Genomic DNA, 57,671 nt, shown 5'->3' with positions numbered 1-57,671 from the left:
TGAAGTAGTAGTGCCCGGTCTCGTGCCGGAAGTGGCCGAGCAAGGTCCGGTACGGCTCGCCCATCGCGGTGCGGACTTTCTCGCGGTAGGCGTCGTCGGCTTCGGCGATGTTCAGCGTGATCAGGCCGTTATCATGGCCGGTCATGACGCGCGAACCGTCGCCGCCGTCCTCGAGGAATTCGAAGGCGAGGCCATGTTCCGGGTCGGCCTGGCGCGACTTCACGTCGAGACCGAGTTCGGCCAGTGTGTATAGCAGGCGACGTTTGGCCATTTCCAGCCGATACCAGTAGAGCCGATTGTCCGGCGCGCTCAGATTCGGAATCGTCAAGGTCAACTGGCAGGCGCGGCACAGTACGTCCGGCGAGTCGGCGGGGATCATCCAGTTGCAGACGTTTTCGACGGCGTAGTTGTGGCATTGGCGGAACAGCGCACCTTCGGCGCCCGGATGCAGGCTGCGCCAGCGTCCTTCGCCGGCATCTTCGAACGCGCTGATTTCCGCCAGTTCAGGTACATAGCCGAGCAATGACTCGCAACGCTCGCAACGCACGTTTTCATAGAACACGAGGTGCGAGCAGTGATTGCAGTGGAAGGTTTTCATCGGTCGAGCCTGGGAGGTGGAAGGGCGGGCATGGGCGAACAGCTGTCGCAATCTTCATGCCGCATTTGCCAGACGTCACTGGTTTAACGCACATTACGTGCATGATCGTGCATGAGCGTTGCGCCGCTTTGGTGCGCGAGCTTGGAAATGGCAGGAGAAGGCGCTTGGTTCGATCGACCGGACGGTCGGCCAGGCGCGGCAAAGTTCATCGCAGGCGGTGATCCGGGCAGTACAGGCAGTTCAGGCGGTTTTTCGCACTTGTTCAATAAACGGCATGAAGCTTGCTTTTTGGCGGGCTGCCATCCTTCGTCCAGGAGTCCGGTGTGTCCATACGCGTCGCGTTGCATCATGTCACACATTACCGCTACGACAGGCTGGTTTCACTGTCGCCCCAGGTCGTGCGTCTCAGGCCTGCGCCGCATTGCCGGACCCCGATCCTGTCATATTCGATGCGGGTCGAGCCGGCTGAACATTTCATCAACTGGCAGCAGGACGCGTTCGCCAACTATCAGGCGCGGCTGGTGTTCCCCGAGAAGACGCGCGAATTCAAGGTGACGGTCGATCTGATCGCCGAAATGGCGGTCTACAACCCGTTCGACTTCTTTCTGGAACCTTCGGCCGAGCGATTCCCGTTCGAATACTCACCCGGCCTCGCGCTGGAACTCGCGCCGTACCTCGTCAAGCGGCCGATGACGCCGCGCTTCGCCGAATTCGTCAAGAGTATCGACCGCACGCCGGCCGCCACCGCCGACTTTCTCGTCGGCCTGAATCAGCGGCTGCAACGCGAGATTCGCTACCTGATCCGGATGGAGCCGGGCGTGCAGACGCCCGAGGAAACGCTCGTGAGCGCGGCGGGATCGTGCCGCGATTCCGGCTGGCTGCTGGTCGAGACCTTGCGGCAACTGGGGCTGGCGGCGCGCTTCGTGTCCGGCTACCTGCTGCAACTCGCGCCCGACGTCAAATCCATCGACGGCCCCAGCGGCACCGAGGTCGATTTCACCGACCTGCACGCGTGGTGCGAGGTGTATCTGCCGGGTGCGGGCTGGATCGGCCTCGATCCGACCTCCGGGCTGCTGGCAGGTGAAGGGCATATCCCCGTCGCCTGCACGCCCGAGCCGGGCAGCGCGGCGCCGATCTCCGGCGCCGTGGACGAATCCGAGGTCGAGTTCGAACACACCATGTCGATCGAACGGGTGCTGGAGACGCCGCGCGTCACCAAACCGTTCAGCGAAACCGTGTGGGCCGACGTGCTGAAAATGGGCGCCCACGTGGACCAGCAACTCGCCGGCATGGACGTGCGTCTGACCATGGGCGGCGAGCCGACCTTCGTCTCGGTACGCGATCGCGACGCCGCCGAATGGAACACGGACGCGCTCGGCCCGACCAAGCGCGGCTACGCGGTCGCGCTGATGGAAAAGCTGCGCGCGCGCTACGGCGCGAACGGCTTCCTGCATATCGGCCAGGGCAAATGGTATCCGGGAGAGCAATTGCCGCGCTGGGCCATGTCGCTGTACTGGCGCGCCGACGGCGAACCCTGCTGGCACAACCCCGCGCTGTTCGCGGACGAGCGCGAGCCCGGCACCTACACGGCTGCCGACGCGCAACGCTTCCTCGCGCATCTGGCGACGAAGCTCGCGCTCGACGCGGACTGCATCCAGCCCGGCTTTGAGGACGTCTGGTACTACTTGTGGCGCGAGCGCCGTCTGCCGGTCAACGTCGATCCACTCGACGCGCGGCTGGACGACGAACTGGAGCGCGTGCGTCTGCGCCGCGTATTCGACGCGGGGCTGGGCGGCGCGACCGGTTACGTGCTGCCGCTCGCGCGCGAACGCGAGGTGCCGCACGAGGCGCCGAAGTGGGTCAGCGGCCGCTGGTTCTTCCGCGACGAGCGCATGTTCCTGATTCCGGGCGATTCGCCAATGGGCTATCGGCTGCCGCTCGATTCGCTGCCGTGGGTGTCGAAGACCGACTACCCGTATCAGCACGCGCACGACCCGTTCGCGCCGCCGGTGCCGTTGCGTTCGGCCGCGCAATTGCGCATGCAATACGACGGCGAGCAACGCGGCATGAGCCCCGCCGATGCGCGGCGCGCTGCGGCATTGTCGACGTCGGCGGCGGAGTTGCTGAGCGGCATGCCGGGCGGCGGTGTGCTGGCCTATGCACGTCAGCCAGGCGATGAGGCGGTGCCGGCGCGCGGGCAGTCGTCGAAGGAAACGATCCGGACGGCGATTTGCGTCGAAGCCCGCGACCCGAAGCGGGCAGCCGGTCCAAAAGCCGAAACGGAAGCGTTCGGCAGCGGGCGGACGCTGCTGCATGTGTTCATGCCGCCGCTCACCGAACTCGACGACTATCTCGACCTGCTCGCCGCCGTCGAAGCGACGGCCGCCGAGTTGCGCATGCAGGTGGTGCTCGAAGGTTATCCGCCGCCGCGTGACGCGCGCCTGAAAGTGCTGCAGGTCACGCCGGACCCCGGCGTGATCGAGGTGAACATTCATCCCGCGGCGAACTGGGATCAACTGGTCGACCACACGGAGTATCTGTATCAGTCCGCGGCGGAGAGCTATCTCAGCAGCGAGAAGTTCATGACCGACGGCCGCCACACGGGAACCGGCGGCGGCAATCACTTCGTGCTCGGCGGCGCGACGCCCGCGGATAGTCCGTTCCTGCGCCGCCCCGACCTGCTGGCGAGCCTGATCGCTTACTGGCACAACCATCCATCGCTGTCGTATCTGTTTTCCGGGCTGTTCATCGGACCGACCAGCCAGGCGCCGCGGGTCGACGAAGCGCGCAACGATCAGGTCTACGAGCTCGAAGTGGCGTTTCGCGAATTGCAGCGGCAGATCGACATGCTCGGCGGCCGCGAAAGCGCGAGCCTGCCGCCGTGGATGATCGACCGGTCGCTGCGCAACATCCTGATCGACGTGACGGGCAACACGCACCGCGCCGAGTTCTGCATCGACAAGCTCTATTCGCCGGACGGCCCGACCGGCCGTCTCGGCCTGCTCGAATTGCGCGGCTTCGAAATGCCGCCGCACGCGCGCATGAGTCTGGTGCAGCAACTGCTGCTGCGCGCGCTGGTGGCGCGCTTCTGGCACACGCCGTACACGCAGCGGCTCACCCGTTGGGGCACGGAGTTACACGACCGCTTCCTGCTCGGCACCTTCGTGAAGATGGATTTCGACGACGTGCTCGGCGAACTGAACCGCGCGGGCTACGCCTTCGACAGCAGCTGGTTCGCGCCGCACTTCGAATTCCGCTTCCCGCTGGTCGGCGAAACGACGGTGAACGGCGTCTCGCTGACGATTCGCAACGCGCTCGAACCGTGGCATGTGATGGGCGAGGAGGGCTCGGCGGGCGGCACGGTGCGTTACGTGGATTCTTCGGTGGAGCGTCTCGAAGTTCGTGCGCTCGGCCTGAACGACAACCGCCATGTGCTGACCGTCAACGGCGTGCCGGTGCCGTTGCAGCCGACTGGCCGCGTCAGCGAATATGTGGCCGGCGTGCGCTTTCGCGCGTGGTCGCAGCCGTCGGCGCTGCATCCGACCATCGGCGTGGACGCGCCGCTCACTTTCGATCTGGTCGATACATGGAGTGGCCGCTCGGTGGGCGGATGCCAGTATCATGTCGCTCATCCGGGCGGGCGCAATTACCAGACCTTCCCGATCAACGCCTATGAGGCGGAAAGCCGGCGGCGCGCGCGCTTCTTCGCGACGGGACACACGCCGGGGCCGCTCACGGTCGATGCACCTCAGCGCAGTCTGGAGTTTCCTTTCACACTGGATCTGCGCTACTGGTAAAACCAGCACACACTTAAAACGACACGACCTTGGCCTTTCAATCGACTTTTCCCTTCGAAACGTCCGCGGCGCGCGCGGACGCTTCGTCCCTGCTGCGCCTGCTGCCGGCCCACGAGGGACACTGGGACGAGTTGCGCGACGCCTCGGGCGCGTTGCGCGAACCGTGGCGGCAGTTCTTCGAGCGGCTCGGCGAAGTCGGCATCGCGCGGCTCGACGACGATCTCGCCTCGGTCGCGCAGCAGATCCGCGACAACGACATCAGCTACAACGTCTACGCGGATAACGGCGAGCCGCGGCCGTGGGCGCTCGACCTGCTGCCGTTCCTGATCAGCGAGGACGAGTGGGCGCATATCGAGCGCGGCGTGACGCAGCGCGCGCATCTGCTCAACGCGATCGTCGCCGATATTTATGGGCCGCAAACTCTGCTCGAGCGCGGGCAATTGCCGCCCGCGCTGGTGTTCGGCCATCCCGGCTATCTGCGCTCGGTGAAGGGTTTCACGCCGCCGGGCGGCCAGTATTTGCAGGTGGTCGCGGTGGATCTGGCGCGCACGCCCAACGGCGACTGGACCGTGATGGCGCATCGCACCGAGGCGCCGTCCGGGCTCGGTTACGCGCTGGAAAACCGCCTGATCGTGTCGACGCTGTTTGCCGATCCGTTTCGCGCCCTGCGCGTGAGCCGGCTCGCGCCGACCTACTCGCAACTGATCGCGACCCTCGTGCAGGCGGCCCAGGCCACCATGCCGGACGACGGCGAAGGCGTCGACCGTTCGCCGCATATCGCCTTCCTCACGCCGGGGCCGTTTAGCGAAACCTACTTCGAACACGTGTTTCTGGCGCGCTATCTCGGCGTGACGCTGGTCGAAGGCAAAGACCTGACGGTGCGCGACGACAAGCTCTATCTGAAGACCCTCGCCGGTCTCGAACGCGTGCACGTGGTGCTGCGGCGTCTGGACGACGCGTTCTGCGACCCGGTCGAGCTGCGCGCCGATTCGAGTATCGGCGTGCCCGGTTTGCTGCAGGTGATGCGCGCGGGCAACGTGATCGTCTCGAACGTGCCGGGCTCGGGCTTTGTCGAATCGCCGGCCTTGCACGGTTTTCTGCCCGGCATTGCCGAAGTGCTGCTCGGCGAAGACCTCGTGCTGCCGAGCGTGCCGACATGGTGGTGCGGCGAAAAGGCGGCGCGCAATCATGCCTTCGCTCGCCTCGACGAGGCGTTCATCGTGCCGACGTGGCCGGTCACCGGGCGCGATGCGCCGCCGGGCGTGGAGCAGGGCAGGCAGCGCCTGTCGGCGTGGCGCGAGCGTATCGAGGCCATGCCGGACACCTACACGATCCAGCAGGCGCAACGTTTTTCCTGCACGCCGCGTTACGAAGACGGCACCATTGGCCGCCGTCCGTCGGTGCTGCGCGTCTATGCGATTGCGGACGTCAACGGCGGCTGGCATGTAATGCCGGGCGGTTTCACCCGCCTCGCCGCCGAACGCCAGACCACGGTGTCCATGCAGTACGGCGGCAGCAGTGTCGATACGTGGGTGCTATCGAGCCAGCCGACTTCGACCTTCACGCTGCTGCCTTCGCCGATGCAGCCCGCCGACCTCGCGCGCAAACACCGCACCGTGTCGAGCCGCGCGGCGGAAAACCTGTTCTGGGCCGGACGGTACGGCGAGCGCGCCGAAAACAACGTGCGGCTGCTGCGCCTGATTCTCGGCTCGCTGGAAGGCAACGACGCCGACGCGATGTTTCCGACCCTGGTCGAACTCGCCATGCATTGCGGGCTCGTGCAGTCCGGCGACATGTTCTCGCCGCATTCGCCGCAAGCTTTCGAGCGCGCGCTGGTCGCCAATCTGAGCGAGAGCACCGGCGCCGCGAGCATCGGCCAGAACCTGAACTGCCAGGCGCGCTCCAACGGGGAAGTGCGCGGGCGTCTGTCGAACGATCACTGGCGCACGATTCTCGCGGCGCGCAACGACTTCCGCGACGCGTTGCAGACACTGATGCCCGCTCCGGGTTACAGCGGCGGGGGATCGCAAGGCAACGGCAATGGCAACGGAAATAGCAACGGCAACGGCCGTGGCGAGCGCTACGAACGTTACGATCGCGTCACGCTGATGAACGCGCTCGAACGCCTGTCGGTGCAATTGTCGGCGATCAGCGGCGCACAGGGCGACCGCATGACACGCGACGAAGCGTGGCGTCTCCTGTTCGTGGGCCGTCACATCGAGCGCGTGTCGGCGATGACCTCGTTCCTGCGCGTAGTCGCCGACAAAGGCCAACTCTCCACGCCCGCCGGCTTCGACCTGCTGCTGCAGTTGTTCGACAGCACGCTCACGTATCGCTCGCTCTATCCTGGCCGCTTCGAGGTGCCGGCGCTGCTCGACCTGCTGGTCATCGAGCCGACCAATCCGCGCGGCATCTACGGCGTCTACGAGCGTCTGCGCAAGAAACTTGACGAGATCGCGGTGGCGGCGGGCAGCACGCGGCATCGTCCGTTCGCGGAACTGATGGCGCCCGCCGCTTCGTTGCCTTCGCTCGAATCGCTGTGTACCGTCGACGAAGACGGCGCCTATGCCAATCTGATTGCGGTATGCGATCAGATCGGCGCTTATGCCGGCGCGGCCGCCCACGAAATCAGCGCGCGCTATTTCAGTCACGCCAGCACCGTCGCTTCGCAGGTGTGGTCATGAAGAACGCGCCGACCGTGCTGTCCGTTTCGCATCGCACGACTTATCGCTATTCCACGTATGTGGAGACCGCGCAGCATCTCGCGACAATCCGGCCGATCGCCTGCGCGTGGCAGCGCGTGGTGTCGCACAGCGAAACGATCGAACCCGAGCCGTCGTATCTGAATAGCCGCATCGACGCATTCGGCAACGACGTCCTGTATTTCGCGCTGGATGCGCCGCACGAGCGCTTGCAACTGGTCAGCGAAACCACGGTGGCGCTCACGCCGCGCTGGACCGACCTCGATCCCGAGGCGACGCCCGAATGGGACGACGTGTCCGACGCTTTGCGGTTTCGCGTCGGCGGGCAGTTCCGGCCCGAGGTGGAGTTCTGTTTCGCGTCGCCGAACATCGTGCCGCGGCCGTCGCTGCGCGCCTATGCATTGCCGAGCTTTCCGCCCGGCATGCCCATCGCCGCGGGCGCGATCGATCTGATGCACCGCATTCACGAAGACTTCGCCTACAAACCTTCCGCGACGATGTTCGATACCCCCGCTGAACGCGCCTTCGAACTGAAGAGCGGCGTGTGCCAGGACTTCGCGCAGGTGATGATCGGCTGCTTGCGCTCGCTGGGTTTGCCGGCGCGCTACGTGAGCGGCTATTTGCGCAACGATCCGCCGCCTGGGCAGCCGCGTTTGATCGGCGCGGACGCTTCCCATGCGTGGGTGTCGGTGCATTGCCCCGGCAGCGGCTGGATCGATCTCGATCCGACCAACGACGTGCTCGCCGATGTGGATCACGTGACGCTTGCGATCGGCCGCGATTACAGCGACGTGTCCTTGCTGCGCGGGATGATTCTCGGCGGCGGCGCGCACCGGGTGGAAGTGGGTGTGACGGTTCTCGCGCTTTAGGCGCGGGCCGCATGCGGCGGGTCATTTCCAGCGGCTATTCCAGATAGCTTTTTTCTAGCGATCGATAACGTTCCCCAACTTGCGTCGCGACGCATTCGTGTCGCGACTTCGCCGCTCACTTCTGAGCCGCGCTGATCCCACCTCGACAGACGCCTTCGCTCGGTGGATGTCCATTCCTTCCGTCGCCGGTATCGCCCGTAATTCCTACGACATCTTTGGGAAAGTTCCGACTTTCTCTCAGTGAAATCGTATAGCTGACGAGACCGTCAACGCGGATACTTTCACACGTTGCCGCGTGCCTACCGCCGCGCGCAGAACAAACGTTGATAGTTGAAATGGCGGCAAAAAGACATTCCGAATTCACCCGAGGACTGAGCAGACGGGCGCGGCGGCGCACGCATGCGCTGATGTTCGGTGCGCTCGGCGCCTGTGTGTCGGCGCCGGGGCATGCGCAGACCATCACCGGCGCCGGTGCGCAGTTCAACGATCAGCGTGACGATGGCGCGAATGCTTCCGCTATGGAGTCGGGACAGGCGGCGCCCGGGAGTGAATCGCTAGTCACCGCGCATGCGGAAAGTCCGTCGGCGGCGCTTGGTTACGCGTTCAATACGTTTCGCACCTCGGGGCAAGGGGCGGCGGATACACAGCGTTACTTTGGCTTTAACGCAGGCGTCAATATCGGCAGTTGGCAAGTGCGCGAGCGCGGTGCGGTCCAGTCCATGACGGGGCGAGGCACGTCATATCAGAACATCGCGACTTATCTGCAGCGAGACATTCCGTCGTTGAAAACCGGGCTCGCGCTTGGCGACCAGTTCACGGACGGCGCTGTGTTCGACAGCATCGGCGTGCGTGGCGTAAAGGTGGAGAGCGTCGATAGCGCGGTGCCCGAGGTCGTGTCCGGCTATGCGCCGATGGTGCGCGGCGTGGCAATGTCGAATGCGCTGGTCACTGTGACGCAGAACGGCAACCGCTTATACGAAACCACGGTTGCGCCGGGACCGTTTGAAATCGACGACGTCGCGGCAACCGGTTATGGCGGCAATCTGCTTGTCACCGTGACGGAAGCCGACGGCAGTCAGCACAGTTTCACCGTGCCATATCCTTCGGCCGTGCCGCTTTTGCGTCGGGACTCGACGCGATTCAGCGTCGCCGCTGGCGTGGCGCGTGACCCGCAGATCAAGCGCCACGACGCGATGCTGCAGGGCACGATCCAGCACGGCTTCAGCGGTTCGGTAACGGGCTACGGCGGGGCGGTTGCCGCGGACGGTTATCTGTCCGGCTTGATCGGTGCGGCGATCCGCACGCCGATCGGCGCGCTGTCGGCCGACATCTCGGCGGCTCAGGCCGACGCGCCGCAATCGCAAAGCACGCGTGGTGCAAGCCTGCGCATCGGCTATAGCAAGTTCATCGAGCCGACGAATACGAACGTTTCGATCGCCGCGTATGGCTACTCATCGGGCGGCTTCCTCTCGCTGCGCGACGCGCTGCTCACACGCGAGGTGGCGTCGGCGGGTTCCGGCGTAAACGGCGTCGGACATCGGCGCAGCCAGATGCAGATTGCGCTGAACCAGCGCCTCGGCGGCGCTGGCGGTACGCTTTATGTGGTCGGCTCGACGTCGGACTACTGGAACCATTCGGGATCCGAAACGGGGTTTCAGATTGGCTACTCCGGCGCGGTACGCGTGGCCAATGCGAATCTGAACTACACCGTATCGGCTTCGCGGCAGCGCACCGGCTTGACCGGACCCATGAGCAACCAGCTGTTCGCCACCGTCTCCGTGCCGCTTGGCAAGGCGGAGCATGCTCCGCTGCTGTCGGCGGGCTTGATGCATGACAGTCACGCCAACTGGTCCGAGCAGGCAATCCTTGCGGGTTCCGCGGGTGCTGCGGATGAACTGAAGTACGGCATGTACGGGACGCACTCGGAGCGCTCGAGCATCGGTGGCGGCAATGTCCAGTACCACAGTCCCTACGCGACTTTCGGAGCAAGCGCGAGTGGCGGTTCCGGCTATTCGCAGGTGGCGGCGAACATTCGGGGCTCGGTGTTTGCTCGCAGAGAAGGCATCACGATTACCGAAGCACCAGAAGACAAAGCCGACACCCTCCAACCGAAGGGCGGCCTGGACGCCGGCACGTCGGCGAACCCGGACCTGAGCGCAGGCAGTCCCGGCCATGCGGCCGTGCCGCACCTGCTGCCCGGCAGCGCGGATCCGATCGAAGTCGGCTCCCAGAGCGCCCGGCCCGACAGCAAGGTTGAGGCGACCAGCCTGGAGGTAGCGCCGCCGTTGAGTGCGGTAGTCGTGACGCGCCAGCCTGCGAGCGACAACATTGCTTCGAATGTCGCAACGGTTGACCAGACGGAAGGGGCGGAACGGCTGATGTTGTTCATGAATGCGGTGCCCATGAAGGTGTATGCACGCAATGCGGTTGTCTCATGGTCAGATGTCGAGCGTGGGAACGGGCATCACTAGTTTCACCCGGGGGCGCGCCTACAGGATTGATCGGGTGGCTGAAGAATTGAAGGATTGGCCGAGCTTCGCAAGAGGCAAAGCCATGTTTTGCAGGGCGTAGTTAGAAGTAGACGTAGAAGTTGTAGTTATCCTAATTTTAAATTTTTTATCTCAAGGCAAGAAAATGCAAAAGATCGATCGTAACGCACTGGCTCAATCGGAAATCGCCGGCGGCTGCTGCAAGTGCTGCTGTGCTCCGGCAAGCTCGGCGTCGAAGTCCGCAGCACCGACCGCGGCGCCGGCAGCAGCTCCGGCAGCCAAGCCGGTCGCGCGCAGCTAAGCAGCGTCGCAATAACGGTGTAAGGACGGGCTGATTGCCCGCTCACCGTCTCGCGAAGCCCGGTCGTTCAAGATCGGGCTTCGCGTCCGGACAACGAATCATGGCGTTCCCGTGGAACGGCTGTCTCACCGTGACGAAGGAACGAGCATGCGGTTATTCATAGCGTTGCGTGGGTTGCCTGCCGCTTTCAGGCGCGGCGCGAGACATAGCCGCGACCGCCTACAAGGCGCTTGCCTGTCGCGCATTCCTCTGCGCGCGATCGAGCCGCTTGCAATGACCGCATGGTATGTGCGGAGTTGCTTCAACGCGAGGCTCCGCTGGAGCGGTATCGAGCGGCGGGAAGTCGGGCGCGACGTATTGAAGCTCGACCATCTCGACAATCGCCGGGTGCTGCCGGGCAGGGTGCTCGAGAAACTGATCGATCAACGGCTTCATTTCGGCCGCCAGCGCAATCGCGCGGAAGCGTGGCCGGATTTGCAGCGTGCCGCGACCGTGCTGGCGCAGATCATCAGGAAGGTGAAGGCCGCGACGCCTGATCGGCCAGTCATCGTTTCGCCATTTCACTACGTCTCGCAGTACGCGAACATCTACTTGGTCGACGAACTGCGCAAACAGCTCGGACTTGCGTCGATCGGCGTCGTATCGGGTGTGCCGCAGAATATCTACGGAAGCGATGAGGAGATGATTCCGCACATCGACATCCTCCACACCTATAGCGAAACGAATCGCAGCGGATTGGGTTTGCGCGCGGCGCGCTCGCTCAAACGCAACGGTGTCGTCGTGCTGTTTTCGGATGCGCCGCCGTTCACGCTGAGCGGGTATCCCATGGAGACCGTCGGCGTTTCCATTTTCGGCCGTCCGGCGCGGATTCATAACGGCGTATTTCGCATGGGCGCGCCGTTCGACGCGTTGCTGCTGCCGTTCTATCTGCGCTTTGAGCATGGGCGTTTTGGCGCTTTCGTATTCGATCCGCTCGAACTGACGCATGGCGACGCGCCTCAACGTCTCGCCGATTGCATCGAGCAGGCGTTAAGAGGCAACTATGCACGTGCGTTGGCCGCCGGACATCCTTCAATGTACGCATTCGCGCCAGTCAGATAACTCACGCAGTCACCGCTAGAAAAAAACAGCTCGTCTCCAGCAGAGAGGCGGCAGGACAGTCATGGACCCAACCAGTATCCCGCAGTACAAAGACATTTCCTGGCGATGGATCGCCTATGCCGCGTCGGCGATCGTGGTGGTTACCGTCGGCTTCGGCTTCCTGCATGAAGTGGAACTCAAGCAGGACGTGCAGTGCGAAATCGTGTCGCCATCGGAAGTGAAGGTACGGGGTTTGAGCGGACTCGTGACCTCGGTATACGTGCGCCCGTCGGAGCGCGTGGCAGCCGGTGCGCCCCTGTTCACGCTGCAGCGTGACCTGTCGCTGTCGAGTGACGGCCGTCAGCGCACCGTGTTCGACTCGCAAATGCGCGACGAACAGATTCGTGTCGCAGACGAACAATACGCCCAACGCAAGGCGCAATTGACCGCACAACGGGATGCTTCGCTGCTGACGGGTTCGAGCCGTAAAGCGGAACTCATTGCGCTGGATGAACAGATTTCCCAGAACCGCCAGCTTTCCGACGAATCGCAGCAGAAACTTGAGCGGCTCAAGTCGGTGTCGGACTACGTCACCGCGGATCGTATCGAACAGGCGAGTGCCGATGAGCACCAGGTCAAGGTTTCCATCGCCCAAGGTTTGGCGCGCCGCGAACAGTTGCGCGGCGAGATGTCGACGCTCAACGGCGCGCTGATCGACCTCAACGCGCAGCTGAAAGAGAACGACGCGCGGCACGAACAAGGCATTCAGGAAATCCGGATGCGCTTCGAACAGTCGCGCCAGGACGCGACAATTTCGGCACCGCAAGCCGGGGTCGTCACGTTTTCGAAACTCGTGACGGGCCACACGCTGGAGGCGTCCGACGTTGCGCTCGTGATTGCGACCGACGACAAGGGCGCATTGCGGGCGGCGCTGCGCATTCCGTCGCGCCGTCGCGGGTTCGTCGAAAAAGGCCAGATCGTGCGGCTCAAATTCGACGCGTTTCCTTACGCGAAATTCGGCAGCTACGAAGCACGCATCGACGCCATATCGGACACGACGATGCAGTCGTCCCCCTCGCTTCCGGGCATGCCCGGCTCGCTCGCCGCTCAAGGCGGCGGAGACGGCGACTACCTGGCGTGGGCGACGCTACGGGGCAAGACCTTCGACTACGGCAAGCAGCATTTCGACATCTTGCCCGGTATGCGCGCTACGGCGAGCATCGTCGTCGAGCGTAGAACGATTGCCGAATGGGTGTTGGCGCCGCTTTTCCGCATGATCAGAGGCTAATCAGGGGGCCCAGTGCGAACGATTTATCAGAACGAAGTCGCGGAATGCGGCTATGCCTGCCTGGCAATGGTGCTCTCGCATCTTGGCCGCGCAACCGAGGTGCGCGAATTGTCCGCCTTCAGGCCGATCTCGGCGAACGGTCTATCCTTGATGGACCTGTACGACGTGGCGACCGAATTCGGCCTCGCCGTGCAGGCTTACCGGTTCGACGTGGCGGATTTGCCATCGGTCAAGCGAGGGTCGATTCTTCACTTTGGCGGCGCGCATTTCGTGGTGTTCGAGAAATGCGGCCATGGCTATGTTCAGGTTGTCGATCCAGCCAGCGGCCGGCGGCGCGTGTCCATGGATACGTTCGTGGCGAGTGTGTCGGGCTATCTGCTCGAATGTTCCGCTACGCCTTCCATGCCGCGCATTCGCGCGAAGTCGCAGGTGCCCGGCGCGCTTGCCCGCGTACGGGCGTTGAACCCCGCACTGCGCAAGCAACTGGCGAAAGTGCTTTTCGTCGCACTGGGCAGCCAGTTCGCGATCCTCGCCATGCCCTATCTCGGCAACCTCGTGCTCGATTATGTGGTATCGGCGGACAACATCAATCTGCTGAGCGTGCTTGTTCTGACGTTTGCCGGCATCTTCGCGGTCGGTGCGCTCAGCCAGTACGTGGAGACTCGTCTCGTCGAATTGCTGCATCAGCTTACGCAAATCAACATGACCGAAGGCTTGCTCGGTCATCTGTTGCGCAATCCGATGTCGTGGTTCGAGAAGCGCCACGTCGGCGACATTTTTGCGCGCATCAAGGCGCAGGACGAGATCAGCGTGCATGCGACCCGAACCGTGACGGCAATGTGCATCGATATCGCTGTGGGGACGCTCGCACTCGCGCTGATGCTCGTGCAAAGCCGGATGCTGACGGCCGTCGCTCTCGGCATGTTCATCGTCTATCTTGCGGTCGCATTGGGCATGTTCGCCCGCATGCGGGACAACCATGCGCTCGTGCTCGAGACGTCGGCACGCTGCGACGATGCGTTGATCGAGACGATCCGGGCAGCGAGCCTGATCAAGCTTGCTCAGGGTGAAACGCGCCGCACGGCGCTCTTCATGATCAAGTACAAGGAATATGTCGCGGCGCTGCTGACCAGTAACCGGCTGACCAGCGCTCGCGACGCCATCCTCAAGTTGGTCCAGTATGCGGACACGATTGCGATCACCTGGTTTGCCGCGCGGCTGATGCTGGCCGGCACGGTATCCGTGGGCGTGTTCTATTCGTTTCTGATCTACAAGTCGCTGATGTCCGAGCGTCTTGCCCACGCCGTCAATGGTGCGTTTGCGTATTTCATGCTGAGCGTGCCGACCGCACGGGTGGCGGACATCGTCGAATGTGAAGAAGAGCGCTACACGCCGCTTGCCGACTGCAATCGCGTGACCGAGATACGCATGTTCGAGCGTATTGAAGTGCGCCATGTCACGTTTCGCTACGGCGTGTCCGACCAGCCGGTGCTACGCGATGTGAGTATCGATATCCGGCACGGCGACAAGATTGCCATTACGGGGCCTTCGGGCGCGGGAAAATCGACATTGTTCAAACTGTTGTCGGCCGCCGAGCCGCTCCAGGAAGGCCAGATCGCGCTCAACGGCATTGCGTGGCCCAATCTGACGGTCGACGAGATCCGGCGGCATGCCGCGCACATGCGTCAGGGGGACCTGATTCTGCACGGCTCGATCGCCGAAAACATCACGTTGTTTGCTGCCAGTATTGACGAAGACCGCGTGCATGCGCTCCTCGAAGACGTCGGCTTGTTACAGGACGTCATGCGCCTGCCGATGCGCACACGCACGGTGATTAGCGACACGATTGCGAACATTTCGGCGGGCCAGCGGCAACGATTGCTGTTGGCGCGCGCGCTCTATCAGGGCCGCAGTCTCCTGCTGCTCGACGAGCCGACGTCCAATCTCGATCCGGCTTCGGTGCAGCACGTGGCCGCCTTGCTGCGCCGGCTGACCTGTACGGTCGTGGTGATTACACACGACCGGTCCCTCGCCGCCGCGTTCGATGTTCGATATCGACTGATGGACGGCGCGCTGGTGCCCGAGACACCTGATCACGCGCATCGTTTGCCGGAGCCGAACTATGTTTGAGTTCCGCCTCGCGTGCCTGGCCGTCAGCCTGTTGTGTGCCATTGCGAACCCCGCGTTCGCAACGGACCTTCTCACGGTCACGCAACAGACGCTAGGCCGCGACTCCACCCTCGCGCAGGCACGCGCCGGCTACGCGGCGGCACAGCAGGCCGTTCCCCAGGCGCGCGCCGGCCTGCTGCCGCAAATTTCGGCTGGTTGGGGGCGCACCTATAACAGCATAGCGACCGATGGTTTTCCGAAGACCACGTACTGGCAGTCGGGATGGACCATCAATATTGCGCAGCCATTATTCGACTGGACGAAGTGGAGCACCTACAAGCAGGCGGATTATGTCGAAGCGCGCGGCACGGTCGAATTGAACGCTGCGCAACAGGCCGCGATTCTGCGGGCCGTACGCGTGTATTTTGAAGCGCTGGTTGCCGAGGACGAACTACGGCGCGTTAGCGAATACGCGAGCGCGGTCGATCAGCAACTTCAATTGATCAACCGGAGTAAAGCCGGTGGGGAAGCGACGCTGATCGATCTGCGCGACGCCCAGACCGCGCGCGAGAAGGTGGCGCTCGAACAGATGGATGCTGAAAATACGCTGGCAGCCAGGCGCCGGGCGTTCGAGCAAGCCACGGGCGTGCCGTTCGAGACGCTCGCGCGATTGCCTGACTCGTTGCCGATGCCGCGCCTGCAGCCTGAGGACATCGACGCGTGGGCCGGCCAGGCGAAAGATCACGCGTTTGAGGTCCAATTGAAGCAACTGGATTGGCAGATTGCCAGAATGGAGGTGAGCAAGGCCACCTCGGCGCATCTGCCGTCTGTTTACCTGACCGGAAGCTATACCCCGGCGGGCGCGGCATCCGGCTACTCGCGTCCCACGACGACAACCACAGGCATGCTCGCCATCTCGATACCGGTCTTTTCCGGCGGTGAGACGCAGGCAAAGGTAAAGGCGTCATCTGCTCTGGAAGACAAGGCGCAAGAGGGGCTTGCAGGCGCCTCGCGTGACGCCGAGGCGGCGGCGCGCGACGATTACAGCCGCTATCAATATGGGCGTACGCGAATCGATCTGCTCACGCATCTCGTGGCGTCATCGCGAGAGGTGCTGGCGGCGACTCGGGTCGGCTTCCGGGTGGGTAGTCGAACGGCCAGCGACGTCCTTAGAGCGATCGATGCGCTGTATTCCTCGCAACGCGATCTGCTGGCCGCCCGCTATAGCGCCATCGTCGCGTTGATGCAACTCAAGGGCGACACGGCCGCGCTGAGTATCACCGACGTGGTCCAGATCAACGACATGCTGGTGCGCTGAACCCGAACGGCTTCGACACGAGACGAGCCTCACTGCACGAACGCATGCCATGAGGCTTGCATCGACAATTCAACCCACGCCGGGCAGGCACACGCCTAGGAAGCCGTGGTTGACCGGATTGTGCAACACAGTGTTCAATCCAGCTAAACTTGACTCTGTGCGTATGCACATATAGACTGCCCTTCATGAACCGTCCTCTCTCTTACGACGAATGCAACTGTTTCGCGCTGCGCCAGGCGGCGCGCCACGTCACGCAAATCTATGAGCGCCATCTCGGCGCCGTTGGCCTGACGGCTGCGCAGTTCACGATTCTCGCCAAACTCGCGCGTACGCCGAATCTGCCCATGGTGGATCTGGCGGATGCCATGGTGATGGAACGCACCACGTTGGTCCGCGCCATGAAGCCTTTGCAGCGCGAGGGGCTGGTAGTGGCCGAATCGGCGGAGCATGACGGCCGCACGTTGCTGTTCAGCCTGACGGAGAAGGGCGAAGCGACGTTCGACCAGGCCGCCATCGCGTGGCGTGCGGCGCAGGAAGAGTTTGAAACGAAGTTCGGCCATGCGCGTGCCAAAACGCTGCGCGCCGAGTTGTTCAGCATCACAGGATAGTTGAGGCGCACGCGCTCGTTGATACGAGCTTTAGCGCGCCTGATTATGTGCATACGCACTCACAAACGAGGAAGTGCCGCAATGGAAGGGCTAATCGAGGACGACTGCTTTGCCATCCGCCAGGCCGCGCGATATGTCTCGCAGATTTACGACCGGCACTTGGCGAATGTTGGACTGACCATTACGCAGTTTTCGCTGCTGGGACGGCTCAAACGCACCGGCCCCATGACGATGAGGCAAATGGCCGAGGCCATGCGCATGGAACGTACGACGCTGGTTCGCACGATTCAGCCGTTGCGCCGCAACGGTCTGGTGTCGAGCGAGGCACTTGGCGCCGACGCACGGGCGCTGACGATCACGCTGACAGCCGCAGGGGAAGAGCGGTTGAAGGCAGGCCGTGAACATTGGTATGCCGCGCAGGCGGAATTCGAGCATCGTTTTGGCGCGCGGCGCGCGGCCGCTCTGCGTAGCGAACTGTTTGCCATGACGCGAGATTGAATCCAAGGCCGCGAGTGCGGCACCGGCCCACCGGCGCAATCCACGCGCCGTTTTTTTCACCTTAACGAGTGCATACGCACATATCGACATCATGTCCACTACTCCAGCGACTATCGCCCCGCCGAGCGCGGCGCAGACCGCCAAACCGGCACGGCGTATTCCGTGGATGTTGCTAGCGATCATCACGGTCCTCGTGGTGCTGGCGCTTGCTGCGTCGTATTGGTTCTTCGCCGGCCGCTTCGTCGAAACGACGGACGATGCATACGTGGGCGGCGATGTCACGGTGATGGCGCCGAAGGTGAACGGCTTCGTCACGGACGTGCTCGTGCATGACAACCAGTTCGTCCACGCGAACGACGTGCTGATCCGGCTCGATTCACGCGATTACGACGCGCGGCTCGCGCAGGCCACGGCGGAAGTGCAGAGCGCGCAAGCCGCGGTGACCGAACTGCAGGCGAAGAAATCCTTGCAGCTCGCCACCATCAACGAACAGGCCGCGGAAGTCCGAGCGTCCGGCGCCGAATTGACCCGCAGCGCCGCGGACCAGACGCGTTACCGCGAACTGGTGAAGGACGAGGCGGTATCGAATCAGGTCGTCGAACGCGCGGATGCCGATCTGACCAAAGCACGCGCCGCGGTCGATCGCAGCGGCGCCGCGCTGATCGCGGCGCAACGCCAGATTGCCGTGCTCGACGCGCAGATCGGCGACGCCGAGGCGCGCATCGCCACGGCGCAGGCGGCCCAGCGTGTGGCGGCCCTGAACGTGGAGTACACGACGATTCGCTCGCCGATCGACGGTTATGTCGGCAATCGCACCGCGCGAGTCGGCCTGCTGGCGAATACCGGCGTGTCGCTGCTGACCGTGGTGCCTTCGAGCGGACTCTGGATCGACGCCAATTTCAAGGAGGACCAGTTGAAGAAAATGCGCGTCGGCGATAGCGTCGACGTCGATCTCGATGCGTCGAGCAAGCGCATTCACGGCATCGTGGAAAGTCTGGCGCCGGCCACCGGTGCGACCTTCAGCGTGCTGCCCGCCGAAAACGCCACGGGCAACTTCACGAAGATCGTGCAGCGTGTGCCGGTGCGCGTGCGGCTCGAAGTGCCGAAGGACATGCAAGGCGTGCTGCGCCCGGGCCTTTCGGCAACCGTGAAAGTGCATGTCGATGCCGCTCCGGTCGGCAATACGCCGGCGCGCGGATGAGCCGATCATGACTCAAGTTCTCGCCAACCCCGCCGACCTGCCGACACGCACCAAAGTGGCGGCGTTCACGTTGATGTGTCTAGGGTTCTTCATGGCGACGCTCGATATTCAGATCGTGGCGTCGTCGCTCAAGGATATCGGCGGCGGTTTGTCCGCGAGCCAGGACGAACTCTCGTGGGTGCAGACGTCGTATCTGATTGCTGAAATTCTCGTTATTCCGATGTCCGGCTGGCTGACCCGCGTGTTCTCGACGCGTTGGGTGTTCGCGTTTTCCGCGCTCGGCTTCACGATCACCAGCATGTTGTGCGGTCTCGCGTGGGACATCAATTCAATGATCCTGTTCCGCGGTTTGCAGGGCGCGCTCGGTGCAGCGATGATCCCGACCGTGTTCACCACGGCGTTCGTGCTGTTTCCCGGCAAGCAGCGACTGATTGCGTCCACCACCATCAGCGCGCTCGCCACGCTCGCGCCGACCATCGGCCCGGTGATCGGCGGCTGGATCACGTCGCAATGGTCGTGGCACTGGCTGTTCTATCTGAACCTCGTGCCCGGCGTCGTCGTCACGGTGATGGTGCCGAAATACGTGCACTTCGACGAGGTCGATCTGTCGCTGCTGAAAAAAGGCGACTACCTCGGCATTCTTCTGATGTCCGGGTTTCTCGGTTGCCTTGAATACGTGCTGGAGGAAGGGCCGCGTAAAAACTGGTTCGGCGACGACCTGATCGTCACGTGCACATGGGTAGCGGCGATCTGCGGATTCCTGTTCATCGTGCATGCGTTCACCGCGAAAGAGCCGATCGTCGACTTGCGCGCATTGGCGATCCGCAACTTCGGCATAGGCAGTCTGCTGTCGTTCATCACCGGGATCGGGATTTTCTGCGCGGTGTTCCTGACGCCGGTGTTTTTATCGCGTGTACGCGGGTTTGATTCGTTGCAGATCGGCGTGGCGTTGCTGTCGGTAGGCTGTTTCCAATTGGTCGCGATGGTGGCGTACTCGGTGGTCGCGCGCTTTGTCGATATGCGCGTGCTGCTGGTGTTCGGGCTGGTGCTGTTTGGCGTCGGCTGTTATCTGTATGTGCCGCTGACCAATCAATGGGGCTGGCAGGAGTTGCTGATCCCGCAGGCGTTGCGAGGCATCGGCCAGCAGTTCTGCATTCCGCCCATCGTGACGATGGCGCTGGGTTCGTTGCCGATGTCGCGGCTTCGTTCCGCCAGCGGCCTGTTCAATCTGATGCGCAACCTCGGCGGCGCGATCGGCATTGCGGTGAGCAGCACGATGCTCAACGACCGCCTGAACCTGCACTACGAGCGGCTCGACGAGCATCTGAACGTAGGCCGTCCGATGGTCGAGTCGATCCTGCAGCAGCAGAGCGCGCACTTCGCGGCAGTGGGCGGCAACGTGCTGAATGCGGCAAACGCCGGGCTCGGCGAACTGCACGCGCTGCTGTTGCGCGAAGCACTCGTGCTCACGTTCTCCGACACCTTTTTCGCCCTGTCGCTGTGCTTCCTGGTCGGCTTGCTGAGCGTGCTGTTTTCGCGCCCGTTCGGCAACTCCGCGCCGCCGCCCGACGCTCACTGAGGAATTCACCATGAAACCGATCCTTCTCAAAGTACTGGCGAGCGCCGCAATGCTGACGCTTGCGGCGTGCGCGGTGCAACCGGAAACGCACGCGGATTTGCCGCAGACCGTGAAGACCGTTGCACCCGCTGCGTGGAATGTCGAAGCGCCGCAAGACAGCGTGAGCGCAAACGCGTGGTGGGCGCAATTCGGCGATCCTGTCATGCATCAACTGGTCGAAACCGTGTTGACCGGCAACCTCGACGTGCAGGCGGCAGTGGAGCGCGTCAAGCAGGCGCAGGATCTGGCGACGCAAAACCGCGCGGCCTTGCTGCCCGAGTTGAATGCGAGCGCAACTGCTTCCGACTCGCGGCAGAACACGCCGCCGCCGCTCGGTTATGTGCGTCAGGCCGGTGTCGGCCTGACGGCCAGCTGGACGCCCGACGTATTCGGTGGCGAACGTCTCGCCGTGCTCGCGGCGCAGGCGCAGGTGTCAGGACGCCAGGCGGCACTGAACGAGCTGCGCCTCGCGCTCGCGGCGAATACCGCCGCAGCGTATATCGACCTGCGCTGGGCACAATCGCAATTGCAGATTCTGAGCGACAACGAGCAGATTCGCGCGCGCGGATTGAAGCTCACACAGCAGCGTCTGCATTACGGGCTGTCGACACAACTGGATGTCGCACGCGCGCAGAACCAGTTGCAAGATTTGCAGGCGCAGATTCCGCGCGTGCAATCGGCGGTGCAGCACGAGTTGAGTCTGATCGCGGTGTATTCGGGGCGCACGCCGGAAAGCGTGGACGGGTTGCTGCTCGCCAATGCACGCGATATTCCGGTGCCCGCGCAAAGCGTGCCGCAGATGCTGCCCTCGCAAGCGCTGTTGCAGCGTCCCGACATACGCACCGCGTACGCGACGGTCGAACAGCGCGCGGCCGAGGTCGGTGTATCGAAAGCGCAGCGCTATCCGCAGTTCAGGATCAATCTCGCCGACGGCCTGCTGGCCTCGTCCTATCTCGGCTTGCCCACGCTGACCGACAACCTTTTTAGCGCCGCCCTGAACGCGACGAGTCCGATCTTCAACGCAGGCCGCATTACCGCGAATATCGACGCGAGCGAAAGCCGCATGCGCGAATCGCAACTCGGCTTGCAGCAAACCATGCTGAAAGCCCTCAAGGAAATCGAGGACAACCGCAGCGATCTGGTGAGCGGCGCAGTGCAGGTTCAACGGCTTGGCGGCGCGCTGGACGCGTCGGACCATGCGCTGCGTCTATCCACCGAACTGTACAAGGGCGGCGCGTCGAGCTTTCTAGATGTGCTCGCGGCGCAGGAAGCCTTTCTGCGCGACGCCGAATCGTTGAACCAGGCCAAGCGCGAGCATGCGCTCTCGGCGGTCGCGTTGTACCGCTCGCTCGGCGGCGGCTGGGATGTGCCTGACGCGGTCACCGCGGTATCGGCGAATAACTGATGCACGCGTGTGACCAATGAGGTGTTGAACCAACAGGAGAGAAGCAATGGCGAATCAGCGCGAAGTAGTGATCTGCAATCCCGTGAGAACGCCGATCGGCGCATTTGGCGGATCGTTGAAAGAGGTGCCTGCAACCGAACTCGGCGCAATGGCCGTGCGAGAGACCTTGCGGCGCAGTGGGCTCGATGCGGCGACGCTGGCATCGGTCGTGATGGGTAACGTGATTCAGGCGGGCAACAAGATGAATCCGGCGCGCCAGGCGTCGATTGGCGGCGGCGTGCCGGTAAGCGTGCCCGCGTTGACGGTCAATCGTGTGTGCGGCTCGGGTGCTCAGGCGATCGCGTCCGCAGCGCAGGAGATCCTGCTGGGTCTCGGCGATGCCGCCGTGGCCGGCGGCATGGAGAACATGGACCGCGCGCCGTATCTGCTCGACGGCGGCCGCTGGGGCTACCGCATGGGCAACGCGCAAATCCACGACAGCCTGTTGCGCGACGGCCTGAACGACGCGTTTTCGGGCGAGCACTCTGGATGGCACACCGAAGATCTCGTCGCGCAATTCGATATCACGCGCGAAACTCAGGATCGTTGGGCCGCGCGTTCGCAACAGCGATTTGCGCAAGCCCAGGCGCGCGGCGATTTCGACGCCGAACTGGTCGCGGTGGAAATAGCCGGGCGCAAAGGCCCACAACATTTCACGCGCGATGAGCAGCCGCGCCCAGACACCACGGTGGAAACGCTGGCGAAGCTGCGTCCGGCATTTCGCCCGGATGGCACGATTACGGCAGGCAACGCGCCCGGCTTGAACAGCGGCGCGGCCGCGATGCTGGTGGCCGAACGCGGCTTCGCGGAAGCACGCGGCATCGAGCCATTCGCGCGACTTTCGGCCTACGGCGTCGCCGCGGTGGAACCCGGCATGTTCGGCCTGGGTCCCGTGCCGGCGGTAGAGATGGCGTTGGCGCGAGCCGGGTGGCAACTGCACGATGTCGAGCGCTTCGAAATCAATGAGGCGTTCGCCGCCGTGCCGATCGCGGTCGCGCGCAGACTCGGCATTGCGGACGAACTGATCAACGTGCAAGGCGGCGCAATTGCGCATGGCCATCCGATCGGCGCGACCGGCGCCGTGCTGACCACGCGCCTGCTCCATTCAATGCGGCGCGACGGCCTCAAACGAGGCATCGTGACGCTGTGTATAGGCGGCGGACAGGGGATCGCGCTGGCATTGGAAATGCTGTGATGCCGAGTCGATAACAGCGGGGTGCATCGGCGTGCGAACGAGTTCGATGCACCTTGCTGACATCGCGCAGATGCGCAGCGCATCAACCTTGACTGATTCTTCGGCAAAGGACGCGGGCCTCTATTTAAAGTTTTTTCTCCGGGTTCAGTTTCGTTTAGCATCGTTGCCACTTTCACAAGAACACGACGAGACATGGCACTGATTGTTCGAAACATTCTTGGTATTGCCGTACTGCTGCTCATTGCCTTTATCTTTTCCACCAACCGGCGTGCTATCCGCTTACGGACCGTAAGCAGCGCACTGCTTGCGCAGATCGGAATCGGCGCGTTCATTCTTTTCGTCCCGGTCGGCAAGTCGATCCTGTCTGGCGCGGCGTCCGCTGTGAATCATGTGCTGGGCTACGGCAACGCGGGAATCGAGTTCCTGTTCGGCGGCCTCGTGCAGTCGAAAATGTTCCAGGTGTTCGGCGACGGCGGCTTCGTATTCGCCGTGCGCGTGCTGCCGGCCATCATCTTCGTTACCGCGCTGATTTCGGTGCTGTACTACATCGGCGTGATGCGCTGGATCGTGATCGTGCTCGGCACGCTGTTTCAGAAACTGCTCGGCGTGTCGAAGCTCGAATCGTTTTCCGCCGTCACCACCATCTTTCTCGGTCAAAGCGAAATGCCCGCCGTGGTCAAACCGTTTACGCGCGCCATGACCGGCGCCGAATTGTTCGCGGTGATGTCGAGCGGCATGGCGGCCGTGGCCGGGTCGGTGCTGGCGGGGTATGCGGGCCTAGGCGTGCGTATCGAGTATCTGTTGGCCGCCTCCTTCATGGCGGTGCCGGGCGGCTTGCTGTTCGCGAAGATCATCCACCCCTCGACCGAAGCGAGCCGGGTTCATCTCGACAACCTCAACTTCGACGAAAAGCGTCCCGCGAATGTGATCGAAGCAGCCAGCTCCGGTGCGACCGTGGGACTGAAGATCGCGGTAATGGTCGGCGCGATGCTGATCGCGTTCGTCGGGCTGATTGCTTTGCTCAACGGGATCGTGGGCGGCATTGGCGGCTGGTTCGGCCATCCGCAGTTGTCCATGCAATCGGTGCTTGGCATCGTATTCGCGCCGCTCGCCTATCTGATCGGCGTGCCGTGGAACGAGGCCACGATTGCCGGCAATTTCCTCGGGCAGAAGGTCATTCTGAATGAGTTCGTCGCCTATGCTTCGCTGTCGCCGTATCTGAAAGACGCCGCGAGCGTGACCGCGGCCGGTCTGCAGGCGCTCGATCCGCGTACCATTGCTATCCTGTCGTTTGCGTTGTGCGGCTTTGCGAACTTTTCGTCGATCGCGGTGCTGACGGGCGGCTTTAGCGCCGTCGCGCCCGAACGCCGCGCCGAAGTCGCGCGTTACGGCCTGCGTGTCGTGCTCGCCGCGACGCTCTCGAACCTGATGAGCGCCACGATAGCGGGCATGTTCATTACGCTGAATTGAATCGAGGATTGCTGGATGAATATGGAACAACTGCTGGAGCGCGCGGGTGCCGCGCGAGAAAAGGCCTATGCGCCTTATTCGAAGTTCAAGGTCGGCGCGGCGCTGCTGACCCAGGACGGCCAGGTGTTCGACGGCTGCAACGTCGAAAATGCCTCGTACGGTTTGTGCAATTGCGCCGAACGTACCGCGTTTTTTAGCGCCATTGCGGCGGGCTATCAGCGCGACCAGTTTGCGGCGCTCGCCGTGATCGGCGACACGGACGGCCCGATCGCGCCGTGCGGCGCATGCCGCCAGGTGATCATCGAACTGGGCGGCCCTGAATTGCCGATTCGCCTCGGCAATCTGCATGGCGCGACGCGCGACACGACCGCGCGTGAACAATTGCCGGACGCGTTCTATCTATGAGCAGGCATAAAGTCATCTACGACACCGACCCAGGTGTGGACGACGCCATGGCGCTCGTGTTTCAGGCGCTGCATCCGGATATCGAACTGCTTGGCCTGACGAGTGTTTTCGGCAACGCGACGATCGAAACGACCACGCGCAACGCGCGCTTTCTCGCCGGGCGATTCGCCAAGGGCGTGCCGGTCGCGCAGGGCGCGGCAGCGCCGCTCAAGCGCGCCGCGCCTGACCCGCTCGCATGGATTCACGGCGACAACGGGCTCGGCAATATCGCGTTGAATACAGCGGAGCAGGCCGCACTCGACACGCGCCCCGCGCACCGCTACATCATCGACACGGTGCGCACGCATCCTGGTGAGGTGACGCTGCTTGCGGTAGGGCCGCTCACGAACCTCGCTCTCGCGCTCGCGGACGATCCGCAGATCGCCTCGCTCGTTAAACAGGTGGTGATCATGGGCGGCGCGTTCGGCACGGACGGCGTGCTCGGCAACGTGACGCCCGCAGCGGAGGCCAACGTTCTGGGCGACCCGGATGCCGCCGACATCGTGCTCGGCGCGGCGTGGCCGGTGGCGATCGTCGGTCTCGACGTTACGCAGCGCACCATCATGAGCCACGATTATCTGGCGTCGTTGCGCGCTCGCGGCGGCGCGGCGGGTCAGTTCGTGTGGGACGTGTCGCGGCATTACGAGGCGTTTCACGAGCAGAGCGCCCAGCTTGCGGGCATCTATGTGCACGATTCGTCGGCCGTGGCCTATGTATTGGCGCCGCATCTCTATACGACGCGCAGCGGTCCGGTGCGTGTGCTGACGGACGGGACGGTCAACGCGAACTGCACAGGCACTCAGCGAGCATTTGGGTTGGGCTGAGATCCGCCATCCCTTTCATCCGCTCAAGGGCCAACGCTTTCTGGTCCTCAAGACCCGCCGCGTCTCGGGTGCCGAGACACTGCTTCTGCGTGACGCAGAGCGTGGCNTTTCCGCAATGGGCTCCAACGCGAGCTTCCATAGCGCCTGCATGGCTCTGCATAGCATGCGGGGGACGGTCAACGCGAACTGCACAGGCACTCAGCGAGCATTTGGGTTGGGCTGAGATCCGCCATCCCTTTCATCCGCTCAAGGGCCAACGCTTTCTGGTCCTCAAGACCCGCCGCGTCTCGGGTGCCGAGACACTGCTTCTGCGTGACGCAGAGCGTGGCAGCTTCAGCATTGCGCGCGAATGGACCGACTGGGGCACGCCGTCCGTCCACGACGACGCCATCGCGCCCACGTGCTACTTCGATCTAGGCATGTTATTGGAGCTGATCGCGTTGATCGACCAGCTTGCCCCACCCAGGAAGTCTTCGAAGAAAGGAGCTTGATCAATGAGTTTCCTTCGCCTAATATCAGACCAGTTATCAGCGTGGTCCGCTCATGGAAGATATTCCGTTGTCCACTTTACGCAGACGTCGCGCGCAATTGCTCAAGCAAATGCCGGCCTTGGAGACGCTCTTGCGAGGCTCGCTCATCGAACGCTACAAGCGCTGCGGCAAACCTGGCTGCAAATGCGCCGACGGTCCCGGCCATGGTCCCAAGTACTACTTATCGGTGAGCTTTCCCGGCCGCCGGCCGCAAATGGACTACGTGCCGCAAACCGATTACAACGACGTCGCCGAACACCTGGCGAACTATCACCGCGTTCGCGAGATCATCGAGGAGATCTGCGAGATCAACCGCGAACTATTGCGCCGCCGCGAGGCGCTCTGAGGGGCGCCGGTGAGCCAGTCGTCACTGTCGCTCGCCAACTTCATCGATCCGCAATCGGCCGGTGTACTCATCGCCAACATGCTCGAGGCCTGGCTCACCGCCGGGCCCGCGCTGGAGCTGACCGAGGAGAGCTTCGATGAACACCAAGATCACCCCGCAACATCAGAGCAAGCCGGCGTACATCTATATTCGCCAGTCGACGATGGCCCAGGTGCGTCATCATCAGGAGAGCACCGAGCGCCAGTATGCGTTGAAGGACAAGGCGCTGACACTGGGCTGGCCGGATACGTCGATCCGGATCCTGGATCGGGACCTCGGCATGTCGGGAGCCCAGACGACGGGCCGCGAGGACTTCAAGACCCTCGTGGCGGATGTCTCGATGGGGCAAGTGGGAGCAGTGTTTGCCCTGGAGGTTTCCCGCCTGGCACGCTCGAATCTGGACTGGCATCGCCTGCTCGAGTTGTGCGCGCTCACCCATACGCTCGTGATCGATGCCGATGGCTGCTACGACGCGGGCGACTTCAACGACGGCCTGATACTTGGTCTCAAGGGTACGATGGCACAGGCGGAGCTACATTTCTTGCGCGGGCGCCTCCAGGGCGGCAAACTCAACAAGGCGAAGAAGGGTGAGTTGCGCTTTCCACTGCCCGTCGGCTTGTGCTATGACGATGGCGGTCGCGTCGTCCTGGATCCCGATGACGAGGTACGCGGCGCCGTGCAGCTGGTGTTCCGTCTCTTTGAGGAAACCGGCAGCGCATATGCCGTCGTCAAGCGATTTGCCGACGAGGGCCTGCGCTTTCCGAAGCGTGCCTATGGCGGTGCATGGGCAGGCCGACTCATCTGGGGGCGCCTGAGCCACGAACGCGTACTCGGTCTGATCAGGAATCCTTCCTATGCGGGCGATTATGTTTTTGGACGGTATCAGTATCGTCAACGCATAACCGCACAAGGAGAAATCCATAAGCGCGTGCAGCCAGTACCCAAGGCTGACTGGCGGGTCCATCTTCCCGACCATCACGAAGGGTATATCACCCCGGAGGAATTCGAACGCAACCAGGTACGCCTGGCGCGCAATCGGACCAACGGCGAAGGTACCGTGCTCAGCGGTGCGGCGCGCGAAGGTCTGGCGCTGCTTCAAGGGATGCTGATATGCGGCCGCTGTGGCCGGGCGCTGACCGTGCGGTACCAGAGTCACGGTGGCCTTTATCCACTGTACCTGTGCAGCAGGCGTCGCCGCGAGGGTCTGGCGACCACCGATTGCATGAGCATGCGCAGCAATCTGCTCGACAACGCAATTGGCGAGGCAGTACTCACCACACTACAACCTGCCGAACTTGAGCTAGCGCTCACTGCCCTGAACGAACTTGAGCAGCGCGATCACGCCATCATGCGTCAGTGGCACATGCGCATCGAACGTGCCGAGTATGAAGTCGCACTTGCCGAACGCCGCTACCAGGAATGCGATCCGGCCAACCGTCTGGTCGCGGGTACCCTCGAGCGGCGTTGGAACGATGCGATGCTTCGGCTCGATGAGATCAAGACGCAAGCCGCCGAATTCCAGAGCCAGAAGGCACACGTCGCCACATCCGAACAGAAGGCCCAGGTCCTCGCGTTGGCGCGCAATCTGCCGCGCCTGTGGCGTGCGCAGACGACTTCAGCGAAGGACCGCAAGCGCATGTTGCGACTACTCATCCGGGACATCACGGTCGAGAAACTGTCTGCCGCGAGACAAGCCGTGCTGCATGTCCGCTGGCAGGGTGGCCCGTGCACCGACATCACCGTCAATCTGCCCAGGCCGCGCCCGGAAGCGATCCGCTATCCGGCGGAGACCGTCGACCAGGTCCGCAAACTGTCGCAACATCTGTCCGACCTGCAAATCGTTGCGCGTCTCAATCAGGAAGGCTTGCGCAGCGCGACTGGCAAATCGTTCACGCTCTCCATGGTCAAATGGATACGCTACCGATACGAGATTGCGGCAACCAGCTTCAAACGGCCCGACGAACTTACGGTACAGCAACTCGCTGACCGGCTGGGTATCAGTACACACATGGTGTATTACTGGATCGGGCGCCAGGTTGTCCAGGCCCGCAAGCTCGATGGACGCGGTCCTTGGTGGATCACGCTCAATCGCACCAAAGAACAGCAACTGCGGCGTTGGATACGCACTTCAGGGCATCTTCAGCGCTAACATTCCAACACTCAACTGGCAGAGGTGCATTATGAAATCACCGTCGGTATCGCGGTAGGTCAGTCCATTCAGAAACCGNACATGGTGTATTACTGGATCGGGCGCCAGGTTGTCCAGGCCCGCAAGCTCGATGGACGCGGTCCTTGGTGGATCACGCTCAATCGCACCAAAGAACAGCAACTGCGGCGTTGGATACGCACTTCAGGGCATCTTCAGCGCTAACATTCCAACACTCAACTGGCAGAGGTGCATTATGAAATCACCGTCGGAATTCCTAACGGACGCTTCTTGCCATTGCTCTTGGGGATGTAGATGCGTCGAAGCGGCAATGCACGATAGCCGTGGTGTTGCATCGCTTCCATCCCCTTCCATTTAGCCGCCGGTGTTGACCAGATCTTGCCGTCAACGCCCGGTGTTCTCTTGCCACGATTCTCTGATACTCGCTTGACGGCTAGCATTTTGCCGCTATGCGAGCGGGTCAGCAGACGTTGCAAGGCCTTGACCTTGCCCCACCTGCCTTCCCTGGTCGCCTGGGCGATACGCACCTGGAGTCGTTGCACCTCAACCTTGATGCGCGGCCAGTCAGCCTGAAGCCACATCTCAGTGGGGCGCGAGGGTGCACCAGCCCCGTTAGCCTCTGCTTGCGCAGTGCCCCCGGTTGCCGTCATCTGCCTTCCCTCGTATAACAATTAATCAAGTTCTCTCGCCATGAATGACCGCGCGGAAGTCTGCCCGCTTTCGCGTCGAACGATGTTTCAGCCCGTATCCCGGCCATTACAGTCGGGCGTTCGCTTTTTCCGCAATCCTCTACCCGCAGCACCAACAGCGTTCCTCTCGGTTCGCCTGCCGTTGCCGGCAGCGCTACGGGCTTACCCTGTTCCGCATGAATTTCAGAGCGGGGCGGCCCCCTCCTATTCGCCGGCGGCTTCTTGTCCATGATGGCCCAACACATAGGGACCATACCTTGCCGCTTGCCATTTTGGCCCAAGCCTGTCAGCACATTTGGCTTGTACAATGATGACGACGTTTAACAGAGATTCACATATGTTGGTCGTTGCCGCTCGTCCCTAGCCCCTCACCACCCTTGTACTGGTAGATTCCGCGTTCCCTCGCAGGTCGGCGTACCGAAATCAATCGGCGGTTACATTGTTCCCAGAGCTTCACACCAAGCTGTTACCGGCTCCGCATGTCTGGGTAGGGAACGGTTGATGGAGCAACCGGTTTCATCAATACCTTGTGAAACAGAAATTCACGCGACTTCAGGTCGCACATGCATTTTCATCCCGAAGTACCAGTTGCCACCTTTCTGCGTTGATTGCATTTCCGGATCGCGCGTGCCGGAGCCATTCTTTGTCGAACTGGGCGCGGCAATCAGGGTGGCGTCGACCGCCGACCCAGCCTTCAGCATCAGGCCTTTGTCCGTCAGGATTTCATTGACCAGCGCCAGCATTTGCACCGCCAGTCCGTGCGTCTCCAGCAGGTGGCGGAACCGGAGAATCGTGCTTTCATCCGGCAAGCGAACCATCCCGCCGTCGAGACCCGCGAACTCGCGATAAAGCGGCACGTCATAGAGTGCCTCTTCCATAGCAGGGTCTGACAGACCGAACCATTGCTGCATGAAATGAATCTGCAGCATCGTTGCAATCGGGAACGGCGGCCGACCGGTTTTGCCCGTGGGATAGTGCGGCTCGATCAGCGCAATCAGCCTCAACCAGGGCACAACGCGTCGCATCTCATCGAGAAATTCCCGCTTGCGCGTGCGCTTCGTTGACAGATCCAGACCAAGACCAAGCTGCGTCATCACCTTGCTCCTCTCCAAATTCGCTCTGTTTCCAGGATAGCTCGGCCGCAGCGCAATGCCAGGACTTTTGCAGACCTTCCTTAACACAGTATCTATAGTGACTCGTCAAACTTCTCCCCAGCGGGGGCGTAATCGGCGTGGCGCCTGCGGAAATCTTCGAAGGCATCAATAGCAGCCCGCTCACAGGGCCGTGACCCACCATCCACCTCGAATCCGGCACAATCGTCCCGCACAAGACCGTTATCATGCCGGCGATACCACCGTAAACAACTACGAACAGAATCAGCAACGCAGGTGACTGCTTCAACGCCAGAGCGGACAGCGTTGCATGGGCTGCAGGCAGACCCCGATAAGCCGTCGTCTGTCCGTTGGATCAACTGCCCTTGCCGCTCATACCAAGGCGCGTAACGTCGAGGGCAGAGAGCTCAAGTCGTCATGGGCCATAGATTGCGTCCGCAAGTTGGGTTGCGGGCGCAATCGTGACGGTTCTCGGCCACGAAGGCCAGCTAGGTGGGGAGATTCGGCGCGCACGCGTACTGTTCCCATTCACGTCTGTGATCGGCAAGTCTCCAGCAGCATTGCTTGTCACCGCGCCATTGACCACTGCCCGCAAACCGTAGCCCCAATGCAGAACATCGACATTTTATTATCCTGTGACGAGACCGGCTGCGCTACATGGCGTCGCGGGTGCGGCACTGGCGGCTGGTAGCGCTCAAAACGGGCAAACGCCCTGCGCGCATCCGCCGCCTCGCTCAGCGGGCCTTCAGAACGCGTGATTGATGCCCACCGTAATGCCAAGCTGGTGCCGCACGTTCATAGCATTGAGCGCCGTGTTCGTGATGTAGCTACCGCCAAATTTTGTGTAATCGATTTCGCTGTATAGCATTGTCGCCTTCGAGAGCGAATAGGCGAGGCTGGCGAGTCCTTGTGTGCGCTTACCACTCGAATCCGGAAGATCCGTAATGTAAATTGCCGCACCAGCGTGAACAAACGGAGTAATGTCGTAGGTAGCGCCACCCCAATAATTTAATACTCTTACCGGCGCCGTCGCTATTAACGCATCCTGGTTCTCGTTCATAAAGCCGCCGCTTATGGTCAATGTACCGAATGTCAGGGCCACACCTCCGGCATAAAGATCGTCCGGCGTGTACTTCGTACCGACCTGAACTGTCCGATGCGAATACAAGCCACCGATATTCAACCAGCCATATTGGTACCTCAAACCCGCACTGCGCGCAGAGCCAGCATTGAATTGCCCGGGTACTCCACCGAACGAATTTTCCATGCGAAAATTAAGAGGTCCAAAATCGCCGATGTATTTCACGTTGTTATTGTAATGCGCACCATCGGTCCAGCTCGCCAGCTGGGTTAAAGTGGGATAACCTAGGCGGAACGGATCATAGTCGTACAGGATATCGTGGGCAATCGTGTATGTTCTGCCCATATCCACCGTACCAAACCTGCCGCCGATACCAACGTACGACATCCGGTTAAATAATAGGCCGGCAGTGTTATCGAGAGCCCCTGTGTCAGGATTGAAGCCCATTTCCAATTTGAAATGCGCGTTGTACCCGCCTCCCAGATCCTCTTTACCGATAATGTCTATCCGATCCGAATTGAAATAACCAGTCGTATTCAAAGAAAATTGACTGTTTCTGCCATTGTTTAAGTAGCGGATGCCATTATCGAGCAGTCCTGCAAGTGTCACCGACGATTGTGCGTTTGCCACATTGACAACCGAAGCAAGTGACCCCATCACTACCAGAGTCTTAGTTATTTTCATCATCTCCAAACCTTAGAATATTATTCTATCAATCCACAAGATGCTATTTTCTTCGAATCGCCTCTACGGCCACCTCCTTTCCGAAAACTAATCGATCTGCATACCTAAGCATATATTGGCGCTGCGCTTGAGAGCGGAGAGTTCCCGCCAAGCGGAATTTGTACGATACTTTCATGCTCCGCCGTACCGGCGCGTCTTTGCGCCCTAGCACATTGACCCGACAACGCCTGTATGGGCTAAGCGGCTAAAGGAAATTTCCAGCCGCGTCTCTAATCGATGGGGACGCGCGCATTGCCATTAATACACCGGCGACGGGGGCACTCCTGCAACTGTCCCTCTTGGACAGCCCAAATCATTGGTTTCCAATACCCGCGCGATCGATCACGGCCTTCCATTTTTTCAAGTCGTCGTTCCCGCGCTGCACCATTTCTGTTGGTGTACAAGCCTGTGCGACGGCGCCAAGCGTCTGCATTTTCTCTTTAACGTCCGGGGACGACAGTACCGCTGCCGCTTCCTCGTATAATTTGTTCACGACTGCGTCCGGTGTCCCGGAGGGCACCAACAGGCCGCTGTACGACGTCGCCTCGAAGCCTCTCAAGCCGCTTTCATCAAGCGTCGGCACGTCCGGCAAGCCAGGAAAACGCGTCAACGAGGTCACGGCCAGTGGTCTCAGCTGCTTTGACGAGATTTGCCCAATCACCGCCGGGATGATCTCAATTGCGACCTGTATGTCCTGGCCTCGCAGTGCCGCAATCACATCGGTACTGGAAGAAAACGGAACCACCTGAAGATTCACGCCAGCCGTTGCTTTGAAAAGATTGGCAGCAAGATTCTGCATGCTGCCCACCGTCACAGTCCCGACATTCAGGCTGCCCGGATGTGCCTTCGCATATTGAATGACGTCGTTGACCGACTTGAATGGAGAACCTTGATCGACAACGAGCACCAGGTCGAAAAAGGCCATCGTCGAGACGCGTTTGAAGTCGGTTATCTTGTAAGGCAATGACTTGAATAGCAACGAAGAAATTGCCGTCCCGGTTCCGCCGAGAAAGACGGTGTATCCATCAGGCCGAGAGTGCGCAACCATGGTCGCCGAGTTGGCATGGCCTGCACCGGGTCGATTAATGATGACGACCGGTTGCTTGTACATTTCGGTCATCTTTTTCGCAAATATACGGGTCGTGAGATCTCCCGCGCCACCCGGCGAAAACGGAACGACGATGGTGACCGGCTGATTCGGAAAGTCGACCGCCCATGCGGGCGCTTGAAAAAAACTCGATAGAGTGGCCAACACGACAAGCCAGCGGGTAGTGCTTCTCAGCATTGCTCTTCCTCGATGAAGGGTCCGTCTCACTGACCGCCAATACCTTGGCGATCAATCACCTCTTTCCACTTCGCGACGTCATCGGTCAAGCGCCGACTCATCTGATCCGGCGTGCTCGCCATCGCTTCGGCACCCAACGACTGCATTTGCTGCTTGACGTCGGCAGATGTGACGACCGCAGCAGACTGTGTGGCCATTTCCTTTACCACAGCATCGGGGGTCTGCACGGGCACGAAAAGTCCGCTCCATGAACGAACATCAAAATTCTTCAGACCGCTCTCAGCGAGAGTCGGCACATCGGGTAGCACCGTGGAACGCGACGACGATGTGACAGCCAACGCCCGCAGCTGGTGCGACGATATCTGGCTCAGCACTCCCGGTAGGATCTCCAGCGCAGCCTGGATGTCTTTGCCGTGCAAGGCCGATATCAGTTCGCTAGTCGAATTGAACGGTACGACCTGCAGGTTGATGGCGGCCGCCGTTTTGAACAGGTCCGCGCTGAGATTCTGTGTAGTGCCGATGGAAACCGTGCCGATATTTAACTTGCCCGGATTCGCTTTCGCATACTGGACAAGGTCATTGATCGACTTGAATGGCGAATCCTGATTGACCACGATAACGAGATCGAAGAAGGCCACCGTTGTCACAGGTTTGAAGTCGCTTAATTTGTAGGGCAAGGACTTGAACAACTGAGACGAGATAGCAGTGCCACTTCCTCCGACGAAGACGGTGTAGCCATCCGGCTTCGCATGGCCCACAAGTACCGCCGCGTTGCTGTTCGCCGCTCCGGGACGATTCAGCACGATTACCGGCTGCTTGTATGTTTCGTTCAATTTCTTGGCGAATATCCTGGTAGTGATATCGCCTGCGTTGCCCGGAGCATTGGGCACCACGATCGTAACCAGTCTGGCCGGATAGCTTTGCGCAAGTGCCGTGACGGGACCGAGGATGCATGACAACAAAATGCCAAGTCCAACGATAAAGCGAGTCGCGAATGTCTGAAACATTGTCTTTCCTGACGTTTTAGTCGTTAAAAGAGGGGGACGTGCCTGCGCGTCATTCGGGCTAGTTCATCAGCCGCTGTTACCTCGGACTTAAGGTTGGTCAGCTCGTAAAAACTGCGCTCCCCTCCTTTTCCGCGCGCCCGAGCGCCACGCGAAAACAATCTGAAACACAATGAGCAGTGCAGATACGGCGATGAAGGCGGCGCTAATGGGACGCTGCAGAAATACAATCAAGTCGCCGTGCGACAACATCAACGAGCGCCTGAAGTTTCCTTCGACCAACGGCCCGAGCACAAAACCAAGCAGGATCGGCGAGACCGGGAACTCCAACCAAAGAAGCACCGCGCCGATGACGCCGAACACGAGTACCTCGCCCACCTCGAACAAACTGTTGTTTGTGCTATAGACGCCGACCGCGATGAAGAAGAGTGCCGACGGATACAGATAGCGATAAGGGACCTGTAGGAGTTTTACCCAGACACCGATCAGCGGTGCGTTCAGCACCACCAGAAGAATGTTGCCAACCCAAAAACTCGCGATCAATCCCCAAAAGAGATCTGCATGGTCGGTAATCAACTGAGGACCCGGCTGGATACCGTGGATGAGAAGTGCACCCAAAAGTAGCGCCATCACCGGATCCCCCGGAATGCCCAAGCTCATCGTAGGAATGAAATCAATCTGCGTCTTCGCGTGTGACGCGGCCTCCGGCGCGGCCACGCCGGCGATCTCGCCGTGTCCAAAGCGTTCCGGATGCCTCGAGAACCGCCTTTCCACCGCGTAGGCAATGAATGTCGTGATCGTCGGTCCGGTGCCCGGCATCGCGCCGAATAGACCGCCCGTCAGCGTGCCACGCACCATCGGCCAAAATGCCTGCTTCAGCTCGCCGCTGCTCGGGCGCATCTCGCGCAGGCGCAACCTGATGCCACTGCCCACCACCTGTAGTCGGTTCACATTGCGCAGGAACTCCGCTACGCCAAACAAGCCTAGCGCCATCGCAACCAGTTCAACGCCGTTGGAGAGCTGGTACATGCCGAAGGTAAAGCGCGTCATACCGCTATTGACATCGGTGCCAACTACGCCGAACAGTAGCCCAAGCAGCGTCATGGCGACGCCTTTCATCGGCGAGCCGCGCGACATCGTGCCGCCAGCCAACAGACCGAGCAGCATGATCGAAAAGAGCTCCGGCGGTCCGAAGTCGAAAGCGATCTTCACGAGCAACGGTGAGGCGAACACCATGAGCACGATACCCACCGACGCCGCGAAGAACGACGAAATGATGGCGATCCCGAGCGCCGAGCCTCCCTTGCCCCGCCGCGTCAGCGGATAGCCGTCAAGACAGGTGACTGCGTGGGGTGGATGGCACGGGAGATTCAAAAGGATTGCACCGATCGCACCACCATACTGGGAGCCATAAAATATGCCGGCGAGCATAAGGATGGCCGGAATTGGCTGCATCGAATAGGTAAGCGGCAAAAGGATCGAGATTGCCGACAACGGGCCCATCCCTGGCAACACACCGATCAGATTGCCAATCAGGACCCCCAGAAATGACCAAACGAGGTTGTGAATCTCAAGCGCGACACCAAACCCGTGCCATAGATCAACGATAGATTGACCGATCATGGCTCAACCCCACGAAAACAGCGGAAATTGCAATTGGAGCGCCCACCAGAACACCAGCACGGCCAACACCACCATCGCGAGCGCGAGGACGAGCGCCTGACGCCAACTGTTTTCGCGGTCACCGAGCGCAGCGATGAAGACCAGCGCGAAGCTTGCCGGCGCGAGCCCGCCGTATGTTCCCAGCACCACAAAAGCAACGATGCTGGTCAGAATGTATACCCAAGCCTTCCACTCGGGCTGCGAGATTTTTTTCTCCCTTTTTTCGTCGAGTGGCGCCGCAGCTCTAGCGCCGAGCACCATGACGACACCTACCGTTGCCATGATGATGCCAATCGACATCGGGAAGAAACCCGGTCCCATATTGGTCAATGAGCCGACGTTGTAAGTCGCCCCCAGCGCCGACGCACCTAGACCCAGAGCGAATACCAACGCCCCGGCCACGTAGTCTCGGCTGGAATGGCCGACAAGATAACTTTTCATACCTTCGTCTCCTTCTTTTCTTTCATGTGCAAGTCGCGAAATCCACGGCCGCTTGATCGGTCTGGTTCAAAAGTGCCCGCGTACTTTGCCACATCACTAGTCGACTTTCATCACCGCACGAGGCCATCTCCTTTCGACCGCTAGGTGTTCACTTCCTGCATCGCCGACAACGTCAGATGAGTACTGATGTATTCAACATTTGTGCGCAACTCGATCAGTGTGGACTCGGACGCACTGAACGCCTCGCGGATGGCCGCCTCGAAGTCTTCCGTCCGCGTGACGACGCGTCCCACCATGCCATAAGCCTCGGCGAGGCGTGCAAAGTCGGGGTTGACAAGCTCCGTTCCCGAAACGCGCCCCGGGAAATGTCGCTCTTGGAACATGCGTATGGTTCCATAAGCGCCGTTGTTGACTACGAGGAAAACGACGGGACCGCAATGCTGCTTTGCGGTGGCAATTTCCTGGCCATTCATCAGAAAGCAGCCGTCACCCGCAATCGCCACGACCGGCCGGCTGGGGTCAACGATCTTTGCCGCGACCGCGGCCGGCACCCCGTAACCCATCGAACCGTTGGACGGCGCAAGTTGCGAGCGCGCCCCACTCGACAAGCCGCGGTACTTGATATGGCGCAGGAACCATCCTGCGTAGTTGCCTGCTCCGCTTGCATAGAGGGTGTTGGCCGGCGCACATTGCTGCAAAATCTCTGCGATAACGCCGAGATCCAGCGGATTTCCCGGGGATGGCGTCACGGTCGAGTGATTCTCATAGTCTTGCGCGGCCGCGTCGCGCCACGTCTTCCAACTGCACGTCTTCGGCGCGGCCAGGTCTTCCAGGGCATGACAGAATGGCGACAGCGAGCTTTGAATCATGACGTCGGCCTGATACACACTACCCAATTCCTCTGCACCGGGATGGACATGGACAAGTTTCTGCGCCGTACGCGGGGGCGTGATTAGCGAATATCCTCGCGTCGTGCCTTCACCCAATCTGACACCGATCGCGATGATGAGGTCCGCATCCTTTACCCGCTGACTCAGCGCCTTGCTCATCGATGAACCGAGTTCGCCTGCATAGTTTGGATGTCCATTGTCGAATACGTCTTGAAAGCGGAACGCGCAAGCAACGGGCAACGACCATCGCGAAGAGAAGTCTTCAAGCTTCGCACAGGCCTCAGGCGTCCAACCGCTTCCACCCACTACCGCGAGCGGTCTCTTGGCCTCGCGGAGCAAGTCCGCCATCTCGTCCATCAAAACTGGCGAAGGCCAGCACTGAGTCTGCCGATAGGCGGACAACGCGGGGGCCTCAGTCTCGTCCAGCAACATGTCTTCGGGAAGCGCAAGCACAACGGGCCCTTGACGCCCGCTGGTGGCGGTTTGATAGGCCCGTGCAACGTACTCGGGAATGCGGGAAGCGTCATCGATTTGCGCCACCCATTTCGCTAGCGGCGCGAACATCTTGCGGAAGTCGACCTCCTGGAAGGCCTCTCTGTCCCGGACGTGACGCTCGACCTGGCCGATGAAGATGATCATCGGTGTCGAATCCTGAAACGCCGTGTGAACCCCGACGCTCGAGTTCGTTGCCCCCGGCCCCCGCGTGACGAAGCAAATCCCGGGTCGGCCGGTAAGCTTCCCGTACGCCTCCGCCATGATCGCGGCGCCGCCCTCCTGCCGGCAGGAAATAAATTTCAGTTCATCGGCATGCTCATACAACCCATCGAGCGCGCCGAGGAAGCTCTCGCCCGGTACGCCGAAGCATATGTCAGAGCCGTGCTTAACCAGCGATTCGATGAGGAGATGCCCTGCAAGCTTCTTGGTCATGATTTTCAAAGTAAATTGGTTAGCCTTGCGGTTCCCGGGCGCGATCGGTGACTTTCCGGTCTTCACGACAAACTTGGCAGCCTAAGAACCCAGTCCGTCCAGCATAGGGCGTAGGGTCCAATAGCCGGGAAAATTCCCGTCCAACAGAATTATTGCGACGCCGTGTGCGCAGTTGGTTCGCGCTAGATGCAGCTCGTCGTGGGTTGGCAGAAGTCTGGATGAGGACCGGCGGACTGGCCGACGAAGAAGGGATTCCTCTGTATTTTCCGAGGGGTTCCCTTGACGTAACGCCGGTCGCCGATTGATAGACAGGCGACGTTGCAGATGCCGTCGCCCGTCAAAGCTAGAGAGGACAGGCTCAGCTCAGCGACGCACAGACTTCGTCGAACAGCTCATCCACCGAGAACTGGCGGGAAATGATTTTTTGCTCGAACGACCATTTGATCGCGAACTCGAGCGCCTTGCGGTTGGCTTCCAGACCGACCGGCGGGAAGCGCTTCGTCGCCCCCTCGGGCGCGAGTTCGCGGCTCTCCTTGAGCATCCGGAAGACTTCGCGCACCACATCGGGACGCTCCCGGGCAAGTTGTTCGTGGATCACAAACAGATGGTTGATCGGAATGACCTGCTCGCGCGCATACCACTGTTCAGCCGCTGCCTGCGGGTCGGGAATGAGCCGCTTCACGCGCGGGTCCTTCGGCATTTCTTTGCCCATGATCGCCGCCGCCAGTTCGCCAGCCAGCATCATCTGGCCAAGCTTGGCATCTTCGGGCAAGCGCTGACAGTTGGACGGATCGGAATACTCCGCGAGGTGCGACCCATCGATCGTGCACCACGTCACTTTGTTCAGGTCCACCCCGTATTCGTGCTGCAGAATCCCACGCACCCACATTCCCGTCGTTTGGGCATAGGTGCGCACCCCGACTTTGCGCCCTTCAATGTCCTTGGGCGAAAGAAAGCCGAACTCCTCGTTGAAGCCAATGCTCTGGTGTTTGAAGCTTCCGACGACAGGAATCGGCAACAGGACATACGGCTTTCCGTAATCCTTCGCCTGCAGATAGGTCACGAGCGCGAGTTCGCCAGCGTCGAACGCGTTGTCGCGGATCATCGGCTTGAAGCCGTCGTGTGCGGTCTTGGGTCCGCAGAAATCGAATTTGACGAGGTCCGACGTGACTCGCCCTTCCTTGAGCGCCGCAGTCACTGCGTAGTCGGCCAGATTGGTTTTGAGCGTTACATGCGATTCCGATGTTTGCGTCATTTGGTGGATAGGTTCACGGAGTGATGATGATGGTTAAACGGATATCCAGTTCACCCACGGGTTAACCCGATACCGCCGGTTAATTCGTCCCTAAATCTGTTCGATTCAGGACGTGTCTGCCAGCTTATCGAGGCACCCGTCGCGCGGCGAAACATTCCCGTTGGGCGCAATTTTCCATACGCTGCCGGACGCCAAAGCAAAAATCTGTGCCTGCGTAGCCGAATAACCGCCACATTATGTAAACGGAGCACGATGATGTACAGGAAACTCGCGCTGTATATCGACGGGAAATTCATTCCCGCCGAAGGTCGCGATCAGATCGAGGTCGTCAACCCCTCAAATGGCAACACGCTTGGGCATTTGCCCCGCGCAACCATCGAAGATCTCGATCTTGCGTTGACTTCAGCGCAGCGGGCCTTTCGGGAATGGCGCAAGTCTTCGCCGATCGAACGCTCGGCTATCCTTCGAAAGGTCGGGGAGCTCTCTCGAGCGAGAGCCCAGGAAATCGCCCGACATATCACGCTGGATATGGGCAAACCTCTCTCCGAGGCGGTTGCCGAGGTAGTGTCCTGTTCGGAGCATGCGGACTGGCACGCCGAAGAATGTCGCCGAATCTACGGGCGCGTCGTGCCGGGTCGCGAACACGACATCCATCAATATGTATCGCGCGAACCGGTCGGCGTCTGCGCCGCGTTCACCCCGTGGAACTTCCCCTACAACCAGGCGATTCGAAAAATCGCAGCTGCGATTGGGGCGGGATGCACGATCATCATGAAAGGTCCCGAAGATGCACCGAGCGCCGTCATGGCGATTGCTGAACTATTCGATGAGGCAGGCCTGCCCCCCGGTGTTCTAAATATCGTTTGGGGCGAACCGGCCATGATTTCGGACTACCTGATCCGTTCGCCCATCGTGCAAAAAATTTCATTCACCGGCTCCGTGCAGGTTGGAAAACACCTCGCGGCGCTGGCCGGCGGACATATGAAGCGGTGCACGCTTGAGCTCGGCGGGCATTCGCCGGTTCTCGTATTCGACGACGCGGATATCGAAGAGGCGGCGACGCAGTTGGCCAAGTTCAAGATACGCAATGCCGGTCAGGTCTGCGTCTCTCCAACACGGTTTTTCGTGCAGGAAAAATCATACGAGCCGTTCCTCGCCAAATTTGTCGACGTGCTCGGATCGATCCGGGTTGGAGACGGGCTGGAACCAGGCACGCAAATGGGCCCGCTCGCCCATCCACGAAGAATTCCCGCAATGAGCAGCTTCGTGAACGACGCAATAGCCCGTGGCGGCCGAATCGCTTTCGGCGGTATGGCGATCCCGGGTCCGGGCAATTTTTTTTCGCCGACGGTGGTGACCGATGTTCCGGACGACGCGATGCTGATGTCGGAGGAACCGTTCGGACCCGTTGCGCCGGTCGTCCGGTTCAGCGACATCGACGAGGTTCTAAAAAGAGCAAACAGCCTTCGGTTTGGCCTCTCATCGTACGTCTTTACGGGATCGCTCAAAACCGCCAACAAGGTATCGAAGGAACTTGAGGCCGGCATGATTAACATCAATCATTTCGGCAGCGGACGAGCCGAAACGCCGTTCGGCGGAATTAAGGATAGTGGGATAGGGAGTGAAGGAGGAACGGAGACGTTCGACGGCTATCTGGTCACAAAATTCGTCACTCAAAAATGAGCTTTACCGAAGCGGTCGCATAGGGAAAGTCCGGGGGCGATCCGCTTCGCCAAGCTTGATACCATCACCCATAGCGGGTCGAATTACAATCGACATTCGGCCCAGCGTCTGCCTTGGCAAACGAATCAAGCAACCCCGGCGACATCTTCAAGAGCAAGAGAGTTTACGTCACTTGTTCGACTGCGCACGAATGCCGCCGGCCTATCTCGATTACCCACCTCTATCAACATGAGTTCGGATAACGCCGGTCTATTGGTAGTCAATCGGATTGCGACCCTGCTGCGGCTGCTGGCGGCGAACAATCGCAACGGTATGAAACTGGTGGAAGTCCTGCGTTCGAGCGGCCTTGAGCGCTCAACCGCGCATAGGCTGCTACAAAGCCTCGTTAAAGAAGGAATGGTCTTCCAGGACCGCGAAACGAAACGCTACTACATGGGGACGGCGATCTACGAAATGGGCGTAGCCGTGCCGTCCCAGCGAATGCGCGATTTGTGTCTGCCTCACTTGCGCGAGTTCGCGCTATCGACCAAACATTCCGTATTCTTGAGTGTTCGGTCCGGCTTCGATGGGGTTTGTGTCGATCGTGAAGAAGGCGGCGAACCGATCGCGTATGTGGCGGAGCCCGGCCGCCGTCGGCCGCTAAGCGTCGGAGTCAGCAATATCGCGCTGCTAGGTTGTCTTTCGGACTTTGAAATCGACCGGATACGTACAGAGAACTGGCCTCGCATTATGGACCGATATCCCGAATATACACAGGACGAAATATCGACCCGTATTCGCGCAGCCAAGCAGGATGGCTATGTCGTGGCGAACGTACCGCAATGCCGCGGAGTGAAAGCAGCGGGCATGGCAATCCAGGATTCGCAAGGTCGCCCGCTCGCGGCAATTAGCTTGTCGGCAATGACGGAGTGCTGGAGCCCAGCGCAGACGGCTCATATCCTGTCGCGGATGCATGACGCCGTTGCGGCGATCCAAAACGAGCTGGCGATTTCAAAAAGAAACGCTCCCTATCACTAATCTCAGGTTTACCCACATCTATGCAGGGACAGCGCTTGTAAACAGCTTGAGGCAGTGTTAACTTTTGAGGCATCGCCTCAGGAACTACACGCAATTGCCTTCGACCGACAATCAGGAAGACCAGGACGACTGGGCCGACATCGAATTCGGTGCGGCAAATCTGGGCGATGCCCGTCTGACGAGTCGACTCGTTGCGCTGGCACGCCGGCTTGCCAGCACGCCAGACTGCTCGTTTCCGCGTTCATTGGACGCCGCTGAACTCAAGGCAGCCTATCGCTTCTTCGATAACGACCAGGTCGATACCGATGGTGTGCTTGCACCTCACATAGACCAGACGCTCAGGCGCATGACCCAGGTACCGGTCGTGCTCGCCGTACAGGACACGACTGAATTCAACCTGACGCATCTGGGTGCTACCGAAGGCCTGGGCTACGGCACGGGCAACCAGTCGCGCGGTTTCATGTTGCACAGCCTGCTGGCCGTGACACCGGAAGGCCTGCCGCTCGGCGTGCTGGGCATGAAGACGTGGGTGCGCCATGACGCAGATCTGGGCCGCAGGCGTCAACGCTCAAAGCGCGACTTCAATGACAAGGAAAGCGTTAAATGGGTGGAGGGTCTGAACCACCTGGCGGCCCTGAAGGCACGATGCCCCGATACGCGCATGGTCGGCGTAGGCGACCGCGAGAGTGACGTCTATGAAGTATTCGTGGCCGCGCGGCCTGCTGGTGTGGACTGGCTCATCCGTGCGGCATGGGACCGCCGCACTGCGCACCAGGAGCGCTACCTCTGGGACACGGTGACGGCGAGCCCACCATTAGGCGAGATCGAACTGGAGTTGCCGGCACACCGCAACATGACCCGGCGCACCGCGTGTCTGACGCTGCGTTGCACACAGGTAAGCCTGATCGCACCACCCAAACCTTCGACCAAAGGCACTGGGCGCGCCCGACTCGTTCCGGTCAATGTGTTTGCAATCCACGCACTGGAAACCGGTACGTCAGAGGGCATTGAGCCACTCGAGTGGATGTTGCTCAGTTCGGTGCCCACGCTCACGCTGGACGACGCACTCGAACGACTCGAATGGTATGCGCGCCGCTGGACGATTGAGTCGTGGCATCGTGTGCTTAAAAGCGGGTGCCGCATCGAGGCTCGCCAGTTCGGCAATCTTGAACGGTTCGTGCGCGCGACCGCGCTATTTGCAGTGATCAGCTGGCGAATCATGTACGCCACGCTGCTGGGTCGGGCCGATCCGGATCTGTCGTGCGAAGTGCTGCTTCAGCCCGACGAATGGCGAGCGCTTTACTGCCGTGCGAACCGGACCGCAAAACCGCCGGCTGCAACACCCTCGCTAGGCGAAGTCGTGCTGTGGATCGCCAAACTCGGCGGCTACCTGAATCGCAAGCATGATCACCCGCCGGGGCCTACCGTCATGTGGCGCGGGTTCCTGGTGCTTCACGAAATCACGGAGATGTACCGTATCTTTAGCCAGGACGGGTAATTCACATCACGAGATGTGGGTAATCCTGAGATCACTAATGGGGACCCGGTATGTGGGGGAGCCGTGCGGCTCGCGCCCACATGCTAAAGATCAAAGCTTGACGTACGATTTGCAACGCTAGTCCCCTCCGTTCCCCCCTCCCTTCGTCTCCGATCACCGCTACTGGCGATCGGTCATGTCCGCCCCGTGCGCAGTTCGCCATTAGGGCGCTGTGCCGCATGAGTTGTTTCCGGCTTGAATTCGATACCGAGTTTTCTCGTTCAGCGGAATAAAGTCCGCGGGACGTATGAACCGGCGGATCATCGATGCAGCGGGAGATTGGACGCGGCGCTTCAGGCACCGAACGTGTACCGGGATTCTGATAGCGGTACCGCCTCCAGGACGTGGCGTCCGCAATGCTGTGGTACGAACGCATCGAAAAGGTCGTCACCCGAAGATAATCGAAAGGAGAATATGTTGACCAAGAAGGTTCCGCTCAAGATCGCCGTTTCCGAACGCCCTCACACTTCGGCTATTCGCAACGGCTCTATCCCGATTGAAGGCGTGGACGCCGAGTTCATTACCGTAAAACCGCAGATCGGCGCATTCCGCCGGATGGTGCGTGACGTCGAGTTCGACGTCTGCGAACTCGCTCCGACAACGTACATCATCGCTCGCGCCTATGGCGCGCCGTTCGTCGCGCTGCCCATTTTCGTCGAACGGCACTTCCACCATTCCGGGCTACTGGTTCGCCCAGATGCCGGAATCAAAACGCCTAAAGATCTCGAAGGCAAGAAGGTCGGCGTGCGCGCCTATTCGGTGACGACCGGCGTATGGACACGCCAGGTTCTAATCGACGAATTTAGCGTCGATACGTCGAAAGTGACGTGGGTGGTCGACGACGAAGAACACGTGACGCAACTCAGGTTGCCACCCAATGTGATTCATACACCGGAAGGGACTTCCCTCGCAAAACTAATGACTAAAGGCGAACTGTCCGCCGGCTTTGCCCGCAATGCGGGCATTGGCCGTACTGGCGCACCGACCGGTGGCTGGAAGGAAATCGAGGCCGATTATCCCGATCTGTTTCCGAATGCCGCCGAACTGGAGGCGGACTATTACGCTCGCACCGGTGTCTATCCGATACACGGCACCATCGTGGTAAAGGATTCGGTGCTCGCCGAATATCCGTGGATCGCCAGGTCAATCTACGACGCTTTCGACCGGGCCAAGAGGGAATGGCTGGCCACGCTGGACGAAGGCGAGCTGAACGACAAAAAAAGTAAACAATATCTCGATCTACGCAAGATCGTTGGTTATGACCCGCTGCCCTACGGCATCGAGGAAAACCGCAAGACGATCGAGGCTCTCGAAGTTACTGCTTTCAGGCAGGAGCTCACGCCAAGGCGGATGAACATGAACGAACTGTTCGTCGACCCCTTGAGCCGCTGATCGACGGAAGACACCATGATCATCGACTGTCACGGCCATTTCACGACCGTCCCTGCTTCGTTTCGCAACTGGCGCGCGAAGCAGGTTGAGTTCGCAAGCGATCCGGCTAACGCACCCCCGCGCGAAGGCTCTCATGTCAGCGATGACGAAATTCGCGAAGCGATAGGTAACGGCCAACTGAAACTTCAGCGTGAACGAGGTAGCGATCTCACGCTGTTCTCGCCGATCGCCGGCCTCATGAGCCATCACCTGGGAAACGAACGCACGAGCGTCGAGTGGGCCGAGGTGTCGAATGACCTCGTCTACCGCGTGACGGAACTCTACCCCGACAATTTCGCGCCCGTCTGCCAGTTGCCGCAGTCGCCGGGCGTGGCGCCCGCGAACAGCGTTGCCGAACTGCGCCGCTGCGCCGAGCAGATGGGTTTCGTCGGCTGCAACCTGAACCCCGACCCATCGGGCGGCTACTGGACCGGCAAGCCGATGACGGATCGTGAATGGTATCCACTCTATGAAGCGCTCGTCGATCTAGATATACCCGCGATGATTCACGTCGCGGCCTCATGCAATCCTTGTTTTCACGGCACGGGCGCGCACTATCTGAATGCCGACACCTCCGTCTTCATGCAGTTACTGCAAGGCGACCTGTTCAAGGATTTTCCAACGTTGCGACTTGTAATTCCGCATGGCGGCGGAGCTGTGCCGTACCACTGGGGCCGCTATCGCGGCATGTCGCTCGAGATGCGCGAGCGCGCGCTCGAAGGCCTGCTGAACAACATTTTCTTCGACTCGTGCGTGTACCACCAGCCCGGCATCGAGCTGCTCACCAAGGTTATTCCCGCCGACAACGTGCTGTTCGGTTCAGAAATGATCGGGGCCGTCCGTGGCAAAGACCCGTCTACAGAACACTACTTCGACGACACGAAGCGCTACATCGATGCGTGCACGACGCTCACCGACGAAGACCGGTTCAAGATCTTCGAGGGCAACGCGCGGCGCGTTTATCCACGGTTGGATGCGCGTCTGAAAGCCCGCGGCAATTGAACACTGACACTTTTTTATACTTGGAGGACAAAGAGGCCATGAATCCCACTATCGTAGATATTCATCCGCACATTATCTCGGACGATGAAAAGCGCTATCCGCCGGCACCGCTTTTCGGAAAGCGGTCCGAGTGGTCCAAGGAGCGTCCGACCACCGTCGAGGCGCTGATTGCGGCAATGGATGACGCCGGTGTACAGAAGGCTGCCGTGGTCCACTCCTCGACCACTTACGGTTTCGACAACAGCTATGTGGTCGACGGCTGCGCGAAATATCCGGACCGCCTGGTCGCGGTCGGTTCCGTCGACGTATTGCAGCCCGACGCGCCCGTGCGAATTCGCTCATGGTTTGAGCGCGGCGTCGCCGGGCTGCGCCTTTATACTGGCGGAAGCACAAAGAATTTCGACCCGAGCGAACTCGACGACCCCCGTTCCTTTCCGTCCTGGGAAATGTGCGCGGAGCTGAACCTTCCGATGTGCATCCAGACCGGTCCGATCGGGCTGCCGCAAGTGACAGCGCTGGCGAAGCGCTTTCCCAAGGTGCGGATCATTCTTGACCACCTAGGGCGCCCCGACGTTTCCGACGGCGCCCCGTACATCAAGGCTCAAAGTCTGTTCGACCTTGCCCCGCTGGAGAACATCTATCTGAAGCTCACGCCGCGCATTTTCCGCGAAACGAAGCAGGGAAAGGCCAGTCCCGAAACGTTCTTTCCGCGCGTGGTCGAAGCATTCGGCGCGAAGCGACTGGCATGGGGTTCGAACTATCCGTCGTCGCTAGGAACGCTAACGCAAATCGTCGACATGGCACGTGACGGCCTTCAATATGTCAGCGAAGAAGATCGTGCATGGATTTATGGCAAAACGGCACAGCAACTCTACCCAGCACTTGCCTGAGACGGTATCGCACAGAAGTCCGGATCGCGCGCAGACGGTGACGGCCAGCCGCGCGATCTTCGGGAATAGGCTCCTCGCCCAACAATGAAGAGGTTAATTGATGAGCGACAACCGCCTGAACGGCATCATTCGCGCCTTCGAATCCGGCAAGCCGGCCTTCATGGCCTTCTCACGGCTGGACAAGCAGACCGCCATCGAGATGAGCGATGCGCCCTACGACGGCATCGTCTTCGAGATGGAACACAATCCTTACGACGTATCGGCGCTCGGCGATGCGCTGCAGTACATGCTCAATCGCAAGGCGATCGTGGAGTCGAGATCGATCTCCCCTGGGGTCACGCCGATCGCGCGCATTCCGTCGAACGGGGCCGAAATGAACCAAGCCTTCGCCAAGCAGGTGCTCGACCGCGGCTGCTATGGCGTCGTCTGGCCTCATGTGGCGAGCGTTGAGCAGGCATACAACGCGGTGGCATCGTGCCGCTATGCGCGTCCGAAGACTGCCCCGCTGTACGAGCCGAAGGGCGTGCGCGGCGACGGACCCGCTACGGCGGCGCGGTACTGGGGCTTGAGCACGGCCGACTACTACCGCAAGGCCGACGTTTGGCCGCTCGCCCCGCAAGGAGAAGTTCTCGTGGGTCTGATGTGCGAGAGCACCAATGCGATCGTGAACCTCGATGACATTCTGTCGAACGTACCTGGCATCGGCTTCATCCTGATCGGAGAGGGGGACCTGAGCCAGGAACTCGGTGTTCCGCGCCAGTACGACCATCCCGAAGTACTCGATGCTATGCGCGAAATCGTTCAGACGTGCCACAAGCACAACGTCGTGGTCGGCCATCCGCACGTCACCACGAAAAACTGCCAGCGGCTGATCGACGATGGATACCGGCTGCTGATGTCCGCGCCGTCGCGCAGCTATGGTGCAATCGGCGCGGCTCGCGAGCAGATGGGATATTGAGCGGCACGGGTCGCGTATCTATACCCGCCTTTATTTTCAGCGGCAATTCACCGACGGGATACCTCCGTCGTATCCCTCAGTTTCCCCATGTGACCAAGTAACGATACACGGTGTATCGTTACTTTCCCGCCCGCACGTTCTGTATGTCCAAATTACTCCCCCGCTCATTCCATCGCGTGTCTCCCAGGCTGTCGCCCGCCTCGAAAATCTCACGAGGGCAGCTGAAGAACTTCATGTCTCCCAGTCAACCGTCAAACTACAACGCTTGAGAGATATCTCGACGTCCGGCTGTTCACGCGGGAACCGAGAGGCGTTTTGCTAACAGAGTAGGGGCGGCTTCTATCACGACGAGTTGAATCCCGCGTTCGCCCGGATCGGGGCCGCCATCCAGCGGCCGCAGAGTTCGGGCTCATTTATTCCCGTCAAGATCAACGCTCATACGACGTTCGCCGCGAAATGGCTACTCCCAAATCTGCTCAGATTTGAGCAGGCGCATCCACGCATCGAATTCCGGCTCACCGGTTCCGTCGAGGCTGTCAACTTTGACAAGGACGATGTAAACATCGCCCTCCAGTTTCGCGATGGAGGCCGCACGGACGTCGTCTCCATCAAATTGTTCGAGGACCAGATCGAACCGGTGTGCAGTTTCGCTATCATGGAACTGGGCCGCCCGTTGCTGACGCCATCGGATCTCCCGCATCACAAGCTAATTCATTCTCGATTTCGTACTGCGGACTGGTTAGCCGCGAATCGCGAGGAGAACCTGAACTGCAGGCAAGGGCCGACCTGACCGAACTGAATACTGGCGTATAAGGCAACGGTCGCCGGACTCGGCGTCGCGATGTGGCAAACTCATCTTCTCGCGCATGAATTCGCCAGCGGCCAGTTGATCACGCCGTTTGATCCTCCCCTCAAAAGGCCGCTCGGATACTTCGCTCTTCTACCTCGCGACAATAGCCAGACCGAAGCCTGGCTCTTCTTGGACCGGCTACAAGAAGAGATCAGATCTCATGGACTCTCATGACGAGGCCGCCCGTGCGGTCTCCTCGCTGCTCATAGTCGTTCAATGGCGAGCGCGATACCCTGGCCGACGCCGATACACATCGTGCACAGCGCGAAGCGGCCCTGTGTGCATTGCAGCTGATACGTCGCGGTCGTCACGAGGCGCGCGCCGCTCATGCCGAGCGGGTGGCCGAGCACGATCGCGCCGCCGTTCGGGCTCACGCGAGAATCGTCGTCGACGACGCCGAGCGCGCGCAGCACCGCAATGCCTTGCGACGCGAACGCTTCGTTCAGCTCGATCACGTCGAACTGGTCGATCGTCATGCCCAGACGCGCGAGCAGCTTCTGCGTGGCGGGCGCCGGCCCGATGCCCATTACGCGCGGCTCGACGCCGGCAGTGGCGATGCCGAGCACGCGGGCGTGCGGCGTGAGGCCGAAGCGCTTCGCGGTTGCTTCGTTCGCGAGCAGCAGCGCGGCCGCGCCGTCGTTCACGCCCGATGCATTTCCGGCCGTGACCGTGCCGTCCGGGCGCACGACGCCCTTCAGCTTTGCGAGTGCTTCAAGGCTGGTTTCGCGCGGATGCTCGTCCTGCGACACGGTGATCGGATCGCCCTTCTTCTGAGCGATCGTCACGCCGACGATTTCCTGCGCCAGCGTGCCGTCGCGTTGCGCGCGCGGCCTTCTGCTGGCTGCGCAGCGCGAACGCATCCTGATCGGCGCGGCTAATGTTGTAGTCGGTCGCGACGTTCTCGCCGGTCTCCGGCATCGAGTCGACACCGTACAGCTTCTTCATCAGCGGATTGACAAACGCCAGCCGATCGTCGTGTCGTAGATCTCAGCCTGACGCGAGAACGCGCTGGTCGCCTTGCACGTCACGAACGGCGCACGGCTCATGCTTTCGACGCCGCCGGCGATCATCAACGCGGCCTCGCCCGACTTGATCGCGCGCGCCGCGATACCGACCGCGTCCATGCCCGAGCCGCACAGACGGTTCACCGTCAAGCCCGGCACGTCCTTCGGCAGACCCGCGAGCAGCAGCGACATGCGCGCGACGTTGCGGTTGTCTTCGCCGGCCTGGTTCGCGCAGCCGTAGATCACGTCGTCGATCGCACTCCAGTCGACGTTATGGTTGCGCTCCATCAGCGCCTTCAGTGGCACGGCGCCGAGGTCGTCGGCGCGCACTGACGACAGCGAACCCGCATAGCGGCCAATGGGGGTGCGAATAGCATCGTACAGAAAAGCTTCGCTCATACTTCCTTCCCCCGTTGTCAGATCGTTGCCACGAGTTCCGGCACAACCGAAAAAAGATCGCCGACGAGGCCATAGTCTGCGATGCTAAAAATCGGCGCCTCCTCGTCCTTGTTGATCGCGACAATCACCTTCGAATCCTTCATGCCCGCGAGATGCTGGATGGCGCCCGAGATGCCGACTGCGATGTACAACTGCGGAGCGACGATCTTACCCGTCTGGCCGACCTGATAGTCATTCGGTACATAGCCTGCGTCGACCGCAGCGCGGGATGCGCCCATTGCGGCACTCAGCTTGTCCGCGAGGGGCTCGAGAACCTGTCTGTAGCTGTCCGCGCTACCGAGACCTCGACCGCCTGACACGACGACCTTCGCCGACGTCAACTCCGGCCGCTCCAGCTTCGTCACCTCGCGACTTACAAATCGTGCGGTGTTCGTGCCAAGCGCGACCTCGATGTTCTCGATCAATGCAGTTCCACCTTCCGCCCCAGCTGCATCGAAGCTCGTCGTGCGAACCGTAATGACCTTGACCGGATCGTCCGACCGGACCGTCGCGATCGCATTGCCGGCGTAGATGGGGCGCTCGAACGTGTCGGCGCTGTCCACCGCGGTAATGTCGCTGATCTGCGCGACGTCGAGCTTCGCGGCAATGCGCGGCGCGACGTTCTTGCCCCAGGCCGTCGCCGGCGCAAGGACGTGCGTGTAGTTCTTCGCGATGTCCAGAACCGTCGCTTCGATGTTCTCCGCGAGGCCCGCTTCGAGTTGCGGCGCATCGGCCAACAGTACCTTCGCGACGCCCGCAATCTTTGCAGCCTGATCGGCCGCGAACCGCGCGTTGTGGCCCGCGATCAGCACGTGCACGTCGCCGCCGACCTTTTGTGCCGCTGCGACCGTATTGAGCGTGGCCGCCTTCACCGACGCGTTATCGTGTTCCGCAATCACCAGAATTGTCATTTTCCAATCGCTCCCTCACAGCACCTTGGCTTCGGTCTTCAGCTTTTCGACCAGCGTCTTCACGTCCGGCACCTTCACGCCAGCGCCGCGCTTTGGCGGCTCGGCCACCTTTAGCGTCTTCAAACGCGGCGCGACATCCACGCCGAGGTTTTCCGGCTTGAGGTTCTCAAGCGGCTTCTTTTTCGCCTTCATGATGGCCGGCAGCGTCACGTAGCGCGGCTCGTTCAGGCGCAGGTCGGTGGTGATCACCGCCGGCAGCGTCAGCGACAGCGTTTCCGCACCGCCGTCCACTTCGCGCGCGACCGTGGCCTTCCCGTCGGCAACCGTCACCTTCGACGCGAACGTCGCCTGCGGCAGATTCGCGAGCGCCGCGAGCATCTGGCCGGTCTGATTCGCGTCGTCGTCGATCGCCTGCTTGCCGAGGATCACAAGCTGCGGTTGTTCCTTGTCGACCAGCGCCTTCAGCAGCTTCGCAACCGCGAGCGGCTGCAGGTCTTCCGTCGATTCGATCAGGATCGCGCGGTCCGCGCCGATCGCCAGCGCCGTGCGCAGCGTTTCCTGCGACTGCGCAACGCCCGCCGACACCGCGATCACTTCCGTCGCCACGCCCGCTTCTTTCAGACGGACGGCCTCCTCAACGGCTATCTCATCGAATGGATTCATTGACATCTTCACGTTCGTGATGTCCACACCCGTGCCGTCCGACCTCACCCGGACCTTCACGTTGTAATCGACCACGCGTTTCACTGGTACCAATACCTTCACTTTTCCGCTCCGTTATTGCCTGCCCATGTTCACGCAATCGCGCGCCGCCAGTCGCCGACCGAAAAGCCCACGCCCGAAACCGCCACCAGCCGTTCCATCAGACGACCCACTTCCGCGTCGCCGGCCTGCCGCGCCCACCACAGCGGGCCGCCCATGTGTCGCGGAAAGCCGTAGCCGTTGACCATCGCCACGTCGATGTCGTCGGCCCGTTGCGCGGTGCCTTCGTCCAGCACCTTTGCCGCCTCGCCGATGATCGCCGCCAGCGCGCGTTCGACGATCTCTTCGTCGGAAAGTTGTTGCCTCAACTTGCCTTTGCGCGTCCTCGTGCGGTCGATCACCTCGCGCACCCATGGATCGATTTCCCGCCGTGCGCCGCGCGTGTCCGATGAGTCGTAGCGGTAATAGCCCGCCCCGCTCTTGCGGCCGAAATGACTGGCCTCGCACAGCACGTCCGGAATCTCCACGTAGCGCGCGCCGCCCTTATTACGCCCGAGCCGCTTGCGCATGTTCCACGCGATATCGAGGCCCGACATGTCAGCGACCGCGAATGGCCCCATCGCGAACCCGAAGGTCTCAAGAGCCGCGTCGATCTGGTCCGGATACGCGCCGTCCTCCAGCATGAATTCACACTGCCGGCGATAGGCCGCGTAAATCCGGTTACCGATGAACCCTTCGGCCACGCGTGCGACGACCGGCAACTTGCCGAGCCGCTTCGCAAGACCGACTGCGGTGGCCAGCACCTCGTCATCGACGTATTGCGTGCGGACCACTTCGAGCAGCTTCATCGTCTGCGCGGGACTGAAGAAATGCAGGCCGACGACGCGCGCGGGAACGGCTGTGCCTGCCGCCAATGCGTCGAGGTCGAGATATGACGTGTTCGACGCGACAATCGCGTCCGCGCGCACGACCGCATCGAGCCGGCGCAGCACGTCGCGCTTCACGTCGAGGTCTTCGAACACGGCTTCGATCACGAGATCCGCGTCGGCCAGCGCGTCGAACGCGCCGGCCGGACGAACCCGCGCCATCCGCGCGGCGGCCTCTTGTTCCGACAGCCGTCTGCGCGCCACCTGCCCACGGTAGTACTGAGCCAGCTTCGCGATACCGCCTTCGGCTGTCGCGCGGTCGCGATCGACCAGCGTCACGTCGAAGCCGGCATCCGCGAAACAACCGGCGATGCCGCTGCCCATCGTGCCCGCACCGACCACGCCAATAGTCCTGACCGGCGCGCGCTGCGATTCGGGCACCCGCGCGCAAGCGCGCTCGGCAAAGAACAGATGACGCAGCGCGGCCGCTTCCGGTCCCGTACGCAGCCGCTGAAATGTTTCGCGTTCCTTCGCAAGCGCCTCGTCAAACGGCACGACGCCGGCCATCTCGACCGCCTCGATCGCCCGCGAAAACAGTGCACGACCCTTGCGGCGCCGCAGCGCCGCGTCACGCGCGTCGGCGATCTGATCGGCCGGCGATATGCGCAACGGGCGGTCGCGCACGCGCTGCTTGCGGCCACGCAGCGACCGCGCTCGCGCAACCGCCGCGCCGCGCAGATCGTCGCTCACCACTTCGTCAACCAGGCCGAGCGTCAGCGCCTCTGTCGTGCGAATCCGCCGTGCCGACGCGACGATCTCGATCGCGGCCGCCTTGCCGGCGAGGAACGTGACACGCTGCGTGCCGCCCGCTCCGGGAATCATCCCGAGGCTGACCTCGGGCAAGCCGACCAGCGCGCCGTCGAGCGCCACCCGCGCATCGCAGCCGAGCGTCAGCTCGAAGCCGCCGCCGAGCGCTGCGCCGTGGATCGCCGCGACGACCGGTTTTGTCATCGCTTCGATCGTCGCGATCACGTCGGGCAGCGACGGCGCCTGAATCGGCTGGTCGAATTCGCGAATGTCCGAGCCGGCGATGAACGTCTTGCCCGCGCCCACGATCACCGCACCAGCCAGCGCCGCGTCGCGCTCTACCTCGCCCAGCGCGTCGAGCAGCCCTTGGCGCACCGCAAGCGACCCGGCATTGACCGGCGGATTGTCGACGACCAGCACGGCAATGTCGCCGTCCGTTTCCACGTGAACGGCCACGGATGTCGCTGCCGTCATACGTTGCCCGCCAACGTCACGAGCGCATCGACGGCGAGCACGCCGCGGCCCGCCTCGAGCACCATCACTGGGTTCGCTTCCGCTTCGAGCACCCGGACATCGGTCAGCGTCGCGAGATTCGACATCGCGACGACCAAATCCGCGAGCGCATCGAGGTCGCCGCGCGCCTTGCCGCGATAGCCCGCGAGCGCCTTCAGCCCCTTTACTTCCGCGACCATGTCGAGCGCCGTCGCGCGATCGACCGGCGCGATGCGCAGCGCGCGGTCGCGATAGATCTCGGTCAGCACGCCGCCCGCCGCCAACATCACGACCGGACCGACCTGCGGATCGAACCGATAACCGACCAGCGCTTCGCCGATGCCCTTCGTCATCGGCTGCACGAGCACGCGCTCGACCTCGACCGACGGATCGTACCGCTGCACGTTGGCGTGAATGCGGTCGATCGCATCGCGCAGCGCGTCCACATTTCCGATTCCGAGCTCGACGCCGCCCGCATCCGTCTTGTGCGGCACCGCAGCCGACAGCACCTTGACGGCCAGCGGATACGGCAAGTCTGCCGGCAGTCGCGCATCCGGCCTGGCATCGAGCGACGTGGCAGGCGCATGAGGCACACCGACGCGCGCGAGCAGCCGATACGCTTCGAGTTCGTCGAGCACGCGCAACGCACCCCAAGCCACGCGGCTGGCCGCCGCCGGCACCGGCTTCGGTGCACGCCGCGAATAAGCCGCCGCGATCGCATCCGCGCACGATTCGGGCGTGCGGAAGCACGGCACGCCCGCTTCGGTCAGCAACAGCAGCGTTTTAGGCGCTTCCGGCACGACGAACGCCGACAACGGATGCATCCCCGGCGCCTCCGCGCCGCTATCGATGATCGGGCGCACCACCAGTTCCGGCCTGAAACGCGCGGACGAACCCGCCACCGCGACCACGAGATCGAATTCGGGCGCGGTGCGCAGCACGCGCAGCGCGGCGCTCATCACGTCGTAACGCGTGCCGGCGAGCGTCAAATCGACGATCCGCCCCTTCGATACGCTCACGCCCGCTTCCGCGAGACGCGCATAGGTATCGTCGGCCGGATGCTGGACGTCGATGCCACGTACGCCGAGCTGATCGACGACCATAGCGGCGCCGCCGCCCGTCGTCGTCACGACTGCGACGCGCGGCTTTTTCGGCACGCCGCCGCGACGCGGCAGCGGCACGCGGCGCACGAGCGGCAGCCCTTCGAGGAAGGCTTCCAGCGTTTCCGTCCGCGCGATTCCGCAGTCCTTCAGGAACGTGTCGGCGACGTCGTCCTCGCCCGCGAGTGCGCCGGTATGCGACACGGCCAGTTCCGCCGCCGCGTTCGAGCGCCCGAGCTTGTACGCGACGACCGGCCTGCCGCGTTCCGCCGCCGCGACGGCGAATGTGCGCAGCTTGTCTGCGTGGCGCAGCGTTTCGAGAAACAGCATGTAGCCGGTGATTTCCGGATCATCGAGTGTCGCGGCGCAGATTTCGCCTACACTCAGGTCCACCTCGTTGCCGACCGACACCAGCCCCGCGAAGCCGATGCCTTTCTCCTTGCCACGCGACAGCAGCCCGCCGATCATGCTACCGCTGTGCGACGCGACGAAAACGCCGCCGACCGGCAGGTCCGCTTCCGCGAACGCGGCATTCGCGGTCAGCCGCAGCTTGCTACGTACGTTCACCATGCCGAGGCCGCTCGGGCCGAGCACGCGGATGCCGGTGCGCTCGACGATCTCACGCACCCGACGCTCGCGCGCTTCGCCCTCGGTGCCCGATTCGGAAAAACCCGCGGCGAGGATCGTCGCGACCGGCACGCCGAACGCCGCACATTCTTCAAGCGCGTCGATCGCCGCGTCGGTCGGCGTCAGGATGAATGCGTGCTCCGGCACCGACGGCAGGTCAGACAGCCGGCGCCATGCGGTTTCGCCCTGCACGGTGTCGCGATTCGGATTGACCGGATACACGGTGCCGGCGTAACCGGCCTGGCGAATGAATTGCAGCGGCCGGCCGGCGGTCTTGGACGGATCGTCCGACGCGCCGATCAGCGCGACGCTGCGCGGCGCGAGCAGGGCCTGTGCGAGCGCAGGGCCAGTCCGCCTGTGAATTTGCATCTCCATGTCGTTCCTTGCTTTAGGACTTGCGCTGATCGAAGCGGCGCCCGAACACGTTCTCGGCGATCCGGTTCTTCAGTATTTCGATCGAACCGCCCGCGATCATCCAGCCCCGGGTGCGCCTCACGCAATACTCGATCAGTGCCTCCTGACTGTAACCCATACCCCCCATGACCTGCATCGCTTCGTTCGCGACCTCGAAGCCCGTCATGTTGCAATGGGCCTTGGCGATCGCCGTTTCGTAGGCACTCGGCAGCGTGCCCGGCGCTACGTTCGCCGCGCGATAAAGCAACAGTTGGGACGCGTCGAGTTTCAGCGCCATGTCCGCGAACTTCCATTGAATCCCCTGGAATTCGCAAAGCGGCCGGCCGAACTGCTCGCGCACCAGCGCGTGTTCGCGCGCGATGTTGAACGCGTAGCGGCCGAGCGCAACCGCACGCGACGCGTTGCCGACCCGCTCGACGTTGAAGCCCGAAATCTGCTTCTTGAAGCCGCCCGGTCCGAGCAGCACGTTTTCGGCCGGAATCCGGCACTCCTCGATGTAAAGCTGCGACCACGGCTCACCGCTCATGAAGCTCGACGGATTGCCGACGGTGAAGCCGGGCATGTCCTTTTCGATCAGCACCGAACCGATGTTCTCGACACCTGGCCCGAACCGGCAATAGATCAAGAACAGTTCGGCTTCCGGACTATGCGTCGAGAAGATCTTGGTGCCGTTGATCACGTATTCGTCGCCTTCCTTGCGGGCAGACGTGCGCAGTTCCGTCACCGCGGAGCCGGCGCCCGGCTCCGTCATGCCGAGCGCGATCACCTTGCGTCCACCCAGCAGGTCCTTCAGGAAGCGGCTCTTCTGCTCCGGGGTCGCGTATTCGACGAACGTGCGGATTGGCCCAAAATTGCCGGCCTGCAATACGTCGGCGCTCTTCGGGCAGACCAACGCGACTTCCTGGATTGCGATCACCGCGTCCATCAGGGTGCCACCC

43 protein-coding genes and 3 pseudogenes (2 of these 46 only partly in view) are annotated in these 57,671 nt (G+C 61.6%); 30 read left to right on the top strand and 16 right to left on the bottom strand.

Annotation, left to right across the window (positions count from 1 at the left end; all coding sequences use genetic code 11):
• Positions 1-598, bottom strand: the start of a protein-coding gene (locus AC57B1_RS05640; protein ID WP_408342352.1) for a zinc-binding metallopeptidase family protein. The gene continues 638 nt to the left of window position 1, outside the view; 598 of the gene's 1,236 nt are visible here — the first part of the coding sequence; it begins with the start codon at positions 596-598; the stop codon falls past the left edge of the window.
• Between the two features lie 323 nt (positions 599-921).
• On the opposite strand from AC57B1_RS05640, the gene AC57B1_RS05635 reads away from it, so the two are divergent.
• From AC57B1_RS05635 to AC57B1_RS05535, 21 genes and pseudogenes are all read left to right on the top strand, one after another.
• A complete protein-coding gene (locus tag AC57B1_RS05635) occupies positions 922-4,395 on the top strand; it encodes a transglutaminase family protein (RefSeq protein WP_496416918.1) in 3,474 nt (1,157 codons plus the stop codon).
• A gap of 29 nt (positions 4,396-4,424) precedes the next feature.
• Positions 4,425-7,079 (top strand): circularly permuted type 2 ATP-grasp protein, encoded by a 2,655-nt coding sequence (locus tag AC57B1_RS05630; RefSeq protein WP_496416917.1) that lies wholly within the window; start codon positions 4,425-4,427, stop codon positions 7,077-7,079.
• Complete coding sequence (locus AC57B1_RS05625) at positions 7,076-7,966, top strand: transglutaminase family protein (protein WP_408300061.1); 891 nt, start codon at positions 7,076-7,078, stop codon at positions 7,964-7,966. Before AC57B1_RS05630 ends, AC57B1_RS05625 begins: the two co-directional genes overlap by 4 nt.
• A gap of 407 nt (positions 7,967-8,373) precedes the next feature.
• Positions 8,374-10,437 carry a fimbria/pilus outer membrane usher protein gene (locus AC57B1_RS05620; protein ID WP_496416916.1) on the top strand — a complete coding sequence of 688 codons (2,064 nt, stop codon included), beginning with the start codon at positions 8,374-8,376 and terminating at the stop codon, positions 10,435-10,437.
• Positions 10,438-10,903: 466 nt separating this feature from the next.
• Positions 10,904-11,857 carry a lysophospholipid acyltransferase family protein gene (locus AC57B1_RS05615; protein WP_496416915.1) on the top strand — a complete coding sequence of 318 codons (954 nt, stop codon included), beginning with the start codon at positions 10,904-10,906 and terminating at the stop codon, positions 11,855-11,857.
• A gap of 61 nt (positions 11,858-11,918) precedes the next feature.
• On the top strand, positions 11,919-13,124 hold the full coding sequence (locus AC57B1_RS05610) for an HlyD family secretion protein (protein WP_496416914.1): 1,206 nt from the start codon (positions 11,919-11,921) through the stop codon (positions 13,122-13,124).
• A 12-nt stretch (positions 13,125-13,136) separates the two neighbouring features.
• Positions 13,137-15,254, top strand: a complete 2,118-nt coding sequence (locus AC57B1_RS05605; protein ID WP_496416913.1) for a peptidase domain-containing ABC transporter — start codon at positions 13,137-13,139, stop codon at positions 15,252-15,254.
• Positions 15,247-16,551 carry a TolC family outer membrane protein gene (locus AC57B1_RS05600; protein ID WP_496416912.1) on the top strand — a complete coding sequence of 435 codons (1,305 nt, stop codon included), beginning with the start codon at positions 15,247-15,249 and terminating at the stop codon, positions 16,549-16,551. The genes AC57B1_RS05605 and AC57B1_RS05600 overlap by 8 nt, the downstream gene beginning before the upstream one ends.
• Positions 16,552-16,736: 185 nt before the next feature.
• On the top strand, positions 16,737-17,159 hold the full coding sequence (locus tag AC57B1_RS05595) for a MarR family winged helix-turn-helix transcriptional regulator (protein WP_408342366.1): 423 nt from the start codon (positions 16,737-16,739) through the stop codon (positions 17,157-17,159).
• A gap of 81 nt (positions 17,160-17,240) precedes the next feature.
• Complete coding sequence (locus tag AC57B1_RS05590) at positions 17,241-17,657, top strand: MarR family winged helix-turn-helix transcriptional regulator (RefSeq protein WP_496416911.1); 417 nt, start codon at positions 17,241-17,243, stop codon at positions 17,655-17,657.
• Positions 17,658-17,748: 91 nt separating this feature from the next.
• Positions 17,749-18,858: an HlyD family secretion protein gene (locus AC57B1_RS05585; protein WP_496416910.1), complete on the top strand. Its 1,110-nt coding sequence runs from the start codon at positions 17,749-17,751 to the stop codon at positions 18,856-18,858.
• Positions 18,859-18,865: 7 nt separating this feature from the next.
• Complete coding sequence (locus AC57B1_RS05580; protein ID WP_496416909.1) at positions 18,866-20,437, top strand: DHA2 family efflux MFS transporter permease subunit; 1,572 nt, start codon at positions 18,866-18,868, stop codon at positions 20,435-20,437.
• Between the two features lie 10 nt (positions 20,438-20,447).
• Entirely contained in the window at positions 20,448-21,881 is a 1,434-nt protein-coding gene (locus tag AC57B1_RS05575) for an efflux transporter outer membrane subunit (protein ID WP_496416908.1), read from the top strand.
• 46 nt (positions 21,882-21,927) lie between these two features.
• A complete protein-coding gene (locus AC57B1_RS05570) occupies positions 21,928-23,115 on the top strand; it encodes a thiolase family protein (RefSeq protein WP_496416907.1) in 1,188 nt (395 codons plus the stop codon).
• Between the two features lie 192 nt (positions 23,116-23,307).
• A complete protein-coding gene (locus AC57B1_RS05565; protein WP_408342376.1) occupies positions 23,308-24,585 on the top strand; it encodes a NupC/NupG family nucleoside CNT transporter in 1,278 nt (425 codons plus the stop codon).
• A gap of 15 nt (positions 24,586-24,600) precedes the next feature.
• A complete protein-coding gene (locus tag AC57B1_RS05560; protein ID WP_091807039.1) occupies positions 24,601-24,990 on the top strand; it encodes a cytidine deaminase in 390 nt (129 codons plus the stop codon).
• A pseudogene (locus tag AC57B1_RS05555) lies at positions 24,987-25,802 on the top strand (nucleoside hydrolase); the annotation flags it as partial. The gene AC57B1_RS05560 and the pseudogene AC57B1_RS05555, both read left to right, overlap by 4 nt.
• A 37-nt stretch (positions 25,803-25,839) precedes the next feature.
• Entirely contained in the window at positions 25,840-26,076 is a 237-nt protein-coding gene (locus AC57B1_RS05550; protein WP_496416906.1) for a DUF5372 family protein, read from the top strand.
• The gene (locus tag AC57B1_RS05545) at positions 26,063-26,344 is read left to right on the top strand and encodes a Y4bD/Y4pK family protein (protein WP_496416905.1); all 282 of its coding nucleotides are present in this window, start codon (positions 26,063-26,065) and stop codon (positions 26,342-26,344) included. Before AC57B1_RS05550 ends, AC57B1_RS05545 begins: the two co-directional genes overlap by 14 nt.
• A 52-nt stretch (positions 26,345-26,396) precedes the next feature.
• On the top strand, positions 26,397-26,729 hold the full coding sequence (locus tag AC57B1_RS05540) for a DUF6788 family protein (protein WP_496416904.1): 333 nt from the start codon (positions 26,397-26,399) through the stop codon (positions 26,727-26,729).
• A 136-nt stretch (positions 26,730-26,865) separates the two neighbouring features.
• Positions 26,866-28,917, top strand: a complete 2,052-nt coding sequence (locus AC57B1_RS05535; RefSeq protein ID WP_496416903.1) for a recombinase family protein — start codon at positions 26,866-26,868, stop codon at positions 28,915-28,917.
• Between the two features lie 251 nt (positions 28,918-29,168).
• Here AC57B1_RS05535 and AC57B1_RS05530 read toward each other — a convergent pair whose 3' ends face one another.
• The 9 genes and pseudogenes from AC57B1_RS05530 to AC57B1_RS05490 all read right to left on the bottom strand — a co-directional run bounded on the left by AC57B1_RS05530 (position 29,169) and on the right by AC57B1_RS05490 (position 39,854).
• A complete protein-coding gene (locus AC57B1_RS05530; RefSeq protein WP_496416902.1) occupies positions 29,169-29,585 on the bottom strand; it encodes a reverse transcriptase N-terminal domain-containing protein in 417 nt (138 codons plus the stop codon).
• 599 nt (positions 29,586-30,184) lie between these two features.
• Positions 30,185-30,718 (bottom strand): annotated as a pseudogene (locus AC57B1_RS05525) (IS5 family transposase); the annotation flags it as partial.
• Positions 30,719-31,481: 763 nt separating this feature from the next.
• Positions 31,482-32,504 carry a porin gene (locus tag AC57B1_RS05520; protein WP_496416901.1) on the bottom strand — a complete coding sequence of 341 codons (1,023 nt, stop codon included), beginning with the start codon at positions 32,502-32,504 and terminating at the stop codon, positions 31,482-31,484.
• 349 nt (positions 32,505-32,853) lie between these two features.
• Positions 32,854-33,825 carry a Bug family tripartite tricarboxylate transporter substrate binding protein gene (locus AC57B1_RS05515; RefSeq protein ID WP_496416900.1) on the bottom strand — a complete coding sequence of 324 codons (972 nt, stop codon included), beginning with the start codon at positions 33,823-33,825 and terminating at the stop codon, positions 32,854-32,856.
• Between the two features lie 26 nt (positions 33,826-33,851).
• A complete protein-coding gene (locus tag AC57B1_RS05510; protein ID WP_496416899.1) occupies positions 33,852-34,832 on the bottom strand; it encodes a Bug family tripartite tricarboxylate transporter substrate binding protein in 981 nt (326 codons plus the stop codon).
• An 87-nt stretch (positions 34,833-34,919) separates the two neighbouring features.
• Positions 34,920-36,452: a tripartite tricarboxylate transporter permease gene (locus AC57B1_RS05505; protein WP_496416898.1), complete on the bottom strand. Its 1,533-nt coding sequence runs from the start codon at positions 36,450-36,452 to the stop codon at positions 34,920-34,922.
• A gap of 3 nt (positions 36,453-36,455) precedes the next feature.
• Positions 36,456-36,932, bottom strand: a complete 477-nt coding sequence (locus AC57B1_RS05500) for a tripartite tricarboxylate transporter TctB family protein (protein WP_496416897.1) — start codon at positions 36,930-36,932, stop codon at positions 36,456-36,458.
• 140 nt (positions 36,933-37,072) lie between these two features.
• Entirely contained in the window at positions 37,073-38,749 is a 1,677-nt protein-coding gene (locus tag AC57B1_RS05495; protein ID WP_496416896.1) for a thiamine pyrophosphate-binding protein, read from the bottom strand.
• Positions 38,750-39,107: 358 nt separating this feature from the next.
• On the bottom strand, positions 39,108-39,854 hold the full coding sequence (locus tag AC57B1_RS05490; protein ID WP_496416895.1) for a substrate-binding domain-containing protein: 747 nt from the start codon (positions 39,852-39,854) through the stop codon (positions 39,108-39,110).
• Positions 39,855-40,259: 405 nt separating this feature from the next.
• On the opposite strand from AC57B1_RS05490, the gene AC57B1_RS05485 reads away from it, so the two are divergent.
• From AC57B1_RS05485 to AC57B1_RS05445, 9 genes are all read left to right on the top strand, one after another.
• Positions 40,260-41,687, top strand: a complete 1,428-nt coding sequence (locus tag AC57B1_RS05485) for an NAD-dependent succinate-semialdehyde dehydrogenase (RefSeq protein ID WP_496416894.1) — start codon at positions 40,260-40,262, stop codon at positions 41,685-41,687.
• 228 nt (positions 41,688-41,915) lie between these two features.
• Positions 41,916-42,704, top strand: a complete 789-nt coding sequence (locus AC57B1_RS05480; protein ID WP_496416893.1) for an IclR family transcriptional regulator — start codon at positions 41,916-41,918, stop codon at positions 42,702-42,704.
• Between the two features lie 94 nt (positions 42,705-42,798).
• Positions 42,799-44,202, top strand: a complete 1,404-nt coding sequence (locus AC57B1_RS05475; RefSeq protein ID WP_496416892.1) for an IS4 family transposase — start codon at positions 42,799-42,801, stop codon at positions 44,200-44,202.
• Positions 44,203-44,655: 453 nt separating this feature from the next.
• Positions 44,656-45,633, top strand: a complete 978-nt coding sequence (locus AC57B1_RS05470; protein WP_496416891.1) for a PhnD/SsuA/transferrin family substrate-binding protein — start codon at positions 44,656-44,658, stop codon at positions 45,631-45,633.
• A gap of 15 nt (positions 45,634-45,648) precedes the next feature.
• Positions 45,649-46,674, top strand: a complete 1,026-nt coding sequence (locus AC57B1_RS05465) for an amidohydrolase family protein (protein ID WP_496416890.1) — start codon at positions 45,649-45,651, stop codon at positions 46,672-46,674.
• A 38-nt stretch (positions 46,675-46,712) separates the two neighbouring features.
• The gene (locus tag AC57B1_RS05460; RefSeq protein WP_496417037.1) at positions 46,713-47,564 is read left to right on the top strand and encodes an amidohydrolase family protein; all 852 of its coding nucleotides are present in this window, start codon (positions 46,713-46,715) and stop codon (positions 47,562-47,564) included.
• Between the two features lie 100 nt (positions 47,565-47,664).
• Positions 47,665-48,522, top strand: coding sequence for an HpcH/HpaI aldolase family protein (locus AC57B1_RS05455; RefSeq protein ID WP_496416889.1), 858 nt, complete (start codon positions 47,665-47,667; stop codon positions 48,520-48,522).
• Positions 48,482-48,844, top strand: a complete 363-nt coding sequence (locus AC57B1_RS05450; RefSeq protein ID WP_496416888.1) for a helix-turn-helix domain-containing protein — start codon at positions 48,482-48,484, stop codon at positions 48,842-48,844. Before AC57B1_RS05455 ends, AC57B1_RS05450 begins: the two co-directional genes overlap by 41 nt.
• A 30-nt stretch (positions 48,845-48,874) precedes the next feature.
• Complete coding sequence (locus AC57B1_RS05445) at positions 48,875-49,312, top strand: LysR substrate-binding domain-containing protein (RefSeq protein WP_496416887.1); 438 nt, start codon at positions 48,875-48,877, stop codon at positions 49,310-49,312.
• A 263-nt stretch (positions 49,313-49,575) separates the two neighbouring features.
• On the opposite strand, the pseudogene pcaF reads toward AC57B1_RS05445, so the two are convergent.
• From pcaF to AC57B1_RS05415, 6 genes and pseudogenes are all read right to left on the bottom strand, one after another.
• Positions 49,576-50,775 (bottom strand): annotated as a pseudogene (gene pcaF, locus AC57B1_RS05440) (3-oxoadipyl-CoA thiolase).
• A gap of 17 nt (positions 50,776-50,792) precedes the next feature.
• Complete coding sequence (locus AC57B1_RS05435) at positions 50,793-51,725, bottom strand: electron transfer flavoprotein subunit alpha/FixB family protein (RefSeq protein ID WP_496416886.1); 933 nt, start codon at positions 51,723-51,725, stop codon at positions 50,793-50,795.
• Between the two features lie 15 nt (positions 51,726-51,740).
• Entirely contained in the window at positions 51,741-52,490 is a 750-nt protein-coding gene (locus AC57B1_RS05430) for an electron transfer flavoprotein subunit beta/FixA family protein (protein ID WP_496416885.1), read from the bottom strand.
• Between the two features lie 29 nt (positions 52,491-52,519).
• Positions 52,520-54,574: a 3-hydroxyacyl-CoA dehydrogenase NAD-binding domain-containing protein gene (locus AC57B1_RS05425; protein WP_496416884.1), complete on the bottom strand. Its 2,055-nt coding sequence runs from the start codon at positions 54,572-54,574 to the stop codon at positions 52,520-52,522.
• Entirely contained in the window at positions 54,571-56,688 is a 2,118-nt protein-coding gene (locus AC57B1_RS05420; RefSeq protein WP_496416883.1) for an acetate--CoA ligase family protein, read from the bottom strand. Before AC57B1_RS05420 ends, AC57B1_RS05425 begins: the two co-directional genes overlap by 4 nt.
• 19 nt (positions 56,689-56,707) lie before the next feature.
• On the bottom strand, positions 56,708-57,671 hold the 3' portion of the coding sequence (locus tag AC57B1_RS05415; RefSeq protein WP_496416882.1) for an acyl-CoA dehydrogenase family protein. The gene runs 185 nt beyond the window's last position; the window shows 964 of its 1,149 coding nt (coding positions 186-1,149); its start codon lies beyond the right edge, outside the window — the gene reads right to left on this strand; its stop codon occupies positions 56,708-56,710.

Source organism: Paraburkholderia sp. BGA-UO-ETr-F21, from assembly GCF_059567925.1.
This window is presented reverse-complemented; position numbering and strand designations above follow the sequence as displayed.

Excerpts from the sequence above, each read along its gene's own strand:
- AC57B1_RS05625 (WP_408300061.1), top strand. The coding sequence starts at position 7,076 with ATGAAGAACGCGCCGACCGTGCTGTCCGTTTCGCATCGCACGACTTAT.
- AC57B1_RS05620 (WP_496416916.1), top strand. The coding sequence starts at position 8,374 with ATGTTCGGTGCGCTCGGCGCCTGTGTGTCGGCGCCGGGGCATGCGCAG.
- AC57B1_RS05615 (WP_496416915.1), top strand. The coding sequence starts at position 10,904 with ATGCGGTTATTCATAGCGTTGCGTGGGTTGCCTGCCGCTTTCAGGCGC.
- AC57B1_RS05610 (WP_496416914.1), top strand. The coding sequence starts at position 11,919 with ATGGACCCAACCAGTATCCCGCAGTACAAAGACATTTCCTGGCGATGG.
- AC57B1_RS05600 (WP_496416912.1), top strand. The coding sequence starts at position 15,247 with ATGTTTGAGTTCCGCCTCGCGTGCCTGGCCGTCAGCCTGTTGTGTGCC.
- AC57B1_RS05595 (WP_408342366.1), top strand. The coding sequence starts at position 16,737 with ATGAACCGTCCTCTCTCTTACGACGAATGCAACTGTTTCGCGCTGCGC.
- AC57B1_RS05590 (WP_496416911.1), top strand. The coding sequence starts at position 17,241 with ATGGAAGGGCTAATCGAGGACGACTGCTTTGCCATCCGCCAGGCCGCG.
- AC57B1_RS05585 (WP_496416910.1), top strand. The coding sequence starts at position 17,749 with ATGTCCACTACTCCAGCGACTATCGCCCCGCCGAGCGCGGCGCAGACC.
- AC57B1_RS05580 (WP_496416909.1), top strand. The coding sequence starts at position 18,866 with ATGACTCAAGTTCTCGCCAACCCCGCCGACCTGCCGACACGCACCAAA.
- AC57B1_RS05575 (WP_496416908.1), top strand. The coding sequence starts at position 20,448 with ATGAAACCGATCCTTCTCAAAGTACTGGCGAGCGCCGCAATGCTGACG.
- AC57B1_RS05570 (WP_496416907.1), top strand. The coding sequence starts at position 21,928 with ATGGCGAATCAGCGCGAAGTAGTGATCTGCAATCCCGTGAGAACGCCG.
- AC57B1_RS05565 (WP_408342376.1), top strand. The coding sequence starts at position 23,308 with ATGGCACTGATTGTTCGAAACATTCTTGGTATTGCCGTACTGCTGCTC.
- AC57B1_RS05560 (WP_091807039.1), top strand. The coding sequence starts at position 24,601 with ATGAATATGGAACAACTGCTGGAGCGCGCGGGTGCCGCGCGAGAAAAG.
- AC57B1_RS05540 (WP_496416904.1), top strand. The coding sequence starts at position 26,397 with ATGGAAGATATTCCGTTGTCCACTTTACGCAGACGTCGCGCGCAATTG.
- AC57B1_RS05535 (WP_496416903.1), top strand. The coding sequence starts at position 26,866 with ATGAACACCAAGATCACCCCGCAACATCAGAGCAAGCCGGCGTACATC.
- AC57B1_RS05530 (WP_496416902.1), bottom strand. The coding sequence starts at position 29,585 with ATGACGGCAACCGGGGGCACTGCGCAAGCAGAGGCTAACGGGGCTGGT.
- AC57B1_RS05520 (WP_496416901.1), bottom strand. The coding sequence starts at position 32,504 with ATGATGAAAATAACTAAGACTCTGGTAGTGATGGGGTCACTTGCTTCG.
- AC57B1_RS05515 (WP_496416900.1), bottom strand. The coding sequence starts at position 33,825 with ATGCTGAGAAGCACTACCCGCTGGCTTGTCGTGTTGGCCACTCTATCG.
- AC57B1_RS05510 (WP_496416899.1), bottom strand. The coding sequence starts at position 34,832 with ATGTTTCAGACATTCGCGACTCGCTTTATCGTTGGACTTGGCATTTTG.
- AC57B1_RS05505 (WP_496416898.1), bottom strand. The coding sequence starts at position 36,452 with ATGATCGGTCAATCTATCGTTGATCTATGGCACGGGTTTGGTGTCGCG.
- AC57B1_RS05500 (WP_496416897.1), bottom strand. The coding sequence starts at position 36,932 with ATGAAAAGTTATCTTGTCGGCCATTCCAGCCGAGACTACGTGGCCGGG.
- AC57B1_RS05495 (WP_496416896.1), bottom strand. The coding sequence starts at position 38,749 with ATGACCAAGAAGCTTGCAGGGCATCTCCTCATCGAATCGCTGGTTAAG.
- AC57B1_RS05490 (WP_496416895.1), bottom strand. The coding sequence starts at position 39,854 with ATGATCCGCGACAACGCGTTCGACGCTGGCGAACTCGCGCTCGTGACC.
- AC57B1_RS05485 (WP_496416894.1), top strand. The coding sequence starts at position 40,260 with ATGTACAGGAAACTCGCGCTGTATATCGACGGGAAATTCATTCCCGCC.
- AC57B1_RS05480 (WP_496416893.1), top strand. The coding sequence starts at position 41,916 with ATGAGTTCGGATAACGCCGGTCTATTGGTAGTCAATCGGATTGCGACC.
- AC57B1_RS05470 (WP_496416891.1), top strand. The coding sequence starts at position 44,656 with ATGTTGACCAAGAAGGTTCCGCTCAAGATCGCCGTTTCCGAACGCCCT.
- AC57B1_RS05465 (WP_496416890.1), top strand. The coding sequence starts at position 45,649 with ATGATCATCGACTGTCACGGCCATTTCACGACCGTCCCTGCTTCGTTT.
- AC57B1_RS05460 (WP_496417037.1), top strand. The coding sequence starts at position 46,713 with ATGAATCCCACTATCGTAGATATTCATCCGCACATTATCTCGGACGAT.
- AC57B1_RS05455 (WP_496416889.1), top strand. The coding sequence starts at position 47,665 with ATGAGCGACAACCGCCTGAACGGCATCATTCGCGCCTTCGAATCCGGC.
- AC57B1_RS05450 (WP_496416888.1), top strand. The coding sequence starts at position 48,482 with ATGGTGCAATCGGCGCGGCTCGCGAGCAGATGGGATATTGAGCGGCAC.
- AC57B1_RS05435 (WP_496416886.1), bottom strand. The coding sequence starts at position 51,725 with ATGACAATTCTGGTGATTGCGGAACACGATAACGCGTCGGTGAAGGCG.
- AC57B1_RS05425 (WP_496416884.1), bottom strand. The coding sequence starts at position 54,574 with ATGACGGCAGCGACATCCGTGGCCGTTCACGTGGAAACGGACGGCGAC.
- AC57B1_RS05420 (WP_496416883.1), bottom strand. The coding sequence starts at position 56,688 with ATGCAAATTCACAGGCGGACTGGCCCTGCGCTCGCACAGGCCCTGCTC.